Source organism: Klebsiella sp. CN_Kp113, assembly GCF_040064585.1.
GTDB classification, from domain to species: Bacteria; Pseudomonadota; Gammaproteobacteria; order Enterobacterales; family Enterobacteriaceae; genus Klebsiella; species Klebsiella michiganensis.
In genome coordinates this window covers 1-57,429 of the sequence record NZ_JBEAID010000037.1, presented here as the reverse complement: position 1 = coordinate 57,429, position 57,429 = coordinate 1, and the positions used below count along the sequence as shown (strand labels likewise).

The 57,429-nt window shown below is 56.8% G+C and carries 51 protein-coding genes and 1 riboswitch (1 of these 52 only partly in view); of the genes, 22 read left to right on the top strand and 29 right to left on the bottom strand.

Annotated features, from left to right (window positions below):
• On the top strand, positions 1-1,069 hold the 3' portion of the coding sequence (gene dctA / locus ABLV30_RS23570; RefSeq protein ID WP_014227166.1) for a C4-dicarboxylate transporter DctC. Its footprint begins 218 nt before the window's first position; only the last 1,069 of its 1,287 coding nucleotides appear in the window; its start codon lies beyond the left edge, outside the window; the stop codon is at positions 1,067-1,069.
• Between the two features lie 221 nt (positions 1,070-1,290).
• Positions 1,291-2,796, top strand: a complete 1,506-nt coding sequence (locus ABLV30_RS23565; RefSeq protein WP_025106811.1) for a pitrilysin family protein — start codon at positions 1,291-1,293, stop codon at positions 2,794-2,796.
• 194 nt (positions 2,797-2,990) lie between these two features.
• Here the strand turns inward: ABLV30_RS23565 and ABLV30_RS23560 are convergent, their stop codons facing one another.
• The gene (locus ABLV30_RS23560; RefSeq protein WP_265801699.1) at positions 2,991-3,920 is read right to left on the bottom strand and encodes a sugar kinase; all 930 of its coding nucleotides are present in this window, start codon (positions 3,918-3,920) and stop codon (positions 2,991-2,993) included.
• Positions 3,921-4,115: 195 nt separating this feature from the next.
• Here ABLV30_RS23560 and ABLV30_RS23555 point away from each other — a divergent pair, with 195 nt between their 5' ends.
• On the top strand, positions 4,116-6,167 hold the full coding sequence (locus tag ABLV30_RS23555; RefSeq protein ID WP_265801701.1) for an AsmA family protein: 2,052 nt from the start codon (positions 4,116-4,118) through the stop codon (positions 6,165-6,167).
• A 49-nt stretch (positions 6,168-6,216) separates the two neighbouring features.
• Here the strand turns inward: ABLV30_RS23555 and ABLV30_RS23550 are convergent, their stop codons facing one another.
• The 3 genes from ABLV30_RS23550 to ABLV30_RS23540 form a co-directional block, all read right to left on the bottom strand.
• The gene (locus ABLV30_RS23550) at positions 6,217-7,539 is read right to left on the bottom strand and encodes an MFS transporter (protein WP_004126314.1); all 1,323 of its coding nucleotides are present in this window, start codon (positions 7,537-7,539) and stop codon (positions 6,217-6,219) included.
• Positions 7,540-7,809: 270 nt separating this feature from the next.
• Positions 7,810-8,841, bottom strand: coding sequence for an inner membrane protein YhjD (gene yhjD / locus ABLV30_RS23545; protein ID WP_004134249.1), 1,032 nt, complete (start codon positions 8,839-8,841; stop codon positions 7,810-7,812).
• A 272-nt stretch (positions 8,842-9,113) separates the two neighbouring features.
• The gene (locus tag ABLV30_RS23540; RefSeq protein WP_014227163.1) at positions 9,114-10,013 is read right to left on the bottom strand and encodes a LysR family transcriptional regulator; all 900 of its coding nucleotides are present in this window, start codon (positions 10,011-10,013) and stop codon (positions 9,114-9,116) included.
• Between the two features lie 119 nt (positions 10,014-10,132).
• Here ABLV30_RS23540 and ABLV30_RS23535 point away from each other — a divergent pair, with 119 nt between their 5' ends.
• Both ABLV30_RS23535 and ABLV30_RS23530 read left to right on the top strand, forming a co-directional pair.
• A complete protein-coding gene (locus ABLV30_RS23535) occupies positions 10,133-10,891 on the top strand; it encodes an SDR family oxidoreductase (RefSeq protein WP_032719951.1) in 759 nt (252 codons plus the stop codon).
• Between the two features lie 349 nt (positions 10,892-11,240).
• Positions 11,241-11,849: a response regulator transcription factor gene (locus tag ABLV30_RS23530; RefSeq protein ID WP_032751620.1), complete on the top strand. Its 609-nt coding sequence runs from the start codon at positions 11,241-11,243 to the stop codon at positions 11,847-11,849.
• Here the strand turns inward: ABLV30_RS23530 and ABLV30_RS23525 are convergent.
• From ABLV30_RS23525 to ABLV30_RS23510, 4 genes are all read right to left on the bottom strand, one after another.
• Positions 11,846-12,274, bottom strand: coding sequence for a lysozyme (locus tag ABLV30_RS23525; protein ID WP_064374781.1), 429 nt, complete (start codon positions 12,272-12,274; stop codon positions 11,846-11,848). The genes ABLV30_RS23530 and ABLV30_RS23525 overlap by 4 nt on opposite strands.
• A 53-nt stretch (positions 12,275-12,327) precedes the next feature.
• Complete coding sequence (locus ABLV30_RS23520) at positions 12,328-12,876, bottom strand: GNAT family protein (protein WP_014227159.1); 549 nt, start codon at positions 12,874-12,876, stop codon at positions 12,328-12,330.
• A gap of 68 nt (positions 12,877-12,944) precedes the next feature.
• A complete protein-coding gene (locus ABLV30_RS23515) occupies positions 12,945-14,597 on the bottom strand; it encodes an alpha,alpha-trehalase (RefSeq protein WP_014227158.1) in 1,653 nt (550 codons plus the stop codon).
• A 266-nt stretch (positions 14,598-14,863) separates the two neighbouring features.
• Positions 14,864-16,012, bottom strand: a complete 1,149-nt coding sequence (locus ABLV30_RS23510; protein WP_154919972.1) for an iron-containing alcohol dehydrogenase — start codon at positions 16,010-16,012, stop codon at positions 14,864-14,866.
• A gap of 121 nt (positions 16,013-16,133) precedes the next feature.
• Here ABLV30_RS23510 and ABLV30_RS23505 point away from each other — a divergent pair, with 121 nt between their 5' ends.
• A complete protein-coding gene (locus tag ABLV30_RS23505) occupies positions 16,134-16,757 on the top strand; it encodes a glutathione S-transferase (protein WP_025106820.1) in 624 nt (207 codons plus the stop codon).
• 51 nt (positions 16,758-16,808) lie between these two features.
• On the opposite strand, the gene gorA is transcribed toward ABLV30_RS23505, so the two are convergent.
• Both gorA and ABLV30_RS23495 read right to left on the bottom strand, forming a co-directional pair.
• Positions 16,809-18,161, bottom strand: a complete 1,353-nt coding sequence (gorA, locus tag ABLV30_RS23500; RefSeq protein WP_032751613.1) for a glutathione-disulfide reductase — start codon at positions 18,159-18,161, stop codon at positions 16,809-16,811.
• Positions 18,162-18,232: 71 nt separating this feature from the next.
• On the bottom strand, positions 18,233-19,075 hold the full coding sequence (locus tag ABLV30_RS23495; protein ID WP_009651758.1) for a 23S rRNA (adenine(2030)-N(6))-methyltransferase RlmJ: 843 nt from the start codon (positions 19,073-19,075) through the stop codon (positions 18,233-18,235).
• Positions 19,076-19,384: 309 nt separating this feature from the next.
• Between ABLV30_RS23495 and ABLV30_RS23490 the strand changes: the two genes are divergently transcribed.
• Entirely contained in the window at positions 19,385-20,656 is a 1,272-nt protein-coding gene (locus tag ABLV30_RS23490; protein ID WP_048263484.1) for a phosphatase PAP2 family protein, read from the top strand.
• 111 nt (positions 20,657-20,767) lie between these two features.
• Here the strand turns inward: ABLV30_RS23490 and envZ are convergent, their stop codons facing one another.
• Both envZ and ompR read right to left on the bottom strand, forming a co-directional pair.
• Positions 20,768-22,129: a two-component system sensor histidine kinase EnvZ gene (envZ, locus tag ABLV30_RS23485; RefSeq protein WP_004855221.1), complete on the bottom strand. Its 1,362-nt coding sequence runs from the start codon at positions 22,127-22,129 to the stop codon at positions 20,768-20,770.
• Positions 22,126-22,845, bottom strand: a complete 720-nt coding sequence (gene ompR, locus ABLV30_RS23480; protein ID WP_001157751.1) for a two-component system response regulator OmpR — start codon at positions 22,843-22,845, stop codon at positions 22,126-22,128. The genes envZ and ompR overlap by 4 nt, the downstream gene beginning before the upstream one ends.
• A gap of 237 nt (positions 22,846-23,082) precedes the next feature.
• On the opposite strand from ompR, the gene greB reads away from it, so the two are divergent.
• From greB to feoC, 5 genes are all read left to right on the top strand, one after another.
• On the top strand, positions 23,083-23,562 hold the full coding sequence (greB, locus tag ABLV30_RS23475; protein WP_004106676.1) for a transcription elongation factor GreB: 480 nt from the start codon (positions 23,083-23,085) through the stop codon (positions 23,560-23,562).
• A 101-nt stretch (positions 23,563-23,663) separates the two neighbouring features.
• A complete protein-coding gene (locus ABLV30_RS23470) occupies positions 23,664-25,994 on the top strand; it encodes a Tex family protein (RefSeq protein WP_032751610.1) in 2,331 nt (776 codons plus the stop codon).
• Positions 25,995-26,405: 411 nt separating this feature from the next.
• Positions 26,406-26,633: a ferrous iron transporter A gene (feoA, locus tag ABLV30_RS23465; RefSeq protein ID WP_004126281.1), complete on the top strand. Its 228-nt coding sequence runs from the start codon at positions 26,406-26,408 to the stop codon at positions 26,631-26,633.
• Between the two features lie 27 nt (positions 26,634-26,660).
• Positions 26,661-28,979 carry a Fe(2+) transporter permease subunit FeoB gene (gene feoB / locus ABLV30_RS23460; RefSeq protein WP_265801707.1) on the top strand — a complete coding sequence of 773 codons (2,319 nt, stop codon included), beginning with the start codon at positions 26,661-26,663 and terminating at the stop codon, positions 28,977-28,979.
• 9 nt (positions 28,980-28,988) lie between these two features.
• Complete coding sequence (gene feoC, locus ABLV30_RS23455; RefSeq protein ID WP_014227148.1) at positions 28,989-29,225, top strand: [Fe-S]-dependent transcriptional repressor FeoC; 237 nt, start codon at positions 28,989-28,991, stop codon at positions 29,223-29,225.
• Positions 29,226-29,456: 231 nt separating this feature from the next.
• Here feoC and ABLV30_RS23450 read toward each other — a convergent pair whose 3' ends face one another.
• Entirely contained in the window at positions 29,457-29,726 is a 270-nt protein-coding gene (locus ABLV30_RS23450; protein WP_014227147.1) for a YdgH/BhsA/McbA-like domain containing protein, read from the bottom strand.
• Positions 29,727-29,837: 111 nt separating this feature from the next.
• Complete coding sequence (gene bioH / locus ABLV30_RS23445) at positions 29,838-30,620, bottom strand: pimeloyl-ACP methyl ester esterase BioH (protein ID WP_014227146.1); 783 nt, start codon at positions 30,618-30,620, stop codon at positions 29,838-29,840.
• Positions 30,621-30,658: 38 nt separating this feature from the next.
• Here bioH and gntX point away from each other — a divergent pair, with 38 nt between their 5' ends.
• The 5 genes from gntX (at position 30,659) to rsmJ (ending at position 36,640) form a co-directional block, all read left to right on the top strand.
• Positions 30,659-31,333, top strand: coding sequence for a DNA utilization protein GntX (gene gntX, locus ABLV30_RS23440; RefSeq protein ID WP_032694208.1), 675 nt, complete (start codon positions 30,659-30,661; stop codon positions 31,331-31,333).
• Between the two features lie 58 nt (positions 31,334-31,391).
• Entirely contained in the window at positions 31,392-31,967 is a 576-nt protein-coding gene (gene nfuA, locus ABLV30_RS23435; protein WP_004106660.1) for a Fe-S biogenesis protein NfuA, read from the top strand.
• A gap of 332 nt (positions 31,968-32,299) precedes the next feature.
• Positions 32,300-33,616 (top strand): gluconate transporter, encoded by a 1,317-nt coding sequence (gene gntT, locus ABLV30_RS23430; RefSeq protein WP_004134706.1) that lies wholly within the window; start codon positions 32,300-32,302, stop codon positions 33,614-33,616.
• A gap of 209 nt (positions 33,617-33,825) precedes the next feature.
• On the top strand, positions 33,826-35,868 hold the full coding sequence (gene prlC / locus ABLV30_RS23425) for an oligopeptidase A (RefSeq protein ID WP_014839726.1): 2,043 nt from the start codon (positions 33,826-33,828) through the stop codon (positions 35,866-35,868).
• Between the two features lie 7 nt (positions 35,869-35,875).
• Positions 35,876-36,640 (top strand): 16S rRNA (guanine(1516)-N(2))-methyltransferase RsmJ, encoded by a 765-nt coding sequence (rsmJ, locus tag ABLV30_RS23420; RefSeq protein WP_265801710.1) that lies wholly within the window; start codon positions 35,876-35,878, stop codon positions 36,638-36,640.
• Between the two features lie 254 nt (positions 36,641-36,894).
• Here the strand turns inward: rsmJ and dtpB are convergent, their stop codons facing one another.
• Positions 36,895-38,361, bottom strand: coding sequence for a dipeptide/tripeptide permease DtpB (dtpB, locus tag ABLV30_RS23415; protein ID WP_025106828.1), 1,467 nt, complete (start codon positions 38,359-38,361; stop codon positions 36,895-36,897).
• A gap of 72 nt (positions 38,362-38,433) precedes the next feature.
• On the opposite strand from dtpB, the gene ABLV30_RS23410 reads away from it, so the two are divergent.
• Positions 38,434-38,607 carry a hypothetical protein gene (locus ABLV30_RS23410; protein WP_155774232.1) on the top strand — a complete coding sequence of 58 codons (174 nt, stop codon included), beginning with the start codon at positions 38,434-38,436 and terminating at the stop codon, positions 38,605-38,607.
• Between the two features lie 12 nt (positions 38,608-38,619).
• Here ABLV30_RS23410 and uspA read toward each other — a convergent pair whose 3' ends face one another.
• Complete coding sequence (gene uspA / locus ABLV30_RS23405; RefSeq protein WP_004126268.1) at positions 38,620-39,057, bottom strand: universal stress protein UspA; 438 nt, start codon at positions 39,055-39,057, stop codon at positions 38,620-38,622.
• Positions 39,058-39,437: 380 nt separating this feature from the next.
• Between uspA and uspB the strand changes: the two genes are divergently transcribed.
• Positions 39,438-39,773, top strand: coding sequence for a universal stress protein UspB (gene uspB / locus ABLV30_RS23400; RefSeq protein WP_004855171.1), 336 nt, complete (start codon positions 39,438-39,440; stop codon positions 39,771-39,773).
• A 66-nt stretch (positions 39,774-39,839) separates the two neighbouring features.
• Here uspB and pitA read toward each other — a convergent pair whose 3' ends face one another.
• Positions 39,840-41,336: an inorganic phosphate transporter PitA gene (pitA, locus tag ABLV30_RS23395; protein WP_014227140.1), complete on the bottom strand. Its 1,497-nt coding sequence runs from the start codon at positions 41,334-41,336 to the stop codon at positions 39,840-39,842.
• Between the two features lie 229 nt (positions 41,337-41,565).
• On the opposite strand from pitA, the gene ABLV30_RS23390 reads away from it, so the two are divergent.
• Positions 41,566-42,762, top strand: coding sequence for an NAD(P)/FAD-dependent oxidoreductase (locus ABLV30_RS23390; RefSeq protein ID WP_025106829.1), 1,197 nt, complete (start codon positions 41,566-41,568; stop codon positions 42,760-42,762).
• Between the two features lie 34 nt (positions 42,763-42,796).
• On the opposite strand, the gene ABLV30_RS23385 is transcribed toward ABLV30_RS23390, so the two are convergent.
• From ABLV30_RS23385 to ABLV30_RS23365, 5 genes are all read right to left on the bottom strand, one after another.
• Positions 42,797-44,680, bottom strand: a complete 1,884-nt coding sequence (locus tag ABLV30_RS23385; protein WP_025106830.1) for a sigma-54-dependent Fis family transcriptional regulator — start codon at positions 44,678-44,680, stop codon at positions 42,797-42,799.
• Positions 44,681-44,822: 142 nt separating this feature from the next.
• Positions 44,823-45,986: a metallo-dependent hydrolase gene (locus tag ABLV30_RS23380; protein ID WP_032751605.1), complete on the bottom strand. Its 1,164-nt coding sequence runs from the start codon at positions 45,984-45,986 to the stop codon at positions 44,823-44,825.
• Positions 45,987-45,998: 12 nt separating this feature from the next.
• Positions 45,999-47,393 (bottom strand): DASS family sodium-coupled anion symporter, encoded by a 1,395-nt coding sequence (locus ABLV30_RS23375; RefSeq protein WP_004126262.1) that lies wholly within the window; start codon positions 47,391-47,393, stop codon positions 45,999-46,001.
• Between the two features lie 66 nt (positions 47,394-47,459).
• A complete protein-coding gene (locus ABLV30_RS23370; protein ID WP_047722841.1) occupies positions 47,460-48,158 on the bottom strand; it encodes an RraA family protein in 699 nt (232 codons plus the stop codon).
• A gap of 10 nt (positions 48,159-48,168) precedes the next feature.
• Positions 48,169-49,122, bottom strand: a complete 954-nt coding sequence (locus tag ABLV30_RS23365) for a hydroxyacid dehydrogenase (RefSeq protein WP_025106833.1) — start codon at positions 49,120-49,122, stop codon at positions 48,169-48,171.
• A 332-nt stretch (positions 49,123-49,454) separates the two neighbouring features.
• On the opposite strand from ABLV30_RS23365, the gene ABLV30_RS23360 reads away from it, so the two are divergent.
• Positions 49,455-49,787, top strand: coding sequence for a LysR family transcriptional regulator (locus ABLV30_RS23360; RefSeq protein WP_025106834.1), 333 nt, complete (start codon positions 49,455-49,457; stop codon positions 49,785-49,787).
• On the opposite strand, the gene ABLV30_RS23355 is transcribed toward ABLV30_RS23360, so the two are convergent.
• Positions 49,753-50,766: a magnesium transporter gene (locus tag ABLV30_RS23355; RefSeq protein WP_004855147.1), complete on the bottom strand. Its 1,014-nt coding sequence runs from the start codon at positions 50,764-50,766 to the stop codon at positions 49,753-49,755. The genes ABLV30_RS23360 and ABLV30_RS23355 overlap by 35 nt on opposite strands.
• Before the next feature lie 56 nt (positions 50,767-50,822).
• A riboswitch (M-box (ykoK) riboswitch) is annotated at positions 50,823-51,006 on the bottom strand.
• A gap of 253 nt (positions 51,007-51,259) precedes the next feature.
• On the opposite strand from ABLV30_RS23355, the gene ABLV30_RS23350 reads away from it, so the two are divergent.
• Positions 51,260-51,817 (top strand): DUF1440 domain-containing protein, encoded by a 558-nt coding sequence (locus ABLV30_RS23350; RefSeq protein ID WP_025106835.1) that lies wholly within the window; start codon positions 51,260-51,262, stop codon positions 51,815-51,817.
• Between the two features lie 50 nt (positions 51,818-51,867).
• Here ABLV30_RS23350 and nikR read toward each other — a convergent pair whose 3' ends face one another.
• From nikR to nikA, 6 genes are read right to left on the bottom strand one after another with little or no spacing between them, the layout of a single operon-like run.
• The gene (gene nikR, locus ABLV30_RS23345) at positions 51,868-52,284 is read right to left on the bottom strand and encodes a nickel-responsive transcriptional regulator NikR (RefSeq protein WP_025106836.1); all 417 of its coding nucleotides are present in this window, start codon (positions 52,282-52,284) and stop codon (positions 51,868-51,870) included.
• A 5-nt stretch (positions 52,285-52,289) separates the two neighbouring features.
• Positions 52,290-53,060, bottom strand: a complete 771-nt coding sequence (gene nikE / locus ABLV30_RS23340; protein ID WP_064357700.1) for a nickel import ATP-binding protein NikE — start codon at positions 53,058-53,060, stop codon at positions 52,290-52,292.
• Entirely contained in the window at positions 53,060-53,821 is a 762-nt protein-coding gene (gene nikD / locus ABLV30_RS23335; RefSeq protein ID WP_348865683.1) for a nickel import ATP-binding protein NikD, read from the bottom strand. The genes nikE and nikD overlap by 1 nt, the downstream gene beginning before the upstream one ends.
• Positions 53,821-54,654, bottom strand: a complete 834-nt coding sequence (nikC, locus tag ABLV30_RS23330; RefSeq protein WP_004855132.1) for a nickel ABC transporter permease subunit NikC — start codon at positions 54,652-54,654, stop codon at positions 53,821-53,823. Before nikC ends, nikD begins: the two co-directional genes overlap by 1 nt.
• A complete protein-coding gene (nikB, locus tag ABLV30_RS23325) occupies positions 54,651-55,595 on the bottom strand; it encodes a nickel ABC transporter permease subunit NikB (protein ID WP_064374787.1) in 945 nt (314 codons plus the stop codon). Before nikB ends, nikC begins: the two co-directional genes overlap by 4 nt.
• Positions 55,595-57,163, bottom strand: a complete 1,569-nt coding sequence (gene nikA / locus ABLV30_RS23320) for a nickel ABC transporter substrate-binding protein (protein WP_265801716.1) — start codon at positions 57,161-57,163, stop codon at positions 55,595-55,597. The genes nikB and nikA overlap by 1 nt, the downstream gene beginning before the upstream one ends.
• Positions 57,164-57,429: the final 266 nt, after the last annotated feature.

Below are 57,429 nucleotides of genomic sequence, written 5' to 3'. Positions count from 1 at the left end.
CGGGGCGGTGGCGCTGCTCTACTTTGAAATCGTGAGCACAATTGCGCTGATCATCGGCCTGATCATTGTAAACGTGGTGCAGCCCGGCGCGGGAATGAACGTTGACCCGGCGACCCTCGACGCGAAGGCCGTGGCGGTTTACGCCGAACAGGCGAAAGATCAGGGCATCGTAGCGTTCCTGCTCGATATTATCCCCGGCAGCGTAATTGGCGCTTTTGCCAGCGGCAACATTCTGCAGGTGCTGATGTTTGCGGTGCTGTTTGGTTTCGCGCTGCATCGCCTCGGCAGCAAAGGCCAGCTGATTTTTAACGTTATCGAAAGCTTCTCGCAGGTGATCTTCGGCATCATCAATATGATCATGCGCCTGGCGCCGATTGGCGCGTTCGGGGCCATGGCCTTTACCATTGGAAAATACGGCGTCGGTACGCTGGTGCAGCTTGGCCAACTGATCGTCTGCTTCTACATCACCTGCATCCTGTTTGTGGTGGTGGTGCTGGGGTCGATCGCCAAAGCCACCGGCTTCAGCATCTTTAAATTTATCCGCTATATCCGCGAAGAGCTGCTGATTGTCCTGGGGACCTCTTCATCCGAGTCGGCGCTGCCGCGTATGCTCGATAAGATGGAGAAGCTGGGCTGCCGGAAGTCGGTGGTGGGGCTGGTGATCCCGACGGGGTACTCCTTTAACCTCGATGGCACCTCAATATACCTGACGATGGCGGCGGTGTTTATCGCCCAGGCGACGAACAGCCATATGGATATTTTCCATCAGATCACCTTGCTGGTGGTGCTGCTGCTCTCCTCAAAAGGCGCGGCGGGGGTGACGGGCAGCGGCTTTATCGTCCTTGCGGCGACGATTTCCGCCGTCGGGCACCTGCCGGTTGCCGGTCTGGCGCTCATTCTTGGCATCGACCGCTTTATGTCCGAGGCGCGCGCGCTGACCAACCTGGTGGGTAACGGCGTCGCGACCATCGTTGTCGCTAAATGGGTCAAAGAGCTGGACGCGAAACAGCTGGATGATGTGCTGAACAACCGTACTCCGGTAAGCAAATCGCACGAATTATCCTCATAAATCCATCTGTTAGGCCCGTTGTCCCTTGCTGGACTACGGGCTCCTGCGCATAATTAGGGGTCACTGTCGCTTGCGCGGCGGTGACCCTTATGTTTATTTCACGTCAACATGCGACATTTTCATCTCCGTGTGGTCTAACCGACGTACTTAACTCACCATATTTTTTCGGCGGCCCTCCCGTGGGCCGCTGTTGTAACCAGGATTGTTCATCAGGGGTTCACATGCAGGGCACAAAAATTCGACTCTTAACCGGTGGTTTGCTGATGATGGCGACGGTCGGCTATGTGCAGGCAGAAGCGCTCCAGCCGGACCCGGCCTGGCAACAGGGGACACTGGCGAATGGGTTTCAGTGGCAGGTTTTAGCCACCCCGCAGCGTCCCAGCGATCGTATCGAAGTTCGCCTGTCCGTGAATATTGGCTCGCTGAGCGAAAGCACTCAGCAGAGCGGCTTTAGCCACTTTATCCCGCGCCTCGCGCTGACGCAAAACGGTGGCCTCCCGACCATGCAGGCCCGTTCGCTATGGCAGCAGAGTATTGACCCGAAGCGTCCTCTGCCGCCCGCCATCGTCTCTTATGACTACAGTTTGTTTAACCTGAGCATACCGAATAACCGTAACGACCTGCTGAAAGAGGCGCTGAGCTGGCTGGCCAGCGCCAGCGGTAAAATGTCGATCTCCCCGGAAACCGTCAACCACGCGCTGCAGGGCGAAGACATGGTGGCGACCTGGCCTGCGGATACCAAAGAAGGCTGGTGGCGCTATCGGCTAAAAGGCTCCACCATGCTGGGGCACGATCCGGCGGCGCCGCTGAAGCAGCCGGTGGATATTGCTCAGCTAAAAGAGTATTACCACAAGTGGTACACCCCGGATGCCATGACCCTGATTGTGGTCGGCAACGTGGATAGCCGCAGCGTCGCGGAACAAATCAACAAAACTTTCGGCGGCCTGAAGGGCAAGCGCGAAACGCCGGTGGCGGTTCCTACGCTGTCGCCGCTGCCGACGACGCCGGTCAGCATCATGACCGATGCGGTGCGCCAGGATAAGCTGTCGCTGATGTGGGATGCGCCGTGGCAGCCGATCCGCGACTCGGTCGCGCTGCAGCGCTACTGGCGCGACGATCTTGCCCGAGAAGCGCTGTTCTGGCACGTACAGCAGAATCTGAGCAAAAGTAATATCAAGGATATCGGCCTTGGCTTTGACTGCCGCGTGCTCTACCAGCGCGCCCAGTGCGCGATCAATATCGAATCGCCGGGCGAGCGCCTGAACGCCAACTTAACGACCGTGGCGCGCGAGCTGGCGAAAGTCCGCGATCGCGGCCTGCCGCAGGAGGAGTTTGACGCCCTGATCGCGCAGAAAAACCTCGAACTGCAGAAGCTGTTTGCCACCTATGCGCGCACCGATACGTACATCCTGATTAGCCAGCGGATGCGTTCGTTGCAAAATCAGGTGGTGGATATCGCGCCCGAGCAGTATCAGAAACTGCGCCAGGAGTTTCTCAATTCGCTGACGGTCGACATGCTGAATCAGTACCTGCGTCAGCAGCTGTCGCAGGATATGGCGCTGGTGCTGCAGCAGCCGCAGGGTGAGCCGGAATACAACATGAAGGAACTGCAGGCGACGTGGGAAAAGCTGATGGCGCCCGCGCCAGCAGCCGCAGCGGCGTCGAGCGGCGCCGGTGATGTTGCGGAAGGGCGTAACGAAGCGACGGATATCCCGCCAGCGCAGTAAAGCAAAACCGGATAGCGTGGCTATCCGGTGAGGTTTATGGCTAATCTGTTTTACGTATTGCTGGGTTGGCCCGGTGATTTTCCCGGAGGCGGCGCTGGCGCGCCTTGTCCGGTCTAATGCCAGCGCCAGACAGTAGCCCGGCTAAGCGCAGCGCAAGCCGGGATTCTCGCAGGCGGGCGTAACGCAATCGAAAATTACTGCGGCATCGCCTCGCGCGGGATAATCGCGCCGCGATACTGGATCACCGTGCTGGCGGTCAGGTGTCCGCGTTTTGCCGCAGATTCGGCGTCGCCGCCGGTCAGGCGTACGGCCAGGTAGCCGGCGCTGAACGAATCGCCCGCCGCCGTGGTATCAACCACTTTCTCTTTCGGCAGCTTAACGGCCGGGACTTCCCGCAGCGGCTGGCCGGCAATCGCCACCAGGCAGGAGTCTGCGCCGCGCTTAACCACCACTTCTTCAACGCCGGCGGCGTGGGTGCGGGCAATCACTTCCGCAACCGGCTTCTCGCCCCACAGCGCGTCTTCGTCATCGAGGGTCAGGAACGCGATGTCGGTGCAGGCCAGCATCTGCTGATAAACCCGCTGCGTCTCCTCTTTGCTGCTCCACAGGCGCGGACGATAGTTATTATCAAAGATAACCTTGCCGCCGTTTGCCCGGCATTCCCGCAGCAGGGTCAGCAGCTTCTCGCGGCTGGTCGGGCTGAGGATCGCCAGGCTGATCCCGCTAAGATACAGATAATCAAAGGTCGCCAGCTCTTCGCAGATGGCCGCAGACTGCTCGCTCTCCAGCCAGAACTTCGCCGCGGCTTCGTTGCGCCAGTAGTAAAAGGTGCGCTCGCCGGTATCGTCGGTTTCGATGTAGTAGAGGCCCGGTAAACGGTCGGCCATGCGCTGAATCAGGTCAGTCTGAACGTTCTCGCGCTGCCAGGATTCGAGCATCTGCTGGCTGAAGGTGTCCGTGCCCAGGGCGGTAACGTAGTGCACGCCCAGCGTGCTGGCGTCGGTCTGGCGAGCGATGTAGACGGAAGTGTTTAAGGTGTCGCCGCCAAAGCCGCGATTAACCGCTGCGCCTTTCTCTGACAGCTCAATCATGCATTCGCCAATGACGGCAATTTTCTTCGACATAGTGATGACCTGAAATTAAATCAATATTAACCCTAGTGTGCGCTGGGGCGCTTTGATGGTCAATGATATTAAAACAACGTTCCATTATTTTTTTGACCTGACGCGGATTATGTGACGAAAACCTCATTCGGCGGAGCAAATGGCGTTTCTCAACTATATTCAGGAGTGACGAGACGCAAAAGGAGTGCAGAAGGGATGAGCAGAACCCGAAAAACCGTGGCTATTATCCTGGGAACGATTGTCGTACTGATCGTTCTGTTTTTTATCGTGCTGGCGACCTTTGACTGGAACCGCCTGAAGCCGACGATCAACCAGAAAGTCTCTGCCGAGCTGAACCGCCCGTTCGCGATTCGCGGCGATCTGGGCGTCGTCTGGGAACGCCAGCCCGGCGAGAGCGGCTGGCGAAGCTGGATCCCCTGGCCGCACGTTCATGCCGAAGATATCGTCCTTGGCAACCCCCCTGATATCCCGCAGGTCACAATGGTCCACCTGCCGCGCGTTGAGGCGACTCTCGCCCCGCTGGCGCTGCTCAGCAAAACGGTCTATCTGCCGTGGATTAAGCTTGAACAGCCCGACGCGCGGCTGATCCGACTGTCGGAGAAGACCAACAACTGGACTTTCGACCTGGCTTCGGCGGGGTCGTCGGAGAAAGATGCGGCGCCTTCCAGCTGGTCTTTCCGCCTCGACAATATTCTTTTCGATCGCGGCAAGATTGCCGTTGATGACAAAGTGTCGCGCGCTGACGTGACGATCGTGGTTGATCCGCTCGGTAAGCCGCTGGCGTTCAGTGAAGTGACCGGCGAGAAGGGGAAAGGGCAGCCGCAGAAAGTAGGCGATTACGTCTTCGGCCTGCAGGCGAAAGGGAGCTACAACGGACAGCCGCTCTCCGGTAGCGGCAAAATCGGCGGCATGCTGGCGCTGCGCAGCGAAGGGACGCCGTTCCCCCTGCAGGGGGATTTTCGTTCCGGCAATACCCGGGTCGCGTTTACCGGCACGGTCAGCGATCCGCTTAACCTCGGCGGCGTCGATCTGCGGCTGAAGTTTTCCGGGGACTCGCTGGGCGATCTCTATGACCTGACCGGCGTGCTGCTGCCGGATACGCCGGCCTTTTCGACCGACGGGCATCTGCGGGCCACCTTCAAGGAGAAAAACGGTTCACGCTTCGCCTATCAGGATTTTAATGGCCGTATCGGCGAGAGCGATATCCACGGCTCGCTGATCTACACCACCGGTAAACCCCGGCCTAAGCTGGAGGGCGACCTTGAGTCCAGACAGCTAAGGCTGGCGGATCTGGGGCCGCTGATTGGCGTCGACTCCGGCGGTAAAGGCAGCCAGACCGAACGGCGCAAAGGCGAGGCCTCCCCGCAGCCGGCCGGAAAAGTGTTGCCGTATGACCGCTTTGAAACCGATAAGTGGCAGGTGATGGATGCCGATGTGCGCTTTAAAGGACGCCGCATTGAGCACGGCGGCACGCTCCCCATCAGCGACCTCTCCACCCACGTGATCCTCGAAAGGGGCGACCTGCGCCTGCAGCCGCTGCGTCTGGGGCTGGCCAACGGCACGATTGCCGGCAGCATTCATCTTGAAGGGAATAAAAAACCGCTGCAGGGGACGGCGAACCTGCAGGCGCGCCGCCTGAAGCTGAAAGCGCTGATGCCAAACGTGGAGATGATGCAGAAAACCCTCGGCGAAATGAACGGCGATGTGCAGCTTCGCGGCACCGGCAACTCCGTCGCCGCGCTGCTGGGCAACAGTAACGGTAACCTGAAGCTGCTGATGAACGACGGTTTAATTAGCCGCAACCTGATGGAGATCCTCGGCCTGAACGTCGGTAACTTTATCATCGGGCAGATCTTTGGCGATGATGAGGTGCGGGTGAACTGCGCGGCGGCCAATATCGACGTGGTCAACGGCGTCGCCCGGCCGCAGGTGTTTGCCTTTGATACGGAAAACGCGTTGATCAACGTCACCGGTACCGCCAGCTTTGCCTCAGAGCAGCTGGACCTCACTATCGATCCGGAGAGTAAGGGCTTTCGCATTATCACCCTGCGTTCACCGCTCTACGTGCGCGGCACCTTTAAGTCGCCGAATGCGGGCGTGAAGGCGGGGCCGCTGATTGCCCGCGGCGCGGTAGCGGCAGCGCTGGCGACCCTGGTGACGCCGGCCGCCGCGCTGCTGGCGCTGATCTCACCCGCCGAAGGCGAGGCGAACCAGTGTCGGGCAATTCTGTCGCAGATGAAAAAATAGTCGGCAAGGAGACGCCCCTCACCGGATGGCCAGGGGCGTGGAGGGAGAGTTACAGCGATTGATGACGCGTTTCGTGAGTCAGCAGCAGCGCGATCATCGTCAGCGCCGCCATGGCGGCCAGATAGAGCCCTACCGCAGGCAGACCGTAGTTGCCCTGCAGCCAGGCGGCGATATACGGCGCCACGGACGCCCCGAGGATCGACGAGACGTTATAGGAGAACGATGCGCCGGTATAGCGAACTTCCGTCGGGAACAGCTCCGGCAGCAGCGCGCCCATGGGGCCAAAGGTCAGCCCCATCAGGCTCAGGCCAATCAGCAGGAAGGCAAAGACCAGCAGCGGGTTGCCGGAGCCGAGCAGCGGTTTAAAGGCAAACAGCGCGAAGAGGATGATCAGGGTCGTAATCACGACCATGCTCTTACGACGGCCGAATGCATCCGCCAGCAGGCCCGCCACCGGTACCATCACGCCAAAACCGATAACCGCCATCATCAGCATCCACAGTACTTCGTTACGCGGCAAGCCGAGGCCAATCGGCGCGGCGGCGGTGCTGAAGGTCATGGAGTAGACGGTCATGATGTAAAACAGCGTATAGGTCGCCAGCATGATAAAGGTGCCGAGAACGGTGACGCGCACGTGTTTGGTCAGCAGCGTGCCCAGCGGTATTTTGACCTGTTTTTTCGCGGCGGCTACCTTAGCGAACACCGGCGACTCGTGCAGCGAAACGCGGACGTACAGGCCGATAATGACCAGCACGGCGGAGAAGATAAACGGCATACGCCAGCCCCATTCCATAAACTGCTGGTCGGTCAGCAGCCAGGAGAGCAGCAGGAAGGTGCCGTTCGCGAAGAAGAAGCCGATAGGCGCGCCCAGCTGCGGGAATGAGCCATACAGCGCGCGCTTGCGCGGCGGGGCGTTTTCCGTCGCCAGCAGCGCCGCGCCGCCCCATTCGCCGCCAAGGCCGAGCCCCTGGCCAAAGCGCGCCAGCGCCAGCAGCACCGGTGCCATAATGCCAATGGTTTCATAGCCGGGCAGCAGGCCGATAACCACGGTGGAGATCCCCATCGTCAGCAGCGAGGCGACGAGGGTCGCTTTACGGCCTACGCGGTCGCCGAAGTGGCCAAAGACCGCTGAACCGATAGGGCGCGCAATAAAGGCGATAGCGAAGGTCGCCAGCGATTGTAGCGTCGCGGCGGCGGGATCGCCCTGCGGGAAGAAAATGTGCGGGAATACGATAACCGCCGCGGTGGCATAGATGTAGAAGTCGAAGAACTCGATGGCGGTACCAATGAGTGAGGCGACGACGACTTTATTGCGTGAGTTAACCGGAACGGTGTCCTGCGCGTTGTCGAGTGTTGTGGCTGTGGCTTGCATAGATCTTTCTTATTTTTTGCGAACGAAAGGCCATATAGCCACAGCCTTGGGGACATTTCAATCTGTAACAAGGGGCGGGGGAGGCGAAAAAAGAAGCAAAAAGTGAATAATTTCTGTGCCAGAAAAATAACTTCTATGAAATGCTTCACAAAATTCAAATAATGGTCGATAAAACCAGGTTTAGGTTAAATAAAAGTTACATGTTGGATTTATATGCTGAAATGCCAGGTTGGGCTGAATTTTGCGTCTTTTATTCAGCCCAGTGATGGTTTAGTCGTGGGCTTTGCCCGGCATCCGGCGGTCGTCTTTATATTCGGCGGTGGCAATCCATGCGGCGCAGAACAGCGTCAGGCGGGCGAAAAAATAGAAGAAGGCCATTATCCCCAACACCGAACCGAATGCCGCCCCGGATGGGGATTTCACCAGCGCCGGTAGCGTCCAGGTCATAATGATTTTGATTATCTCAAAGCCGACGGCCGCAATCAGGGTGCCGCGAATCAGCGCCTTACGGCGAGGGCGGTGGCGCGGGAGTCGCCAGAAAATCCAGAAAAACAGCAGATAGTTGGCGAAGATGGAAATCGCGAGGCCAATCAGCCGCCACGCCGGTTTCAGCCACTCGATATAATCAAGATAAAGCGCCGAGATAATCATCTGCTGGGCCGAGCCGGCGATAGAGGTGATCGATAAGGTAATGACCAGCGCAACCAGCAGGCCGATCAGCGAGATAAAGTCGCGGAAATACTTAACCCAAATTTTCTCCTGATCCTGCGGCGTGCGTTCCCAGACGTCGCGCGACTGGGCGCGGATGGCCTCACGCAGGTTGCCCATCCAGTTAATGCCGGAGTAGAGCGCCACCAGCAGACCCACGATACCGACGGCGGTACGCTGCTGTACGGCGGTATTGATGGTATTTTTCAGCGTTGCCGCCAGCGTCGGGTCGCTAACGTTAAGCAGGATTTTATCGAAGATGTCCTGTAGCAGCGTGGGATGCGAGGCGAGAACAAAACCGGCGGCCGCAAAAGAGACCATCAGGATTGGGATCATCGATAAAAACGAGAAGTAGGTGATTGCCGCGCCAAACTGATTACCCAGCCTGTCGTTGAAGCGCTCCGCGGCGCGGATGATATGGGCGACCATATGGTTACGCTGAACTTTTTCCGCCGTTCCGGTGACGCTTTTCAGCGCCTGGTTGGCTTTTTTCGCCACGGTAGAGTCGTTTATCGCAGCCATCGCGCTTTTGTTTTTATCCGGCTGCTGGCCCGGATCCTCGGTTGGGCGTTGAGCGTCGTTTTCCGGCGTCATAAATTATTTCTTCCTTTTTTACAGCGATATTCTTCAAAAATTATATACGTAAAATCACGGATGGGGCGTATCGGGGGGGAGCGGGCATCGGAATCTGCGAATCACTGAAGCGCGTTCTTGTGTTATTCCCCGGCTGCGCTGCGTTTGTATCGGCCTGGGTGAATTTTATAATGGCATGATATTGATGGTTTTTTTACGCTATGTAAGGCGTCAGCCGGCACCCGGCAGGGAATATCGGCACGCTCTCAAATACAGATTTTTCATCATTCGGCCTAATCAACGTAGTTTTTCATCAAGCCGCCCAGCCACTCCATAAACAGATGTACCCGGCGCGAGAGATTACGCCGGTGCGGATAAATGAGCGACACCGGCAGCGGCTCGGCGCGGTAGTGGGGCAGAATTTCTATCAGCTCGCCGGTGCGCAGCCATTCCCGAACCCCCACCCGCGGCACCTGAATAATGCCCAGCCCCGCCAGGCACGACGCCTGATAGGTCTCGGTGCTGTTCACCGTCAAGACGCCGCCGGTTTTGATCCAGCGGACGGCGCCCTCGCTGACCACTTCGAAGCCCAGCGGGCGCACCCCGAGGCTGCTTGCGTAGTGGATCAGCGCATGATCGGCGAGATCGTCCAGCGATTGCGGATAGCCGAAGCGCGTCAGGTACTGCGGGCTGGCGCAGTTGATTTGCGTTAGCTTGCCCAGCGGCCGCGCGATGAGCCCGGAATCTTTCAGCGTACCGACGCGCACCACGCAGTCAAAGCCCTCGCGAACCACGTCGACTAACCGATCGCTGCTGCTGAGCTCCAGTTCGATGCCGGGATACTGCTGCAGAAATGCCGGCAGCTGTGGAATGACCAGCTTTTTCGCTACGGCGACGGGCATATCAACCCGCAGACGCCCGCTGATGCTGGAGGGGTCGAGCTGAAACATGCCGTCCAGCTCTTCAAGATTGCTGAGCAGGTCTCTGGCGCGTTCGTAATAAACCATACCATCCTGCGTCAGCTGTACCCGGCGGGTTGTGCGATGCAGCAAACGAACCCCAAGGTGGCTCTCCAGCGCCTGAATCTGGCGCGAGACGCTTCCTTTCGGCAGGCCAAGGGTATCGGCGGCGCGGGAAAAACTTTCCAGCTCCGCGACTCTGATGAACAGCTGCATTGCGTGAATTTTATCCATGCCGGCGGCCTATTGTTGTTTTTAATGAAACAGTAAAACGTAATTTGCCATATTTATTGTTTTTATAGCAGCTAATAAGCTCTTCAGCGATGCAAACGCAACCAAGAAGGGGTTTTCTGATGACGCAACGTATCGCTTTAGTCACCGGTGGTAGCCGTGGACTGGGAAAAAACGCCGCATTAAAGCTGGCGGCAAAGGGAACCGATATTATTCTGACCTGGCACAGTAACCCGCAGGCGGCGCTGGACGTGGTGGCTGAAATTGAGCAAAAAGGCGTGAAAGCCGCGGCATTACCGCTAAACGTCGGTGATGTTGGCAGTTTCGACAGTTTTGCTCAGAAGGTAAGAGAAGTGCTTCAGCAGCGCTGGCAGCGGGAGACCTTCGACTATTTATTGAACAATGCCGGAATTGGCCTGAATATTCCCTTTGCTGAAACCAGCGAGGCGCAGTTTGATGAATTAATGAACATCCAGTTTAAGGGGCCGTTTTTCCTTACCCAACGCCTGCTGCCGTTATTGCAGGACGGGGGGCGGATCCTCAACGTTTCCAGCGGACTGGCGCGTTTCGCACTGCCGGGCTATGCGGCCTACGCCTCAATGAAAGGCGCGATGGAGGTGCTGACGCGCTACCAGGCGAAGGAGCTGGGAGAACGCGGAATTTCGGTCAATATTATTGCGCCCGGCGCGATTGAAACCGATTTTGGCGGCGGTGTGGTCAGGGATAACGCGCAGGTGAATCAGCATATTGCCGCGCAAACGGCGCTCGGAAGAGTGGGGCTGCCGGATGATATTGGCGATGCCATCGCCGCGCTGCTTAGCGATGACCTGCGCTGGATGAACGCCCAGCGCGTAGAAGTCTCCGGTGGGATGTTCTTGTAATCCCGCGCCCCTCCATAGAGTATGGAGGGGCTAACGTATTTCATGCACTTCTTATTTCGTAACAGACTTTTCTCATTTCGCCATCGCCTGCGTTTCCGGCTTCGTTTAAACTAGAAAATTAGTATTATTTTTATTTTTTCTTGCCAGTTTCATTAAGGATTTCCTTAATTCAAATGTAATAAATATTGTGGATAAGTAATGGGGCCAATAAGCCCTGTAACTATTCATTGTTATGATATTTAGTTTCGCATCCCTATCGGTAAAATGCCCTAGGCCAAACGGCAAGTTGTTATTTATTTTGGCTGATGTTTGTCTTTTCATCGGGCATTTATTTATTGGAGCGAAACCCATGCAGATACTCATGTTTGACAGGCAGTCGATATTTATTCATGGAATGAAAATTGGCCTCCAGCAATACATTCCAGAGATTGATATTTTTGGCACCTGTCAGGCTGAACAGCTCTGGCAGAAGCTGACGGCGCATCCTGACGCGCTGCTCATGCTGGACGGGGATATGCACGGTGAGTTTTGCTGTTGGCTGCTGGAGGAAAAACAGCGTCGTTTTCCGCACGCTCAGGTCCTGCTGATCGTTTCTGACGATAATAAGGGCTGGCTACAGCGCGCGCTGTCTTATAATGTGCGGGCCATCGTGCAGCGCGAGGAAAGTTTGCCCACTTTCGCTCAGACTATCAACCGTCTCCGGCGGGGGCTGCCCTGCTTGCCGGACGATGGATTAATAATGGCGGAGGTGAGCGATAATAAACGAGTTCATTTGAGCCAGCGCCAGCGTGAGATTTTGCAGCTGCTGGCCGCCGGTGACTCTAATAAACAGATTAGCCGGACGTTAAATATCAGCACCGGCACGGTAAAGGCCCATCTTGAGTCGCTGTACCGGCGGCTGGACGTGAAGAATCGTACCCAGGCGGCGATGGTCTTTCATCGCGTTAGCGAAACTTAATCGGCTCTGGTTTTGAATCTTGCGCACTCTTCGCGCCGCTGTTCGCGGCCGCTGCGAATATTTTCCCATGCGCTCAGCGCGTCAGCGAACCGCTGATGATTAAGATGGGTGAGGACGGTATCAAGCGCCGGAGACGCCGCCCCGCAGCTAAAGGCTAAAGAGACCAGCGCATCATATTGCGCTTGATTAAGCGTGACCTGGAGTCTGCGCTTAAGTTCGCGCTGGCACTGCAGAAGATCGACGATAAGCAGAGTCTCCGCGATCTCGCGCGTGAAGTGAGGGAACGATTCGTAATCATTGAGAACGTGGCCGTAGCCAATCACGCGCAGGCCGCTTTCGTCCCGATAGGGGGCGAGCGCTAACCCCTGCATTCGCTTAATAAACTCCAGCCCGTGCAGGCTTAGCGGCGGTATGGTTGGGGACATTTATCGCTTCCTCTGTTGTCGGCCTGCAGTGTAGAGGAAAAGCGCGTCGCGCCCTATTCGCCAGATGGCCCAGGCTGGTGGTAATCGCGGCGCAGCAGGCCAAACAGCCAATCGTTGTGCCAGCGACCGTTGAGCCAGTAGCAGTCGCGCAACTCGCCCTCCTGGTGAAAACCGACCTTTTGCAGCAGATTTTTTGACGCCAGATTGCCCGCGGTGACGGTTGCCGTCAGCCGCCGGATGCCGCCGGCGGAGAAAGCGTAATCGCACAGCGCGCGCAGAGACTCATAGCCGTAACCTTTGCCCTGCGCCCGGGGAGCAAACAGAAAACCCGCTTCAGCGCTATCGGGAGCGTGATGCTGATAGCCGGTGAGGCCCAGGGGAGCGTGGGTGTAGCGGTCGCGCACTACCAGGCACAGCCAGTGGGCCGCGCCCGGCGACCACGCGGGAAGCCGGGCATCAAAAGCGTCGCGAATGTCCGCTACCGGGCGGGGATCCGCGACGTAAAGCATCACCTGGGGGTCTTGCTGTAAGCTGAGAAAAAAGGGCCAGTCGTCAAGCTGCAGCGGCGAGCAGCGCAGACGTGGGGTAACCAGTTCAGGCATAGCTGGGCTTCCGGCGAAAGTCGATGCCATGAACATAGCAGGACATCGACCGCGGGAATAGTCCGCTTTTACAACGGTTCGCCGTACAGGCCGATAAGCCGGCGCACCACGCCATTCGTCCAGCCAAAGCCATCCTGGAGCGGATATTCACCGCCTCCGCCTTCATGGGGCGTGGCGCTGGCGATATGGTACTTTTCAATCAGCTTATAGTGCTGTTTATAGAAATGATTCACCGTTTGCAGCCAGCTTTGGGCTATCTCATCGCCCAGCGGATCCTGGCCGTACATTTTAAAACCCTGTACCGCCATCCACTGCAGCGGCGCCCAGCCGTTGGGCTTATCCCACTGCTCACCGCTTTGATATTCCGTCGCCATAATACCGCCGGGGGTGAGCAGGCGGGCGCGTACCGCGTCGGCGAGCCTGTCGGCCTGTTCATGGGTCGCCATGCCGACGTACAGCGCGACGAGGCTGGCGGCGGAAAACAGCGCCAGCTGCTCGCGGCGCCAGTCGTAATCGCGGAAACAGCCGCTTTCGTCATCCCACAGATAGCGGGTTACCGCCGCCCTGCGCTCGCTGGCCTTCTGGCGAAAAGCGGCCTCTGTTTCCCGGTCGCCCTTCAGGCCGGAGAGGTTGGCGATGGTGTTCTCCAGCTTGAACAGGAAGGCGTTCAAATCAATGGGAATAAACTGGGTGGTACGGATGCTCGCCAGCCGGGTGATATCCCGCAGCCAGCGGCTGGAGTAATCCCAGCCGGACTCCGCCCCGGCGCGCAGGTCGCGATAGACCTCGTTCGGCGGGCGCCCGGAGTGCTTCGCCGTTTCGACATCTTCCCGCCATGACTCATCGCGCGGCGTATCGCGATCGTCCCAGTAGCGGTTCAGCAGCGAGCCGTCCGGCATCCGCACCACGTGACGGTAGGCCTGATTGGGGATCAGCGATTCCGCGCCGTCCATCCAGAAGCTGTACTCCATCCGCAGATGGTCAAGGTATCGTTTGGCGCCGCGAACCCCATCCTCTTCAAACAGTTCGACCATCAGGGCAAACACCGGCGGCTGCGAGCGGCTGAGATAGTAGGTGCGGTTGCCGTTAGGAATATGGCCGTAGATTTCAATCATCCACGCGAAGTTGTCGGCCATGCATTTCAGCAGGTCTTCGCGGCCGCTTTCCGCCAGCCCCAGCATGGTGAAGTAGGAATCCCAGTAGTAGGTTTCGCTAAACCGCCCGCCAGGCACAATATAAGACTGCGGCAGCGCCAGCAGCGATGACCAGGGAATATGATCCTGCGGCTCGCGGGTCAGGACGGGCCACAGATTATCAATATGCTCCTTTAACGATCGCGTGGGATCGGAGACGTAATCCTCGGCGCGGTTTTCCGGCAGCCAGAAGTGGTCTTCAACAAACTGGCGGAGATCGAATCCGGGGGTGCGCCGGACGCGACGGTAGTGAATCAAAATATCCAGCGGGTCCTGCTTCGGCGCGCAGTCGGGGAAGGTTTTGCTATCGGCGAAAATTCGCGACTTCTGGACGTGAGCGAACAGTTCCAGATAGCGATCGGCAGGGGTCAGGGCATCCGAGGCGGGCAGCCCTTCGATGATCTCCGGTTCGGGTTCGGCGTCGAACATTTCATCCAGCTTTAACTCATACGGATCGGCTTCGTAGCACGGATCGATTTCGATCCTGAGCTCATCGTCATCAACGTTGCGTAATTTCTGGCTGAACATAGTGGTACGGACCTCCGGATTGCGTCAGTAGAGGATGCCGGGCGCGCCCGACCTGTCTATTAAGCTTAGACATTCGCAGCGGGAAACGAAAAGAGAAGTGTGCGGTAGATCACGCTTTGTTCTAAACCGTCTGCCCGGGGTTTCGGCTTTAACTCGTTGACCTGGCGCATTAAAACCGTTTTAACCGCTTCGTATTGCGCCGAAAAATTCGGAGATTTCGTTTTGCAACAAAATCTAAATTTCCAGGCGCTTTAGCGATTAAGCTATTACTCCCACGCGGCCTCCAGCATTTCCAGCAGCTGCTCGCTGGTCAGCATAACCGGGTTAGCCTTCATGGAGGATGAGCTGCTGGCGGCGAGGGCCGCGGGTTCCAGCGCTTCGCGGGGGACGCCGAGCTCGCGCAGATTGCCCAGACCGGATCGCTGGCTCCACTCGCGCAGGCTCTCCCAGGCGCTGTTTGGATCGGCGTCCAGTCCGGCGGCCAGCCACTGGCGTACGTCGGCAAAACGCTGGCGGAGGCGTTCGTCGCTAATTTGCGTTTCATTGAGCGCCAGGCCGAAGGGAAGCAGGCTGCCGCAAAGCGCGCCGTGGGGGGCGTTGCTCAGACCGCCTAATGGGCCCGCAAGACCGTGAATGACGCCGAGACCGGCGTTGGCTAACGCCAGCCCTCCGCACAGGCTGACCCATGCCATCTCATCGCGGCTATCCGGACACTCTTTGGCCATCAGCGTTCTGAGCGCTTTGATGCCGCGCGGGATCGCCTCCCGGCAGAGAGCGTCGGTAAAAGGATTCGCCCGGGCGCACAGCCAGGGCTCAATCACCTGGGTGAGGGCATCCAGGCCGGAAGCGAGGGTCACCGCGCGCGGGGTGTTGTCGGTGAGCGATGGGTCGACAATCGCCAAGTCCGGCAGCATGTGGTCGTCGCGCAGGCTGACCTTGCGCTGCTGCTCGGGGACGTTGATCACCGCGTTCTTTGTGACTTCCGCCCCGGTACCGGCCGTGGTGGGGATGGCGACGAACGGCAGCGGATTGGCTTCTAACAGGCGCCCGGTACCCACCACTTCCAGATACTCGATCGCGGGCCCCTGCGCGGGAACCAGCGCCGCAATCGCTTTGCCGGCATCTATCACCGCGCCGCCGCCGAGGCTGACCACCGCGCCGACGCCTCTTTCCCGCGCCAGACGAACGCCCCGTTCAATATCCTGCAGGTCGGGTTCATGGGCGACAGACAGCGTGGTGACGTTCAGCTGGTGAGCGTGGAGTTCGCTTAATAAGAACGCCGCGCGCTGCAGGCTGGCGCCGTGAATCAGCAGTATCTGTGCGGAGCGGGCGGCGAGCCAGGGGGCGGCGCTGCGAGCAAGGCCGCGTCCAAAGCGGATATTGCCCGGTGTTAAAACGTTAAAAGAGGTCAACATGTCGGGTAACCTGTCCTGGAGAAAAATCGTGCAATCCACTATACACATTATCCGGCTGTACATGCGCCGCCGATGCAGTATTGTGAAACAACCATCTCTTTTGATTGAGGAATTGCTGACAATGCTAAAAATACTGGGCAAACGCTCATCAATTAACGTGCGCAAAGTGCTGTGGACCTGCGAAGAGGCGGGGCTTGAATATCAGCAGGAGGATTACGGTAGCGGGTTTCAGTCGATTGAGACCCCGGAGTTTCGCGCCCTTAATCCGAACAGCCTGGTGCCCGTGCTGCGGGATGACGACTTTGTGTTATGGGAGTCGAACAGCATCTGCCGCTATCTGGCGCGCAAAGCCGGGCGGGAAGACCTGCTCCCTACGGCGCCGCGGGCTGCCGCCGAGGTTGAGCACTGGATGGACTGGCAGGCGACGGAATTTAATACTGCCTGGCGCTATGCCTTTATGGGACTGGTACGCAAGGACCCGCGTTTTCAGGATCCGACGGCTATCAAAGAGAGCATTGCCGCCTGGACCCGCTGCGTGCAGATCGTCAATACGCAGCTGCAGCAAACCGGGGCATGGGTCGCCGGTAGAGAGTTTACGCTGGCGGATATTGTCCTTGGCCTGTCGGTGCATCGCTGGAAAATGACGCCGTTCGCCCATCCTGAAATGGCGGAAGTGGAGCGCTGGTATATGGCGCTGAATCAGCGGCCGGCGTTTAAACGTCACGGGAATAACGGCGTGGCGTAGAGGAAAAAAAAGAAGCTCCGGAGAGCTTCTTTTTCAGGCATGGTGCGCGTCTTACCGCATCGTCACAAACTCTTCCGCGGCGGTTGGGTGGATCGCCACGGTATTGTCGAAGTCTTTCTTGGTTGCGCCCATCTTCAGCGCCACCGCGAAGCCCTGCAGCATCTCGTCCATCCCGAAGCCGATACCGTGAATACCGACAATCTTCTCTTCCGGGCCGACGCAGACCAGCTTCATGCGGCACGGCTGGCGGTGTGAGGTCACGGCGGTATACATGGCGGTGAAAGAGGATTTATACACTTTCACCGCTTCATCGCCGTACTGCTCGCGCGCCTGCGGCTCGGTTAAGCCGACGGTGCCGATAGGCGGATGGCTGAACACCACGGTCGGGATATTGCTGTAGTCCAGATGTTCGTCCGGCTTGTTGTTAAACAGGCGCTCGGAGAGACGACGGCCTGCGGCAACGGCGACCGGGGTCAGCTCGACGGCGCCGGTATTATCGCCGACGGCGTAAATACCCGGAACGTTGGTGTTCTGGAATTTATCGACGACGATATAGCCTTTATCGTTGGTTTCCACTCCGGTCGCGGCGAGGTTGAAGTTATCGGTTGCCGGTTCGCGACCGATCGCCCAAATCAGGCAGTCCACGGTCTGGCTGCGGCCATCTTCCAGTTCCAGGGTCAGGCTGCCGTCGGCGTTCTTCACTACCGCTTTCGGAATGGCATGGGTATGCAGCTGCGGGCCTTCGGCGTTCATCACCTCAACCAGCGTTTCCACGATCAGCGGATCGAAGCTACGCAGCGGCGCGTGTTTACGCACGAACAGGTGCGTCTCCGCGCCCAGGCCGTTAATTACGCCCGCCAGCTCAACGGCGATATAGCCCGCGCCGACAACCGCAACGCGTTTCGGCAGCGCCGGCAGTTCGAAGAAACCATCGGAATCAATGCCGTATTCGACGCCGGGGATATTCGGATGGCTCGGGCGGCCGCCGGTGGCGATCAGAATATGATCGGCGGTTATCGTCTCGCCGTTAACTTCGATGGTTTTCGCATCGACAAAACGGGCGAAGCCTTTAATCACATCGACCTTATTTTTGCCCAGCACGTTATCGTAGGAGGTGTGGATACGATCGATATAGGCGCTACGGCTGGCGACCAGTTTGTCCCAGTCGAAGTGATTGATAGTGGTATCAAAACCGTAATCCGGGCCATACAGATGGATGGCTTCACGGATCTGCGCCGCATGCCACATGACTTTTTTCGGCACGCAGCCGACGTTCACGCAGGTACCGCCCAGGTCTTTGGCTTCAATCAGCGCGCACTTCTGGCCGTACATAGCGGCACGGTTAATGGAGGCGATACCGCCGCTGCCGCCGCCAATGGCGATATAGTCATAATGCTTGCTCATGAGTCTTATCCTTAATGTCTGATTGGCGCGATTGTATACCTGAAATCAATAGTTTCCACCGATGACTGCGATTACTCAGGCACGATCCAGCTGACGGTGGTATGGCCGATGCCGGTCGGCACCAGCTTTTTATGCAGCCACGGCAGAACGTTGTTCATCTGCTGCTCCAGCTTCCACGGCGGGTTGATGACGATCATCCCGGAGGCGGTCATCCCGCGCTGGTCGCTGTCCGGACGCACCGCCAGCTCGATTTGCAGAATTTTGCGAATGCCGGTGGCCTCTAACTCTTTGATCATGCGCTTAATCTGCGCGCGTAACACCACCGGATACCACAGCGCGTAGGTGCCGGTAGCAAAGCGTTTGTAGCCTTCATGAATACCGGTCACGACCGCCTGGTAGTCGCTTTTGATTTCGTAAGGCGGGTCGATCAGCACCAGTCCACGACGAGAAACCGGCGGCAGCTTCGACTTCAGCTGCTGATAGCCATCGGTTTTTTCAACCCGGGCGCGGTCGTCTTTCTGAAACTCGGCGCGCAGCAGCGGAAAATCGCTGGGATGCAGTTCGGTCATCTGCAGGCTGTCCTGCTCGCGCAGCAGCTGGCGGGCAATCAACGGCGAGCCGGGGTAGTAGCGCAGCTGGCCGCTACGGTTGAAGTGCTGAACGACGGAGATATACGGCTCCAGCTCGGCGGGCAGGTCATCCTGCTGCCAGATGCGGGCGATGCCTTCGAGATATTCACCGGTACGCTCGGCGTGTTCGCTGCTCAGCTGATAGCGGCCTGCGCCGGCGTGGGTGTCCAGATAGAGAAACGGTTTTTCTTTCTCTTTGAGCGATTCAATGATCAGGCTCTGAACGGTGTGTTTAAGAACGTCGGCGTGGTTGCCTGCGTGAAAGCTATGACGATAACTGAGCATGGATACGGTGATTCCGGGATTGAGACAAGATGACCGATAGTTTACCGCAGATCGGCCTGGATTACCGCCGCGCTGTTTCCATTCCGCTTAAAGCGTTGCAAAACATAACCGTGTCATAAAAGCGTCAAACAGAAGGGCTAGCGTCACGTAAAGGCAAGGTAATGGTTTGAATTTACCCGTCATACTTCAAGCTGCTTATGTGTTGGCTACGTTCGCTCACCCCGGTCACATAGTTATCTATGCTCCCGGGGACTCACTCCCTTGCCGCCTTTAAGCAACTCGAATTATTTAGGGTATAAAAGGAAAATAATGAAACTGCACATCACGCTTCTCGCATCGGCGCTCATGCTGGCGCTGCCGGCATTGGCGAAAGAGGTTCCTTTGAATCAGGCGGCGGCAATCGCCAACGGCGTGACGCCAGCCGCCGCCAGTCCGGGGTTTGACGCGCTGGAGAGCCAAAGCCTGTCGCAGCTGCGCAACGCGCTGAAGGGCGATGCGGCAACCCTGACTCGCGACCAGCTTGAACACGCCAGACAGAATAAAACACAGGCGGATACTGCGTGGCTGAAGGCCAGCGGTTATGACTTCCAGACAAAAGCCAACCAGCAGGCGGGAATCGAGCTGCTCTCAGCGTTCAGCGCGCTGCCGAAGGCGGTCATACAGCAAAACCTGGCGACCGTCACCGCCATTAACCGCGATGCCGCACAGAGCGCTCGCCACCAGGCGCTGGCGGATGCCGAAGGCATCAGCTATCTCTATTTCCTCAGCGATGCGCTGGGGCCGCGCCTCGGCAAGGCGTTCCTCGCCGCCTACGACAAAGGCGAGCTCGGTAAGGCGGCGGCGCTGATCAAAGCTTCGGAAGTGAGTACCGGGGCGGCGAAAAAGCACTTCAATAACCCGCGCCCGTTTCTGATTCAGGGCAATACCATCCATCTGGTGCCGGACGATGTGGTGGTTAAGGACAATAAGCCCTATACCGCCGACGGCGGCTCGTTTCCGAGCGGGCACACCAACACCGGCTATACCGACGCTCTGCTGATGGCGGAGATGATCCCGGAGCGCTTCGACGCGCTGGTGACGCGCGGCGCCCGCTATGGCTATTCGCGCATCGTGCTGGGCGTGCACTATCCGCTGGACGTGATGGGTTCGCGGATGGTGGCGCAGCGCAATGTCGCCCACTACCTGAATGACGCGAAGTATCGCGGGATGTTTAATGAGGCCCGCGACCAGCTGCGTACCGCGCTGGAGAAAGAGTGCGGCACGACGCTGGCAGAGTGCGCGAAAGTGCCTGCGAAAGACGATCCGTATCGCGACCCGGCGATGGTCGCGTTTTATCGCTTTACCATGACCTACGATCTGCCGCAGCAGAAGGGCGAAAAACAGAGCCTGAAGGTGCCGCAAGGGGCTGAAGTGCTGCTGGAGGCTGCGCTGCCGAATCTGTCCGCCGCGCAGCGTCGGGCGCTGATGGTCAAAACGGCGTTGCCCGCAGGGTATCCGCTTTCCGGTGATAACGACGCGCAGCAGTTCTGGCAGCGGCTGAATTTGCCAGCGGCGTATGCGATGGCGAATAAAGCGCATTAAACCTGGCGCAGTCCGGAGGCGGTGCTGGCGCACCTCTCCGGGATACAAGAGCAATGCGGCGGCGTACAGCGTGGCGCCGCCGGGCGTTTTAATGCGGGCGTACCGGCAGAACTAGCTCTCTTTGGCGGGCTTTATCGCGGGCAGGGCGCGCTGCATCGGCACCGGCAGCCAGGCGCGAATTAATAATCCGCCGCGTTCGCTGGAGCCAAGTTCCAGCTTACCGTTATGGTTATCGATAATGCGCTGAACGATAGCCAGGCCGAGGCCGGTCCCGCTAATCGTACGGGCGCTATCGCCGCGCACGAACGGCTGGAACAAATGCTCACGCTGCTCCGGTTTAATTCCCGGACCGTCATCTTCCACCTGGAACCAGGCCCGGTTCCCCTCGCTGCCGCTGCTGACTTTAATCCAGCCGTTGCCGTAGCGGGCGGCGTTGACCACCATATTCGCCAGCGCGCGCTTGATGGAGAGCGGATGCACGCGCAGCGGGATCTCGCCCGGCTGCAGGTCGGTGGCGATTTCTCGCTCGTAGCCGCTCTCCGCCGCAATCACTTCCCCCAGCACCGCGTTAAGGTCCGTCAGCTCCATCGGCATCTCCTGGCCGGTGCGCAGGTAGTCGATAAACTGCTCGATAATGGCGTTACACTCTTCAATATCTTTATTAATCGACTCGGCGAGGTAGCCGTCCTCTTCGCCCATCATCTCCGTCGCCAGGCGGATACGCGTAAGGGGAGTGCGTAAATCATGGCTCACCCCGGCCATCAGCAGCGTGCGGTCATCCGCCAGCTGCTTCACGCCAGCCGCCATGTGGTTAAAGGCGCGGGTCACCGATCGCACTTCCGATGCGCCGTATTCGCGCAGCGGCGGGGGAATAATCCCTCGCCCGACCTGAAGCGCCGCGTGCTCCAGGTCGACCAGCGGTCGGTTCTGAATACGAATAAAGAGCCAGGCGCCGCCAATCGCCAGCAGCATGATAGCCAGGGTGTAGCGGAACAGCGGCGAGAAGTCGCCCTGGTGGATTTCGGTCAGCGGTACGCGCACCCAGATATTGGGAGAAAGCCAGGTTTTCAGCCACACCACGGGGGAGCTTTTGTTTACCTCGACCCGCACTTCGGTCGGCCCGCCGAGCTGGTGCGCCATCTGCTGACTTAAGAATTCATAATGCTGCGCCCAGCGCAGGCCTGCGTCTTCCGCCGCTTCGTTGGAATAGAGCGAAATGCCCAGCTCGCGGTAAATCTCGCGGCGAAACGCCGGCGGTACCACCAGCTGAGTGCCGTCTTCCAGCTGGAGTTTATCGGTCATCAGCATACGCACTTCGTAGGCCAGAACCTTATTAAACTGCTGGAGACTGGGCAGGATCGCGAAATTCAGCACCACTAAATAGGTCGTCACCAGGCTGGCGAACAGCAGGGTGACGATCAGTAACAGGGTGCGGGCAAACGAGCTTCGCGGCGAAAAGCGCACGCGTTTCATGCCTTAGAGCCGTCCGGGACGAAAACGTAGCCCAGGCCCCAAACGGTCTGGATATAGCGCGGATGCGCCGGATCTTCTTCCACCATGCGGCGCAGGCGGGAGATTTGTACGTCGATGGAGCGCTCCATGGCCGAATATTCACGGCCGCGAGCGAGGTTCATCAGCTTATCGCGGGATAATGGTTCGCGCGGATGGCTCACCAGCGCTTTCAGTACCGCGAATTCACCGCTGGTCAGCGGCATAGGCTCATCTTCGCGGAACATCTCGCGGGTGCCGAGGTTCAGCTTGAACTTACCAAAGGCGATAACCGCTTCTTCCTGCGAAGGCGCGCCCGGCAGTTCGTTAGCCTGACGGCGCAGTACGGCGCGGATACGGGCCAGCAGCTCGCGCGGGTTGAACGGTTTTGGGATGTAGTCGTCGGCGCCGATTTCCAGGCCCACGATACGGTCAACTTCTTCCCCTTTCGCCGTGACCATAATGATCGGCATCGGGTTGCTCTGGCTGCGCAGGCGGCGGCAAATGGACAGGCCATCTTCGCCCGGCAGCATCAGATCCAGCACCATCAGGTGGAAGGATTCACGGGTCAGCAGGCGATCCATCTGTTCAGCGTTCGCCACGCTACGAACCTGGAAGCCCTGCTCGGTCAGATAACGTTCGAGTAGCGCACGCAGGCGCATGTCGTCATCGACAACCAGAATCTTATAATTCTCTTGCATTGTTTATACTCCCAAAGGTTCACTGCAATTGTCAGTACGTATTCTCAAAAAAGCCCGGGTCGCCCACCAGCGAAATCTGGTATATATTCCAGGCTAAATTGTTACAAAGCATATTTAACAGCAGCTTAAGTATACATTTAAGCATAAGACACATTATTTATCCTGTTGGTATGATGACGTGCGACGAATTGTGCGCAGCATTGCACAAAGATCTGTAATCAGGAGCCGGAACCTTCGATGAAAACGCCGCTGATCACCCGTGAAGGGTATGAAAAACTGAAGAAAGAGATGGATACCCTGTGGCGCGAAGAACGTCCGGAAGTCACCAAAAAGGTGACCTGGGCGGCGAGCCTCGGCGACCGCAGTGAAAACGCCGATTACCAATACAATAAAAAGCGCCTGCGTGAAATCGACCGCCGGGTGCGCTACCTGACCAAGTGCCTTGAGCAGCTGAAAATCGTCGATTATTCGCCGCAGCAGGAGGGTAAGGTCTTTTTCGGCGCGTGGGTGGAGATTGAAAACGATGCGGGCGAGACGAAGCGCTTCCGGATTGTCGGCTACGATGAAATCTTTGGCCGCAACGACTACATCTCCATTGATTCGCCAATGGCGCGCGCGCTGCTGAAAAAAGAGGTCGGTGATTTAGCTATCGTGAACACCCCCGCGGGCGAGGCGGCCTGGTACGTGAACGAAATTGAATACGTCAAAGCCAAATAGGTCCGGAACATTCCGAGAGGCTTTGGTCGCGGCTGGCATTTTAGCGTGCCAGTCCGTATAACTATCCCCCTGATTTTTGATCCTAAAGATGAATTAAACCGATGATGAATGATTCGCTCTGCCGCATTATTGCGGGTGAACTTCAGGCCAGGGCTGAACAGGTAGAAGCTGCCGTTCGCCTGCTTGATGAAGGGAATACCGTGCCGTTTATCGCACGCTATCGTAAAGAAGTCACCGGCGGTCTGGATGACACGCAGCTGCGTAATCTGGAAACCCGCCTGGGCTATCTGCGTGAACTTGAAGACCGTCGTCAGGCGATCCTGAAGTCCATCGGCGAGCAGGGCAAGCTGACCGAGGCGCTGGAAAAAGCCATCAACGGGACGTTGAGTAAAACCGAGCTCGAAGATCTCTATCTGCCGTACAAGCCGAAGCGCCGCACGCGCGGGCAGATCGCCATTGAGGCCGGGCTGGAACCGCTGGCCGATCTGCTGTGGAACGAACCCTCTCACGACCCGGAAACCGAAGCCGCTAAATATATCGACGCCGACAACGGCGTAGCGGACACAAAAGCCGCTCTCGACGGCGCGCGCTATATCCTGATGGAGCGCTTTGCTGAAGACGCGGGCCTGCTGGCGAAAGTGCGCGACTATCTGTGGAAAAACGCCCACCTGGTGGCGACCGTCGTCAGCGGTAAAGAAGAGGAAGGGGCGAAATTCCGCGACTACTTCGATCACCATGAACCGATCTCCACCGTCCCGTCGCACCGCGCGCTGGCGATGTTCCGCGGCCGCAACGAAGGCGTGCTGCAGCTCTCTTTAAACGCCGACCCGCAGTTCGACGAGCCGCCGAAAGAGAGCCACGGCGAGCAAATCATTATCGACCATCTCGGCCTGCGCCTGAATAACGCCCCGGCGGACGGCTGGCGTAAGGGCGTGGTGAGCTGGACGTGGCGTATCAAGGTGCTGATGCACCTCGAAACTGAGCTGATGGGGACCGTGCGCGAACGCGCGGAAGATGAAGCCATTAACGTCTTTGCCCGCAACCTGCACGACCTGCTGATGGCCGCGCCGGCCGGGCTGCGCGCCACCATGGGCCTCGATCCGGGCCTGCGCACCGGCGTCAAAGTCGCCGTCGTTGACGGTACCGGCAAGCTGGTGGCTACCGATACCATTTACCCGCATACCGGCCAGGCCGCAAAAGCGGCGGTGGCGGTTGCCGCGCTGTGTGAAAAGTACAACGTTGAGCTGGTGGCGATCGGCAACGGTACCGCCTCGCGTGAAACCGAGCGCTTCTTCCTCGACGTGCAGAAGCAGTTCCCGAAAGTGACCGCGCAGAAGGTCATCGTCAGCGAAGCGGGCGCGTCCGTGTACTCCGCCTCCGAGCTGGCGGCGCTGGAGTTCCCGGATCTCGACGTTTCCCTGCGCGGCGCGGTCTCTATCGCCCGTCGTCTCCAGGACCCGCTGGCCGAGCTGGTGAAAATCGATCCGAAATCCATTGGCGTCGGCCAGTATCAGCACGATGTCAGCCAGACCCAGCTGGCGCGTAAGCTGGACGCGGTGGTGGAAGACTGCGTAAACGCCGTCGGCGTCGATCTGAATACCGCTTCCGTCCCGCTGCTTACCCGCGTCGCCGGTCTGACCCGCATGATGGCGCAGAATATCGTCTCCTGGCGCGATGAGAACGGCCAGTTCCAGAATCGCCAGCAGCTGCTGAAGGTCAGCCGTCTGGGGCCGAAGGCCTTTGAACAGTGCGCGGGCTTCCTGCGTATCAACCACGGCGACAACCCGCTGGATGCCTCAACCGTGCACCCGGAAGCGTATCCGGTGGTAGAGCGCATTCTGGCGGCGACTCAGCAGGCGCTGAAAGATTTGATGGGCAACAGCAGCGAACTGCGTCATCTGAAAGCCGCTGATTTCACCGATGAGAAATTCGGCGTGCCGACGGTGACCGACATCATCAAAGAGCTGGAGAAGCCGGGCCGCGACCCGCGCCCTGAGTTTAAAACCGCCCAGTTCGCCGATGGCGTAGAGACCATGAACGACCTGCTGCCGGGGATGATCCTCGAAGGCGCGGTGACCAACGTCACCAACTTCGGCGCGTTTGTCGATATCGGCGTTCACCAGGACGGCCTGGTGCATATCTCTTCCCTGTCGAATAAGTTCGTTGAAGACCCGCACACGGTGGTCAAAGCGGGCGATATCGTGAAGGTGAAAGTGATGGAAGTCGACCTGCCGCGTAAGCGCATCGCGCTGACGATGCGTCTGGACGAACAGCCAGGCGACAGCAATGCGCGCCGCGGCGGCGGTAACGATCGTCCTCAGGGCAACCGCCCGGCGGCGAAGGCCGCTAAACCTCGCGGTCGCGAGGCGCAGCCTGCGGGCAACAGCGCGATGATGGATGCGCTGGCGGCGGCAATGGGTAAAAAACGTTAATTCTTTCCGGCCCCTTTTGCTAAGGGGCCGCATTTCTTCCGGCATTCGCCATATTGTGCAAACAAGCATCAGTATTTTCTTATAACGTCGTAATAAGCGCGAATTACGGACGGCGATATTATTATTTTCATTTCGTTAACTATCGAAACTTTAATTAAACATTTAGTCATTAAGAATAATCATCACCTCCGCGACGGCGAGAAAAAAGAGTTTGCTCAATATCAACAAAAGCTCAATTTTCTCTTTAAAAAGCGAAACGGCCGCATTATATGTATTGATGATAAAAACTATTCTCATTATCATTATTTGCATTGAGTATTTTTTCTTCTTCGTTAGCTACGGTCCCTGGCGCCGCGTCTCCGGCGCATACGGAAAACTCTCTTTTCAGTTGGCGATAAACAAGTAGGTCCTATGCAATTTACACCTGATAGTGCGTGGAAAATCACCGGTTTCTCCCGCGATATTAGTCCGGCGTATCGGCAGAAGCTGCTGTCCCTCGGGATGCTGCCGGGTTCTTCTTTCAATGTGGTTCGCGTGGCGCCGCTCGGCGACCCTATTCATATTGAAACCCGACGCGTTAGCCTGGTATTACGTAAAAAGGATCTTGCGTTAATTGAGCTGGAAGCGGTTGCACAATAATGCCTGACCGGCACTAAGAGTATGAATATGAAAAAATTAACCCTTGGCTTAATTGGTAATCCTAATTCCGGTAAAACCACGCTGTTCAATCAGCTCACCGGCGCGCGCCAGCGCGTCGGTAACTGGGCGGGAGTGACCGTTGAACGCAAAGAGGGTGGTTTCAACACCACCGATCATCAGGTCACGCTGGTAGACCTTCCGGGCACGTATTCCCTGACCACCATCTCCTCGCAAACCTCGCTGGATGAGCAGATTGCCTGCCACTATATTCTCAGCGGCGACGCCGACATGCTGATTAACGTGGTCGATGCGTCCAATCTGGAACGTAACCTCTATCTGACGCTGCAGCTGCTGGAGCTTGGCATCCCCTGCGTGGTCGCGCTGAATATGCTCGATATCGCGGAAAAACAGAAGATCCGCATCGATGTCGACGCGCTGGCCGCGCGTCTCGGGTGCCCGGTGATCCCGCTGGTTTCCACCCGCGGGCGCGGTATCGAGGCCTTAAAAATGGCGATCGATCGCCATCAGCAGAACAAGGCTATTGAACTGGTGCACTATCCGCAGCCGCTGCTGCGGGAGGCGGACAAGCTGGCGCAGGCCATGGCCGCGGATATTCCGCAGCGCCAGCGTCTCTGGCTGGGTTTACAGATGCTTGAAGGCGATATTTACAGCCGCGCCTACGCCGGTGACGCTGCCCACAAGCTGGACGTGTCCCTTGCGCACCTGAGCGAAGAGATGGATGACCCCGCGCTGCATATCGCCGATGCCCGTTACCAAAGCATTGCCGCCATTTGCGATGCGGTCAGTAACACCCTTACCGCCGAGCCCAGCCGCTTTACCGCGGCGATGGATAAAGTGATCCTCAATCGCTTCCTCGGCCTGCCGGTCTTCCTGTTCGTTATGTACCTGATGTTCTTGCTGGCGATTAATATCGGCGGCGCGCTGCAGCCCATTTTTGATGCCGGTTCCGTGGCTATCTTTATCCACGGTATTCAGTGGGTTGGCTATACCCTGCATTTCCCGGACTGGCTGACGGTGTTCCTCGCCCAGGGGATTGGCGGCGGTATTAATACCGTACTGCCGCTGGTACCGCAGATCGGCATGATGTACCTGTTCCTCTCTTTCCTTGAAGACTCTGGCTATATGGCGCGGGCGGCGTTTGTGATGGACCGCCTGATGCAGGCGCTGGGGCTACCGGGGAAATCCTTCGTGCCGTTAATCGTCGGTTTTGGTTGCAACGTTCCGTCGGTGATGGGCGCGCGTACGCTTGATGCGCCGCGCGAACGTTTGATGACCATTATGATGGCGCCGTTTATGTCCTGCGGCGCGCGGCTGGCGATTTTCGCCGTCTTCGCCGCCGCCTTTTTCGGCCAGAACGGCGCGCTGGCGGTCTTCTCGCTGTACGTACTGGGGATCGTGATGGCGATTGCGACCGGACTGATGCTGAAGCATACCATTATGCGCGGCGAAGCATCGCCGTTCGTGATGGAACTGCCAGTGTATCACGTTCCGCACGTGAAGAGTCTGATTATCCAGACCTGGCAGCGCCTGAAAGGCTTCGTCCTGCGCGCGGGTAAAGTGATCGTTATCGTCAGTATCTTCCTCAGCGCGCTGAACAGCTTCTCGCTGAGCGGTAAGATCGTCGATAACATCAACGACTCGGCGCTGGCGTCGGTCAGCCGGGTGATTACCCCGGTATTTAAACCGATTGGCGTACATGAGGATAACTGGCAGGCGACCGTCGGGCTGTTCACCGGCGCGATGGCCAAAGAAGTGGTGGTGGGGACGCTGAACACCCTCTACACCGCTGAAGATATCCAGAACGAAGCGTTTAATCCGCAGACGTTTAGCCTCGGCGATGAGCTGCTGGCCGCGGTAGACGAGACCTGGCAGAGCCTGAAAGATACGTTCAGCCTGAGCGTGCTGGCCAACCCTATCGAAGCCAGTAAAGGCGACGGCGAAATGGCAACCGGCGCGATGGGCGTCATGGGCAGCAAATTCGGCAGCGCCGCTGCGGCGTACAGCTACCTGATTTTTGTCCTGCTCTATATTCCCTGCATCTCGGTAATGGGGGCGATTGCCCGCGAGTCGAGCCGCGGCTGGATGATGTTCTCCGTCCTGTGGGGGCTGAATATCGCTTACTCGCTCTCTACGCTGTACTACCAGACCGTCAGCTTTAGCCAGCATCCGCGCTATAGCCTGGTGTGCATTCTGGCGGTGGTGCTGTTCAATATCGTGGTCTTTGGCCTGCTGCGCAGAGCGCGTAGCCGGGTGGACGTCTCGCTGCTGGCGACGCGCAAAACGCCGTCCACCTGCTGCCAGAGTCCGGCGGGCGATTGCCACTAAGGAGCGATGATGGCGTCATTAATTGAAGTCCGCGATATGCTGGCCCTGCAGGGGAGGATGGAGGCAAAGCAGCTCAGCGTCCGCCTGAATACGCCGCAGCCGCTGATTGACGCCATGCTGGGCCGCCTGCAAGCGATGGGGAAAGCAGTGAAAGTGACCGAAGATGCCGATGGCTGCCTCTCCGGCAGCTGTAAAAGCTGCCCGGAAGGCAAAGCCTGCCTGCGGGAGTGGTGGTCGCTGCGCTGATTGGGCTGTGAAGGCAGGTTTCCCGGATTGCGGCTAACGCCTTATCCGGGCTACGAGTTTGTGCGGTTTTGGGCTTGGTAGCCCGGGTAAGGCGTTTACGCCGCGACCCGGGAGATTCGACCACAGATTTGTACGGTTCTGGGGTGGGTAGCCCGGACAGGCGCAACGCGCTGCCTCCGGAAACCGACTGCGGCGTATACCGCAAGCGGGTCCTGAGACCCGCTTTCCGGCTTACTTGTAGACGTCCGCGTTAGCGTGAACCGTTTTCTCGTTCTTCTCGCCTGCAATCACCACAAAATAGGTGCCGCCCAGCTCATCCGCTTTTTTCGACAGATCGCGCTTTGCATCCATCGGAGAGGTTGTTCTGGAGGTGGTAATCGAACCGATTTTGGTCAGGTTCAACTTAGCCACTTCGTCTTTTTGAATTTCCTTGGCGGCGAACGCGCCGAAGGACAGGGAGCCAATCACCAGAGATGCAACAATTCCTGTAACAAGTTTCATAGCCTCTACTCTCCATTAGGTTGTTTTTTTTAGGTCACGGGGCCAGCGTGAAATAGTCAACCCCCGCAACAACCTAAGTATTGCTGCACCCTGCGTTTTTACCACGTCCCGCTAAAAAAATTTATCGATCTCACGCTTCAGCTCGATCAGCGGAGCGCAAAACGCCTGCGGATGTGAAATGAACGGCGCATGGGCGGCTTTATCGAAGACAATCGACGTGCTTTTGGGCCACAGCGCATCGAGAAGCGGAATGATTTTACGCGGTACCAGACCGTCCAGCCGACCGTACAGGCGCAAAAAAGGCATGGCGAGGGCGGTCAACGGCTGGCGTAAATCGGCGGTTTTGAGGATCTCCAGCCCGCCGTTTAAAACGTCCGGCGACGGCATCGGTAGCGACAGCACCGTGCTCTTCAGCGCTCTCGCATCCTGACGCGCGCTTTCGGTACCCAGGGTTTGCAGCGCCAGAAAGCGTTCGACGGTGCGTTGAAAATCTTCGCTCAGCTGCTGCTGAAATCCGCTCAGCACGTCGGGCTTAATCCCGGGCCAGCTGTCGTGAGCGCTAAAGCAGGGGGAAGAGGCCACGGTGACCAGCGCCTGCACGCGATCGGGATGGGATAACGCGACCTGGCTGGCCACCAGCCCGCCGAGGCTCCAGCCTAGCCAGATAGCGCGCTCTGGCGCGTTTTCCAGCACCCGCTGGGCCATCTCTTCCAGCGACATCGCGCCAAAGCCGCCGCTGCGGCCATAGCCAGGCAGGTCGACGAGGTGCAGCGTAAAATGCGAAGCCAGCTGCGGCGTGATGCAATCCCACACTTTGGCATTCAGCCCCCATCCGTGCAGCAGCACAAGATGACAATTTCCTTCGCCCGTGGTCTGCCACGCGATCGTTTTCATCAGTTACTGTTCTCTTTCCACCAATACGAGGGGGAAATATGCTAACAGCACACAGCTTATGCTGGCTATGCCAAATGCCGCTGGCCATCGCCAGCTGGGGGATCTGCTCGCGATGCGCGTCGGCGCTGCTGGCGTCTGAACCGTTGTGCCCGCAGTGCGGCCTGCCGGCCCAATCAAGCACGCTGCCCTGCGGGCGCTGCCTGCAAAAACCGCCGCCGTGGCAGCGGCTGGTGACGGTGAATGACTATCGACCGCCGCTGAGCGGCCTGATTCACCAACTGAAATTCAATAAGCGGCCCGAGCTGGCCCCGGCGCTGGCGCGTCTGCTGCTGTTGCGCATTCGCCAGCGTCGGGATCTTCCCCGCCCGGACCGGATAATTAGCGTGCCGCTCTGGCAGCGTCGTCAGTGGAAGAGGGGATTTAATCAGAGCGATCTGCTGTGCCGACCGCTCTCCCGCTGGCTGGACTGCGCCTGGCGCAGCGATGCGCTAACCCGCCGGCGCCGCACCGCCACCCAGCATCAGCTCAGCGCCAGATTGCGCAAACGGAACCTGAAAAACGCCTTCCAGCTTGAATTGTCGCTCCAGGGCCACCATATCGCCATTGTGGATGATGTCGTCACAACCGGAAGCACCGTCGCCGAGATATCCCGCCTGCTTTTGCGAAACGGCGCCGCGACGGTTCAGGTATGGTGTATATGCCGTACCTTGTAGACCCCTGCTGATGGGCGTATAATAACCCAGTAAAATAGTCAACTATTAGGCCAACGCTATGATCCGTATTTCCGATGCTGCACAAGCGCACTTTGCCAAACTGCTGGCAAATCAGGAAGAAGGGACACAAATTCGCGTATTTGTGATCAATCCCGGCACCCCTAACGCCGAGTGCGGCGTGTCCTACTGCCCACCGGATGCGGTGGAAGATTCCGATACCGCGCTGAAGTTTGAGCAACTCACCGCCTACGTCGATGAGCTTAGCGCGCCGTATCTGGAAGACGCTGAAATCGATTTTGTTACCGACCAGCTGGGCTCCCAGCTGACGCTGAAAGCGCCAAACGCCAAGATGCGCAAAGTGTCCGACGATGCCCCGCTCATGGAGCGCGTTGAGTACCTGCTGCAGTCGCAGATTAACCCGCAGCTGGCCGGCCACGGCGGGCGCGTCACGTTGATGGAAATCACCGACGATGGCCTGGCGATTCTGCAATTCGGCGGCGGCTGCAACGGCTGTTCGATGGTTGACGTGACGCTGAAAGAGGGGATCGAGAAGCAGATGCTGAACGAGTTCCCGGAACTGAAAGGCGTACGCGATCTGACTGAACACCAGCGCGGCGAGCACTCCTACTACTGATTTCCCCGCCCGGCTGCCTTTTCGCGGCCGGGCGACTCTCTTCATGTTACCGCGCAACATTTCCCGCTAAGCGACCCGGCAGAAACCCGGGAAAGAGTATGACTTAAGTCTCATATTTGAAATTTTCACCGCCCAGGTGATTCTCAAACTTCATATGTTACCCGTATCATTCACTTCAGGCGCCACAGATAAAAAAATAGCCAGCTATCCTTTCTCTGGGTAAGGATAAAGCCAGCTTCTACGGCGTCAGACATTTTTTGTTCCGGTCGGAACGGATGAAGTCAATGTTGAAACTATGACGTTACCCATAACAAATTAAGGCCAGGTAAATCATGCCATTAGTCATCGTTGCTATCGGGGTTGCCCTGTTATTGTTGCTGATGATCCGTTTCAAGCTGAACGGGTTTATCGCTCTGGTTCTGGTGGCACTTGCCGTCGGGCTCATGCAGGGTATGCCTCTGGATAAAGTTATCGTCTCCATCAAAAACGGCGTTGGGGGAACCCTCGGCAGCCTCGCGCTGATCATGGGCTTCGGCGCGATGCTCGGTAAAATGCTGGCGGACTGCGGCGGCGCGCAGCGTATCGCCACCACGCTGATTGCCAAATTTGGTAAACAACATATTCAATGGGCGGTTGTGCTCACCGGCTTTACCGTCGGCTTCGCCCTGTTCTATGAAGTGGGCTTCGTACTGATGCTGCCGCTGGTCTTTACCATCGCCGCATCCGCCGGTATCCCGCTGCTCTATATCGGCGTCCCGATGGCGGCCGCGCTCTCCGTCACGCACGGTTTCCTGCCTCCGCACCCGGGCCCGACGGCCATTGCCACTATTTTCCATGCCGACATGGGTAAAACCCTGCTGTTCGGTACGATTCTGGCGATCCCGACGGTTATCCTTGCGGGGCCGGTTTACGCACGCTTCCTGAAAGGTATCGATAAGCCGATTCCGGAAGGCCTGCATAACCCGAAAACGTTCACTGAGGAAGAGATGCCGGGCTTCGGCGTCAGCGTCTGGACCTCTCTGGTACCGGTTATTCTGATGGCTATGCGCGCCGTGGCCGAAATGGTTCTGCCGAAAGGTCATGCCTTCCTGCCGATCGCGGAATTCTTCGGCGACCCGGTCATGGCCACGCTGATCGCGGTACTGATCGCCATGTTCACCTTCGGTCTTAACCGCGGTCGTTCCATGGAGCAGATTAACGATACGCTGACCTCCTCGATCAAAATTATCGCCATGATGCTGCTGATCATCGGCGGCGGCGGCGCCTTCAAGCAGGTGCTGGTCGATAGCGGCATGGATAAATACATTGCTTCTATCATGCATGAATCCAATATGTCCCCGCTGTTTATGGCATGGTCGATTGCTGCGGTACTGCGTATCGCGCTGGGTTCCGCCACCGTTGCGGCGATCACCGCGGGCGGTATCGCCGCGCCGCTGATCGCCACCACCGGCGTGAGCCCGGAACTGATGGTGATCGCCGTTGGCTCCGGCAGCGTTATCTTCTCCCACGTTAACGACCCGGGCTTCTGGCTGTTTAAGGAATACTTCAACCTGACCATCGGCGAGACCATTAAGTCGTGGTCGGTGCTGGAAACCATTATCTCAGTGTGCGGCCTGGTAGGCTGTCTGCTGCTGGGGATGGTGGTATAAGCTGCTTGTCAGCCTAAAACGAGCCGGGTCGCCGCGAGGCGAACCCGGCTTTTTTATGCGCTCTGGCCACAACGGCCAGACTTATCGCAGTAATACCCGCCTGCGCGCGGCGCCTGACATTGAAATTCAGCAAACTATCCCCCATTCTAGATCTCATGCTATAGCGCCGGACGCGCGCTTCATTCACCCAATTCAACAGGACTGCGCATATGACCAATCCATTACTGACGCCTTTTTCATTACCGCCATTCTCTGCCATCAAACCCGAGCACGTGGTCCCCGCGGTCACTAAAGCGCTGGATGATTGCCGGGCGGCGGTAGAGCGCGCGGTGGCGCAAGGGGCGCCGTATACCTGGGAAAATCTTTGCCAGCCGCTGGCGGAAGTAGACGACGTGCTGGGGCGTATTTTTTCCCCGGTGAGCCACCTGAACTCGGTCAAAAACAGTCCGGAACTGCGCGAAGCCTACGAGCAGACCCTGCCGCTGCTTTCGGAGTACAGCACCTGGGTTGGGCAGCATGAAGGCCTGTACAAAGCGTACCGCGACCTGCGCGACGGCGACCATTACGCCACCCTGAATACCGCGCAGAAAAAAGCGGTAGATAACGCGCTGCGCGATTTTGAACTCTCCGGTATTGGCCTGGCGAAAGAGCAGCAGAAACGCTACGGCGAAATCGCCGCCCGCCTCTCCGAGCTGGGCAATCAGTACAGCAACAACGTGCTCGACGCGACCATGGGCTGGACCAAGCTGGTCACCGATGAATCTGAGCTCTCCGGCATGCCGGAAAGCGCGCTTGCCGCAGCGAAAGCCCAGGCTGAAGCCAAAGAGCAGGAAGGGTTTCTGCTGACCCTGGATATCCCGAGCTATCTGCCGGTAATGACCTACTGCGACAATCAGGCGCTGCGTGAAGAGCTGTATCGCGCCTATTCCACCCGCGCCTCCGACCAGGGGCCGAACGCCGGAAAATGGGACAACAGCCCGGTAATGGCGGAAATCCTCGCCCTGCGCCACGAGCTGGCGCAGCTGCTGGGCTTTGACAGCTTTGCCGACAAGTCGCTGGCGACCAAAATGGCCGAAAATCCGCAGCAGGTGCTCGACTTCCTGACCGACCTGGCGAAACGCGCCCGTCCGCAGGGTGAGAAAGAGCTGGCCCAGCTGCGCGCCTTCGCCAAAGCCGAATTCGGCGTGGATGAACTGCAGCCGTGGGATATCGCTTACTACAGCGAAAAACAGAAGCAGCATCTTTACAGCATCAGCGATGAACAGCTGCGCCCCTACTTCCCGGAAAACAAAGCGGTTAACGGCCTGTTCGAGGTGGTTAAGCGTATTTACGGTATTACCGCGAAAGAGCGTACCGATGTGGACGTCTGGCATCCGGAAGTGCGCTTCTTCGAACTGTACGATGAAAAAAATGAACTACGCGGTAGCTTCTATCTCGATCTCTACGCTCGCGAACATAAACGCGGCGGGGCATGGATGGATGACTGCGTTGGCCAGATGCGTAAGCTTGACGGCTCGCTGCAAAAGCCGGTCGCTTATCTGACCTGTAACTTTAACCGTCCCGTCAACGGTAAGCCGGCGCTGTTCACCCACGATGAAGTGATCACCCTGTTCCACGAGTTTGGCCACGGTCTGCACCATATGCTGACCCGTATCGACACCGCCGGCGTGTCCGGCATCAGCGGGGTACCGTGGGATGCGGTCGAGCTGCCGAGCCAGTTTATGGAAAACTGGTGCTGGGAGCCGGAAGCGCTGGCCTTTATCTCCGGCCACTATGAAACCGGCGAGCCGCTGCCGCAGGAATTGCTGGAGAAAATGCTGGCGGCGAAGAACTACCAGGCGGCGATGTTTATTCTGCGCCAGCTGGAGTTCGGCCTGTTCGACTTCCGCCTGCATGCGGAGTTCAGCCCGCAGCAGGGCGCGAAAATCCTCGAAACGCTGGCGGAAATTAAGCAGCAGGTGGCGCTGATCCCCGGGCCGTCGTGGGGCCGTTTCCCGCACGCCTTCAGCCATATTTTCGCCGGCGGATACGCAGCGGGTTATTACAGCTATCTGTGGGCCGACGTCCTGGCGGCGGATGCCTTCTCGCGCTTCGAAGAGGAGGGTATCTTCAATCGCGAAACCGGCCAGTCGTTCCTCGACAACATCCTTAGCCGCGGCGGTTCGGAAGAGCCAATGGTCCTGTTCAAACGCTTCCGCGGTCGCGAGCCGCAGCTGGACGCGATGCTTGAGCATTACGGTATTAAGAGTTAATCCTGTTGTGAAAATTTGTTTAATTGATGAAACGGGCGCCGGAGACGGCGCCTTATCTGTTCTGGCTGACCGCTGGGGGCTGGAGCAGGATGAGGACAACCCGATGGCGCTGGTGATGACCCCGGCGCATCTTGAGCTGCGCAAGCGCGATGAACCGAAGCTTGGCGGCATCTTTGTTGATTTTGTCGGCGGGACCATGGCCCATCGGCGCAGGTTCGGCGGCGGCCGCGGCGAGGCGGTGGCGAAAGCGGTGGGAATCAAAGGCGACTATCTGCCGGATGTGGTCGATGCGACCGCCGGTCTGGGAAGGGATGCCTTTGTTCTTGCCTCCGTGGGCTGTCGCGTGCGGATGCTGGAGCGTAACCCGGTGGTTGCCGCGCTGCTCGACGATGGCCTGGCGCGCGGCTACGCCGACGCTGAAATCGGTCCCTGGTTGCAGGAGCGTCTGCGGCTGATTTACGCTTCCAGCCTGACGGCACTGACCGATATCACCCCGCGTCCGCAGGTGGTCTATCTCGACCCGATGTTTCCGCATAAGCAGAAAAGCGCGCTGGTGAAGAAAGAGATGCGGGTATTTCAGTCGCTGGTGGGGCCGGATTTAGACGCCGACGGTCTGCTGGCGCCGGCGCGTCAGCTGGCGACCAAACGGGTGGTGGTTAAGCGCCCGGACTACGCGCCGCCGCTGGCGGATGTGGCGACGCCTAACGCGGTGGTGACCAAAGGCCACCGTTTTGATATCTATGCCGGAACGGCGGTTGAGCCGCAGGGGTAAGCAACCTGCGTCAGAGCCCTTTCCCGGGGGCGGCGCGTTGCGCCTGCCCGGGCTACAGGTTCACCGCCGTCTGTAGGCCGGTAGCCCGGACAGATGCGCAGCATCGCCTCCGGGAAATTCGGCCACTCTGCACTCTGCTCCCGGGGGCGGCGCGATGCGCCTAGCCCGGGCTACGGGTTCTTGCGATCTGGGGGGGCTGTAGCCCGGATAAGGCGTTAGCCGCAATCCGGGAAACCTCGTCGACCGCACCGTTTTTACGCGCTTTTTGTATTAATCATCCTGTTCAGCCACGGCACCATGATCGCCATGACCACCGTTACGCCCAGGGTCACCAGGCCAATTTTGCTGAAGACATCGGTATAAATCGGCAGCGTCTGTAGCGGGTCGGTAATATTATCCGGTACGGCGGTAAAGGTCGCCACGTAGCCGCCCAGCAGGAACGCGGCCGCCTGGGTTAAAAACCACATCCCAAGAATAAAGCCCATCAGATGCTGCGGCACCAGTGCGGCAACCATCGCCAGCCCCAGGGCGCTAATCAGCAGTTCCCCCAGACTCTGGAACAGATAGACCAGCACGATAAACCACGGCGAGGTCAGCCCCTGGGCGTCGGCAAACCACATTCCCGCCGCGGCAGCCGTCAGAAAACCCAGCGCGCACAGGAACATGCCAAGGGTAAACTTCATCGGCATAGTCAGGTCTTTGCCCTTATTGCCCAAACGCGTGTAGATAGCGGCGAGGATCGGGCTGGCCACCACCACCCAGAACGGGTTTAGCGCCTGAAAGCTCACCGGGTTAATCGCGAAACCAAGTATTTCATGGTGAACGTTATTGATAGCAAAGAAGTTGAGCGAGGTGGGCATCTGCGCGTACAGAATATAAAACAGCACCGCTTCCAGCATCAGGATAAAGGCGACGAACATTTTATTGCGCCCGGTTTTATCCAGCTTGAAGGCCTCGCGGAAGAAGAAAATCGTCACCACCACTGAGAGGATAATCAGCACCAGATTGGCGATTTTGACATTATGCATTAGCCAGGCGCAGAGAAATATCATGACCACCGTACCGGCCAGCACGTACAGTAAATTGCGCAGGCTCAGCGGTTTGTGGTCCGGCTCAGAGCCGATATCTTTCACCATACCCCGACAGGCGAAGTAAACCAGCAGGGCGACGATCAGACCGGCGCCGCACAGGTTGTAGGTTACCGCGTAGCCGAACTTGTCGGCAATCACCGGCGCCAGCGACAGCGACAGCAGCGAACCGATATTGATCGACATATAAAACAGCGTGAAGGCGCCATCCAGGCGGGCATCTTTTGGCGGATAGCATTTGGACAGCAGGCTCGCCGGGTTAGCTTTAAACAGGCCGTTACCCACCGCAATGGTCCCCAGCGCGATGAAAATCAGATTGGGTTTGAGCAGCGACAGGCCGGTCATAAAGTAGCCTGCGGCAAGCACAATCGCGCCCAGAACCAGCGTACGTTTCGTACCCAGCAGGTGATCGCCGACATAGCCGCCGATGGAGATAAGGCCATATACCAGCGCGGCAAACGCGCCAAAGGTAATAAACGCCTGCTCCTGAGAAAAACCGAGCTGTTTAACAAAGAAAACGGCCAGGATCCCCTGAACGCCGTAATAGCCAAATCGCTCCCATAGTTCCACAAAGAAGATCATGAAGAATGGGCGAGGTTGCTGCAGCAAGCCTGTCGGTGCGGTTGAATTCATCTTTCTTCGCCTTTAAGTCCTGTCCGGAAAAGTATGAACGCGTATGCCAAAACGCGCTGAAAAAGGTTAATTTTGCGTAATGATATGATGTTTATCTATTTTGGCGAATTATTATATGGCTATATTGCTTTTGAAATGGTTGATCAACCTGGCATTGTGGCGATTATTTGGATTTATATGCTTTTTGCGGCGGGTGGGGGAAATAAAAACGCCCGCGTTGGCGGGCGTTGGTCATCAGCGAAATGAAATAACGTCCTGTTATTCGTCTTCTTCGTCGCGCAGCGGGACAATCAGCATATCCACGTGAACGGTGTTGATGAGCTGACGAGCCGAGGACATCAGTTTGCTCCAGAAGTCCTGATGGTGACCGCAAACCACGAGGTCCATATCATACTTTTTAATCGCATCAACCAGCACCTGGCCGAGATCGCCGCTGCCGCTCAGGGTCTCAGTGATCGGATAGCCAGCGTTGGTGGACAGCTCGCTTAACGCGTGGTGAGTCTCTTCGGAGATGCGTTTCTGCATGTCGCCCAGATTGACGTCAATAAGGCCGGTGTAGAGATCGGAGTAATTCACATCCACGTGGATCAGGGAAACTTTTGCATTGTAGGGGCGGGCCATAGAAACGGCTTTTTCTACCAGTACTTTGCTTTCCGGGGACAGGTCTACTGCAATGAGAATATGTTTGTAAGCCATGGTGTTACTCCTTCCATAAGTTGTCGATGACCGTTGGACCTGACAGCCAGCGCTGCCGCTTCGCCCGCGTCCTGCGTGCTACATTCGCGGGGGGGAGTCCTTAAGGACCTAATTGTAGAAGATATTTCTACCTTATAGCGCCCCTCGCGATCCGTCAATCCACCTTGTTCAGCGAATAGTTAAACAAATATATCCGACTTATGCATTGATAATGATTAACGTTGTGGTAAAAAAATTAACTGATCTCCTACACTATTTAATGAGCCGGTCGGATAAATAAACGTGATCGGAATCGCACTCTTTCACAGTACAGTCGGTTTGATATTGGGGAGCGGTAGTCCCGGAGGGAGCCTCCGAGGACGGGTCGCCGGGGAGGAGGTATGATCAGCACTGTTGCGCTGTTTTGGGCCCTGTGTATCGTATGTGTAGTGAATATGGCACGCTACTTCTCGTCGCTGCGTGCATTGCTTGTTGTGCTACGTGGTTGTGACCCTTTGCTCTATCAATATGTCGACGGCGGCGGTTTTTTTACGTCGCACGGGCAGCCCGGCAAACAGGTGCGCCTGGTGTGGTACATCTACGCCCAGCGCTACCGCGATCACCACGACGATGAATTTATCCGCCGCTGCGAGCGGGTTCGTCGGCAGTTTATTCTCACCAGCGCGCTATGCGGCCTGGTGGTAGTCAGCATGATTGCTCTGGCTATCTGGCACTAGCTTCACGATACAAAAAAAACGGGCCAGTTTCCTGACCCGTTTATCTTTCTTGTTTCTGATATTCGCTTAGATAATCTGCAGCGAGAGCCAGTACAGCGCGCCGGACAGCAGAATCGCCGCGGGCAGGGTCAGTACCCAGGCCATCAGGATGCTGGTGACGGTTTTCTTCTGCAGACCGCCGCCATCAACGAGCATCGTCCCCGCTACCGAGGAGGAGAGCACGTGGGTGGTGGAAACCGGCATACCGGTATAGCTCGCCAGACCAATCGATACGGCGGCGGTCATCTGAGCTGACATACCTTGTGCGTAGGTCATCCCTTTCTTACCGATTTTCTCGCCGATGGTGGTCGCCACGCGACGCCAGCCGATCATGGTGCCGATACCCAGCGCCAGCGCAACCGCCATAATAATCCAGATTGGCGCGTACTCGATGGTGCTCAGCATGTCGGTTTTCAGCTTCTTCAGCAGACGCTTATCGTCAGCATTCACTTCCGGCAGCTTAGCTACTTTGTCAGTGGTGTCGGAGATGCAGAGCATAATACGGCGCAGATGGCTACGCTGTTCCACGGAGAGCGTGTCGTAGCTTTCGGTACCGGTCAGCATCGTCTTCACGCGGTCAAGCGCGTTGATGGTGTTTGCCGGGTGGCAGTGGAACTCGCCGTTTGCGGCAGCCCCTGCGTCCGGAGACGGGATGAGCTGCTCGGCGCCGGTCGCTTTTTTCAACAGCTCAGGACGCTGCTGGAAGAAGGTTTCCACGTTGTTGACCGCATCGCGGGTACGGGTGATTTCGTAGCCGGAAGCGTTCATATTGACCACGAAGCCAGCCGGAGCCACGCCGATCAGCACCAGCATCACCAGGCCAATGCCTTTCTGACCATCGTTCGCGCCGTGGGAGAACGCGACGCCAATGGCGGACAGAATCAGCGCAATACGCGTCCAGAACGGCGGCTTTTTCTTGCCGTCTTTCTTTTCACGCTCGGCTGGAGTCAGGTGGATACGGGCGCGTTTTTTGGTTCCGCTCCAGTAGCGACGCAGAATGAAAATCAGGCCGCCCGCCACGACCAGGCCAACGATTGGCGAGACGATCAGCGAGCCAAAAATACCCATGACTTTCGGGATGTTCAGCGCGTCCACCACCGACGTACCGGTCATCAGGGCATTGGTTAAACCAATACCGATGATCGCGCCGATCAGGGTGTGCGAGCTGGAGGCCGGAAGGCCGAAGTACCAGGTGCCGAGGTTCCAGATAATTGCCGCCAGCAGCATGGAAAAGACCATGGCGAGGCCATGTGCTGAACCCATGTTAAGCAGCAGGTCGGTCGGCAACATATGCACGATGGCATAGGCTACGCTGAGACCGCCCAACAGAACGCCGAAGAAGTTAAAAAGAGCCGCCATCGCCACAGCAAGCTGCGACCGCATTGCGCGAGTGTAAATCACCGTTGCAACCGCGTTTGCGGTATCATGAAAACCATTGATCGCTTCGTAAAAAAGCACGAAAGCCAGAGCAAGCAATAATAGTAACCCGGTATGTAAATCCAGACCGGCAAATAAATGTACCATAGGACGTTACGCCATTTTGAGGACATGAACGCGGCGCATTATCAGTGACTTTCGCGGCGCGGGCAAAGTGAAATATAGACTTTTTTTGATTTTCTTCCTGTTTAAGTTTTACCTTGTTGGGAGTATTCCTATATCTTTCAATGAGGTACGCAAATCTGTTTTTTTCAGTCTGGTGCGACCAGAATGAAAAATTTACAATTCCCGACAATCGGGATATGAGGAATGTTGTGTGGAAAGGTTTGATGCCATCGTAATCGGCGCCGGAGCGGCGGGAATGTTTTGTGCAGCGCAGGCGGGGCAGGCAGGCTGTCGGGTGCTGCTGCTCGATAACGGCAAAAAGCCCGGGCGGAAGATCCTGATGTCTGGCGGTGGCCGCTGCAACTTTACTAACATGTATATCGAACCCGCGGCATATCTCAGCCAAAACCCGCATTTTTGCAAATCTGCGCTGGCGCGCTACACCCAATGGGACTTTATCGATCTGGTTAGCAAACACGGTATCGCCTGGCATGAGAAAACCCTGGGCCAGCTTTTCTGCGATGATTCCGCCGAGCAAATCGTTAACCTGCTGCTGGCCGAGTGCGAAAAAGGCGGCGTACACATTCGCCTGCGTAGCGAAATTATCAGCGTAGAGCGGGATGATGAGGGCTATACGCTACAGCTTAACGGCGAGACGGTGGCGGCGAAAAAGCTGGTGGTTGCCTCCGGCGGATTATCCATGCCCGGCCTGGGCGCCTCGCCGTTTGGCTATAAGCTCGCCGAGCAGTTTGGCCTGAAGGTGCTGCCGACCCGCGCGGGCCTGGTGCCGTTTACCTTGCATAAGCCGCTGCTCGAACAGCTGCAGGTGCTTTCCGGGGTGTCGGTGCCGTCCACCATCACGGCGGAAAACGGGACCGTCTTCCGGGAAAATCTGCTCTTTACCCACCGCGGGCTGTCCGGGCCGGCGGTACTGCAAATTTCCAGCTACTGGCAGCCGGGAGAGTTCGTCAGCATCAATCTGCTGCCGGATTGCCATCTTGATGACTTCCTTAACGAGCAGCGCGCGGCGCATCCCAATCAGAGCCTGAAGAACACCCTGGCAATACAGCTGCCAAAGCGGCTGGTTGAGTGCCTGCAGCAGCTGGGGCAGCTGCCGGACGTCACCCTGAAACAGCTAAACGTTCGCGAGCAGCAGGCGCTGGTTGAGACGCTGACCGCGTGGCGCGTCCAGCCGAATGGCACCGAAGGCTATCGCACGGCGGAAGTGACCCTCGGCGGTGTCGACACCAACGAACTCTCTTCGCGCACCATGGAGGCCCGCAAGGTGCCCGGTCTGTACTTTATCGGCGAAGTGATGGACGTCACCGGCTGGCTGGGAGGCTATAACTTCCAGTGGGCGTGGGCGTCAGCCTGGGCATGCGCGCAGGCTTTAGCGGAACAGAAATAACCGCCTGCTCTGTATCAGCGGACCCGGCTCCGCCTTATCCGCTGATATTGTGCTGCTTTAATTTGCGCCACAGGGTCGTGGGGCTGATGCCGAGCATCACCGACGCTTTGGTTCTGTCCCCGTCGGTTTTTTCTATGACATGGCTAATCAGCCGTTTCTCTTGTTTCTTTAATAAATCGGTTTCATCTGATGCCACGCCCGCGGCCGGGAAGTGAGAGCTCTCGTTGGCGTCATCCGGTGAAATTTGACCGATCTGCAGCAAAACGTCTTTGCTCACTCGATCGATGTCCAGCAGGACGATGAGCCGGTAGATAACCGCCTGAAGTTCACGAATGTTGCCAGGCCAGCTATAGCGATGCAAAAAATCCACCGCGTCGGGGGTAAATGTGATTTGCTTACCTTGCTGATAAAGCAGGTGCTGAATCAACAACATGATATCGCCCGGTCGTTGGCGTAAGGCCGGTAGACTCAACTCAAGAATATTGATTCTATAGTACAGATCCTGCCTGAACTCACCGCTGGCGACGAGCTGGCGCAGATCTTTATTGCTGGCGGTGATCAGGCGAAAATCGGCGGTGATCAGCGTATCGCCGCCGAGACGAGAGAATTGCTTCTCTTGTAACACGCGCAGCAGCTTAACCTGTACCGATAACGGCGCTTCGCTGATTTCATCGATAAACACCGTGCCGTTCATCGCCATTTCAAACACCCCCGGTTTTCCGCCCTTGCGCGCGCTGGTAAATGCGCCGTCGGCATAGCCAAAGAGTTCACTTTCCAGAATGCTCTCGGGAATGGCCGCGCAGTTAATCGCGATAAAAGGGCCGTGGCTTCTGGCGCTATGGTTATGAATACTCTGAGCGAAAAGCTCTTTACCTGTGCCGGTATCGCCCAAAATATGAATGGGAAGTTCGTGGCGGGCGCACAGTTTAGCTTTTTTTATTACATCGCGTATCGCCGGAGACTGGCCAATAATGTCGTCGAAAGACCAGGTTGTGGAAAAACCGCGGAGTTTACTTTTTTTGCTGATACTATTTTGCCAAAGTGAACTCTCCTGGTTTAATCCTGTAATAATGCTATAAGATGTTTGGCGGTTGGAAAAATGACGTATGGAAATAAAAATAGTTTGGCCGTTAATATCAACGGCCTGTTCTTTAATATCTAATTCGTTAATAATACTGGGGTAAATATCTTTAAATGCCTCTTTTTTGAATATTTTATCTCCGACATGACACTGGAATAAGCTCAGGCCGATAGCATTAATATTTATGATCTCACCCAACTGATCAATACACATGATGCCCTCACGTGCTTGATTCAGCGCGGCGTGGCTCATGATGAGCTTGGTATTTTCTCGGTTGAGATATTTTAATAGGCTATAGGCTTCATTGATGGCCTGCTCAATCGAAATATTATCGGTGTCTCCCATAATAGCATTGAGATTATATTTTTTAGCCATTTCAGCAACCGTAAGGCCGCCGATGACCGTATGGTAATCGTTCTCTGAAAGGTTTTTTATAACGTTTTCAATATCATTGTGGTTGTATACCTGGCAAATTTTAAACTCTTCGTTAGTCATGTTCTGATAATGACGTAAGGCATTACAAAATTGGGGGAAACCAACCGCGGCGATTTTTTGTGATTTGATTTTGGCCTGTTGTAAAATGCGATAAACGCCGTGAAAATCATGGGCGATCTCAATGACCGGGATACTAATATTGTTACGCAGGAGGGCGGCGGTGCCGCCTCGGCTAATAATTATCTTAGCGCCGGACTGGATCATCTCATTCGCTTTATCGAGAACATCAGAATAACGAAACTCATATACCGGAACATCGAGCTTCCTCTCAATAAGAACATTCATGATGCGTTGGGTTATTGTTTTGGAAACTGAAAAAATGACAATTTCATTATTCTTCATATATTATTCGCTCAGGTGTTCTGGGTTTGCAATGTTTATTATATGGCGAGCACAGGGAGAATCAATGAGGGTGGTCATATAATACGATATTAAGAATAAAAGCCTTACGCATAGCAAATGCGTAAGGCTATGTCATTAGTGATTAGAAACGCAGGCGGCGGTAGACAATTTGACCGTTGCATAAGGTAGCGCAGTTATCGATATAACGGTCACCTTCGAGTTTGACCCCGTGGGTATCTTCAAAAATGACGTTCTCTTTTCGCAGCTTAACAATCGAAATATCAGCAAAAGCGCCGGGCGCCAGGGTACCAATTTGTCCCTGCATTTTCATTAAGCGGGCCGGCGTGGCGGTTACCGCGCGAACGATATCGAAGAAGGACATTCCCATGTTGAGATATTTCGACATGACGTGGAGCAGACTGTAGACCTTATCCGTCCGTAAGCTATTTCTCAGGGTGAGATCGGTGCTGATGATATCGGGATAAAATCCCTGCTCCATGGCGGTTCTGGCAACGTGAAAATCAAAGTGGGCCACGCCGTTTGAACAGTCGAAGATAACCCCTCTGGTCTGCGCCTCTTTTATTGCCGCATAGACCTCGCCCTGTTCATCGAGAATCGAGTGGCCGGTACCGTGGAAGCAGTGGGCGTAAATATCATCGGCATTAAAATAGCGGATCAGTTCATCGGCGCAGAGAAGAGAGTCCGTGACGTGAACGCAAATCGTGGTATCCAGTTTACGCGCCAGGGAGACGGTAGAGAGAAGAGGGTCGCTGGCGTACTGTTTCCCTTTGGCGATATCCTGGCTGTAGCGTAGTTTCAATCCCAGAATATTGTCTCTGTTGCTATTCAGCGTTTGGGCGATTTTCTCCTCGTTGTAATTCGCCGGATTGGTATTTTCCAGATACCCGGTCGGCCCGCCCCCGAGGGTGGAAAGCCCGACGTTGACCACGTTCAAATAGCTTTTGATTTTCACCATGGCAGGATGAATCACGCTATTGCGAAAAAGCTGATAATTCACCCAGCCGCTGCTGCCGGCATCGACCATGCTGGTGACCCCGTTGGGCAAGCATACGATGTCAGGGTTGACGCTGATGGCGGTCCCGCCGTGAAAAACATGACCATGGAAGTCGATTAAGCCAGGCAGCACGATACAACCCGCGGCATCAATCACCGTTTCGGCCTGCAAATCGTCAACGGTATTTAAGTCCACGATGCGATCGCCGATAACGCCAATATTACGATTAATATAATCATGACCTTCGGGATCGGCGACCAGACCGTTTTTAATCAGAATATCCAGTTTCATTTTATGCTCCCGTTAAATGCCGATAAATTTCCAGTAAGGAATACCGATCAGGAAGAAGATTAATACGTTGACCACCACCATGATGGTGCCCAGCATCCAGAACGTTTTTTGCGGGACGTAGCCGCTGGAGAACGTAAATACGCCCGCGCCGTTGCCGTAGTGCGTCAGCAGTGCACCATAGCCTGCGGAGAAAGCCAGAGAAAGCGCCACGTACATCGGGTGCGCCTGGGTCGTCATTCCCAGGGTAAAAAGTACCGGATAGAAAGAGACGACGAACGCGCTGTTCGAGACAAAGAAATAGCGGACGGCAAGGCTGATAAAGACCAGCACGGCAATCGCGCTGATTTCATTGAGATGCGACAGGTCGAGATAGTTTTTGATAACGTCCACCAGAAAGACGTAGAACCCGCCTTTTGATAGGGCAACCGCACAGCCATAAAACGCGCCATACCAGACGAAGGTCTGCCAGGCCGATTTTTCGCTCACCACGTCATTCCAGCTCAGCACGCCGAAAAGCAGCAGACAGGCGAGGAACGCCAGGCCGACGGGAATAAAGGCGATGCCGGTGATGGAACCCGTCATCCAGCCGAGCACGCCCAGGACAAAGAACACGATCAGCAGCTTCTCTTCACGTTTTACCGGACCCAGCTCACGCAGGCCCTTCTCGGCAATTTCATTGACGTTATCGATAACTTTCAGTTCCGGCGCGTAGATTTTATACAGTATCCACGGCGCGAGCAGCAGCACCAGTCCGGCTGGCACCACGGCGGCTTTAAACCAGGTCATCCATTCGAGATTCACCTTCATGATCTCGTTGGCCAGCGAGACGGTAATTGAGTTGGTCGCCATCCCCGTCAGAAACAGGCTGGAGGTTCCCATTGAGACGACGTACATCAGGATGGTCAGATAGGCGCCGATTTTGCGGCTACCGTCGTCGGGCTTCGAGCCCAGCGCTTCGGCGATGTTCCTGAAGATGGGATAGGTAATGCCTCCCGAACGGGACATATTTGAACCCGTTGCCGGGGCCAGTACGGTATCCGTCACCATCATCAGATAACCCAGGGTGAGGGTATTTTTTCCATAACGTTTTAGCAGAAGATAGGCGATACGTTTACCCAGTCCGGTAATAACAAACGCTTTGCAAATAATAAAGGCGCTGATAATAAACCAGACCATAGGGCTGCCAAAACCGGCAAACAGGGGAGCGGGGTCGAGAACCAGAGAGGCAAACCCGAGAATAATCAGCATAATGACCGCATCGGTAAACGGGCGCAAAACCAGCCCGCACAGCATCGCCAGATAGATGCCAACCATATGCCAGGTCGGTGCGGAGACGCCTTCCGGGTGCGGTATTATCCAAAATAAAACGGGGAAAAAGATAATGGGCAAGAGTTTTAAATAAAGCATTTTTATTACCTTTGCTTTAAAGCCACGGCCCGTCAGGGCACCGCGGCCTGATATTATTTAATCAAATTAACGATACATGTCGTCGATAAACTCAACGCCGGTCTCATCCAGTGATTTTTTGACCCAAAGGCGATTCGCGGTGCCGTTTTTGGCGGCCTCTACTTTGCTGGCATCGAATTTTGCATACTCTTTGGCTTTATTCAGTACGGCTTCTGCGTCACCGAGGGGAATAACAATCACGCCATCCGCATCGCCGACGATCAGGTCGCCCGGACAAACCGCGACGCCGCCAACGGCGATCGGCGTGTTCACCTCCCCTGGACCTTGTTTAAACGGGCCTGCCGGGTTGGAGCCGGTAGCGAACAGCGGAAAATCGAGAACCGACAGCGCATCGATATCGCGGATAGGCCCGTCCAGCACGATACCGGCGATTTTTTTCATGCAGTGGGCATAGGCCACCATGATTTCGCCCATTAATGCCCGCGAGCGGTCGCCTTCGTTGGAGACCACAATCACATCGTTCTCACCCGCCATATCCAGCGCGGCGTGCAGCATCAGGTTATCGCCCGCGCGGACTTTCACGGTGATGGCGAACCCCGCCATAATCGGCTTTTTCGGCGAAGAGATACGTTTAATGCCGTTACCCAGAACGGCAATACGGTTCATGGTGTCAGCAATATTCGCCGCCGGGAGCTGTTCAAATTCTTTAAGAAGATCGACGCTGCAGGTCGGACGCTTTAAAAAAATACGGTTACCAATAGTCATTTTTTTCTCCTTAAAAACCCGGGACCGGCCAGGACGGTTTCTTACCGGATAAGACTTCATCAATGCCAATCGCGGAATGGAGCGAGGCTCTGTCGGTCGCTTCAATGGTGGCGGCGCCAATATGCGGGGCAATCACGATATTGCTTAGCGAGAAAATCGGGTCGTTGGCATCAAACGGCTCTTTCTTTAAAACATCCACGCCCGCCCCGGCGATAGCGTGGGTGCTCAAGGCGTGATACAGCGCTTTTTCATCAACCAGCTTTCCGCGTGCGGTATTAATGAAATAGGCGGTAGGCTTCATCATGGAAAACTGTTTCTCTCCGACAAAATCGGTGGTTTCCGCCGTCGTCGGACAGTGCAGAGAAACGAAGTCGCTCTCTTTGAAAATACGGTCAAAATCGTTGGTAAGCTCTACGCCCTCGGGGATCTGCTGCTGGGTTTTATACGGGTCATAGGCGATAACTTTCATATTAAAGCCATGCAGCGCTTTGATTGCCACGCGTGAACCGATATTCCCGACGCCAATTAAACCCAGCGTTTTTCCATCCAGCTCCACTTTTGGCGTGCGCAGTTTTGCCCAGTAATAATCTTCAAGCATCTTTTCCTGTACCAGCTTGAAATTACGCGAGCAGTGCAGCATATAAAATATGGCCAGTTCGGCAACGGACATGCTGTTAGCAATTGGCGCATTTAATACGACGACGCCGTGACGTTTAGCCGACGCCAGATCGACCGTATCGTAACCGGCACCGTGACGCGCAACGACTTTCAGCTTTTTAGCCGCTTCAAATACGCGGTCGGACATTTTTGAAAGGCGGACGATAATACCGTCGCAATCGACGATGTCGCGAATGATATCTTCTTCTTCCATCCCTGAGCCGTTAATCAGTTGATAACCGCGGCTTTCCAGATATTCTCTCCCTTCTGCCATGATTTCCTGCGGGAGTAAAATTTTGTACGTCATTTAACTATCTCCAGTGTTGATTACGTGGAGGTAATTGCATGGCGTGTGCCATACATTCATGCAAGATGAATATTTTTTGTAATGCTTTGATATGTATGTGTATTTTGTTTTTGTGGTCAACGAGTTGTGGTGATGTTCTTCACATACCTGAACGCCGAAGTGAGGCCGGTTATTTAATTATGAAATGGCTGAAATGCATAATTAAATGTGCGAATGGTGAGCTTCACACTTTATTTTATTTATATGCGGGGAGCATTTTCTTGTAGCGATTGACATTGCCCGGTGGACAACTTAAAACGTAAGCCAAAGGTTAATCTGGAGAGGTTTCGGCAATGAATAAATCACAGGTGGAGATATTCATGCTTATGGTTCGGGAGGGGAGTATTCATTTTGTATCGCAGCGGCTGAGTATTGCGCCTTCGTTGATAACAACCAGCGTATGTGCGCTTGAAAATGAACTGGGTTTCAACCTGATTAAGCGCGGCAGGAATATCAGAAAAGTTATCTTAACGGAAAAAGGACACGCTTTTTATCGGCTTGCTCCAGAGTTACTGAGATTGCTTAATGCGATTGCGGATATTCGGGCGGGAATAAAACAGCCCGGCAAGTCCTTCCCGCCGGGCAAAATAATCAGTTCAGCCCCAGGAAATACTGGGCAATTTTGAAGTAGATAATCAGTCCGGTACCGTCGATAAGGGTGGCGATAAACGGCGCTGAAACTACAGCCGGGTCGATGCCGACGCGTTTGAGCGTCAGGGGGATCACCGAAGACACCACCGCGCTCCACAGGGTAATGCATACCAGCGTCAGGCTGACAATCAGGGTGATCTCCATGCCGATGCCCATCATCCAGGCGCGCAGGCAGCCCGCCAGGCCGAGCGTAATGGCAATCAGCAGCGAGGTTGAGACCTCTTTACGGATTACGCGCCCCATATCGCGCAGCCGCACCTCGCCGAGCGCCATGGAACGCACGAGGGTGGAGGTGATCTGCGTTCCGCTATTGCCGCCGGTACCAATCAACAGCGGAATGAAAAAGGCCAGCGCAATCGCCGACTCCAGCGCTTCCTCAAAATGCTGTAACACGCTGCTGGTATAGGCTTCGGCGACAAAGAGCAGCAGCAGCCATACCGAACGTTTTTTCCACAGCGCCCACGGGCTGGTTTCCAGGTAGGGCTTTTCCAGCGGCAGCGTCGCGCCCTGACGCTGAGCATCCTCGGTCACGTCATCTTCCAGCAGATGCGCGATCTCTTTTTCCATCAGGCAGCCGACCAGCTCGCCCTTTTCGACCACCGGCACGAGGTCGAGCCCGCGCTCGGCCAGCTCGGCGACCACCTGCGGCCGCGGGTCGTCAGGCCTGACGCGAAACAGGCAGCTGTCCATTAAATAACGAATGGACTGGGCGGTATCGCTCTCCTGCAGCAGCTTTTTAATCGATAAACTGCCGCGCAGTTTTTTCCCGGCGACGACAAAAACCTGGCCGGGGATCTCATCGCTGGCCAGCTGAGAAACGAACAGCTCACGCGCTTCATGAACGCTGAAATGTTCCGGCAGGGTAATGAAATCGGTACGCATGTACTGGGCGATCGCGTCGCCGTCGAACGCTGCGGTAGCCTGATGTGCGGCGCACAGTTGAATGGAAGACATGGTGTAATTCCCTATAAAAAATCACTCATAGGGGCGAACAAGACAGGATGAGCACAGGCAGATCCCTACGTCCTGGTTTTAGCACTGCACAACGTATCTGCCCGGCATGAACGCCGTCAGAAGTTACCTTGGCAACACCTTGATTCGATGGAAGCCTGTATTTCCCTGAGTGGTCTCTCTCGATACCAACAGGGCGGTAACTTATGTTTATGCAGGAGCCTCGCCATAACGAGATCGTTAAATGAGGCCTGATTATTCGCGAAGAGAGATGATTAACCAAGCATATAATTCATGTGGTTTATTAATTGTTGAGAAAAGGCGAAAGTTTATTGCGATCAGGGCGATACGGGGATTTTTCCCTCTTAGGGTGAACAAAATTTTTTCAAACTATACTTAGCAATGGATGCGTTATAAATGCTATTTCCCGCGAGATTGTTGGTTGAAAAAACTGAGGTGACCCATCGTATAAGCGATATTTAAGAGGAACGCTGTTATGTTGAAAAACAGGATTAATCTTCAGGTTATTATCTGGACGACGCTCATTGGAGGGTTCATCAGCTCTCTGGTGAAGTCGGGAACGGAAGCTAATATGCCGCCCCGCGTGGCGGGCGAGATATCGCCCCCGGCGGCGCATATCGACGCCTGGCTCGGCTGGCTTGGCATTAATTCACACTCGCTGGACTACGTTTATCAGGGGGTGACAATCCCCGGCGCCGTCATGCTTTACCACTGGCTGTTCAGCTTTGCTTTTGCCTTTCTCTATGTCTTCATTTCCGCGTACTGGCCGAAAATCCGGCTTTGGTACGGCGCGGCCTATGGTCTGATTATTACTCTCGTTATGCACGGCTTCCTCATTCCCGCGCTGGGCTTCAGGCATCCCGCCTATTTAAACGGGGAAACCGGGTGGCTGTGGAACCTGAATGGCTACGAGCTGTGGAGCGAAACCCTCGGACATATTTGCTGGTCGTTTTCGATTGAAATCAGCATGATTGCCGTTCTTGCCCTGCTGGCAAAACCGATACGAGGCGCATGGGCCAACGAGTCGCCATAATGGCGTTAGTCCCGATCGCGCGTTAAAGAGTCATTTATCGCATCCCACGGCTATGAGTGGGGTGACTCCTTCTCCGTTGGCAAACACTGCAAATGGCCGTGGCGCACGCCGCGCTGGGCGATAACGTCATCGGCAAAATGCTGAACGTCGCCCATATCGCCTTTCAGCACGGCGATTTCCAGACAGTCGTCATGGTTGATATGTACGTGGAGGGTGGCGACGGAGAGGTCGTGGTGGTGATGCTGGGTGGAAACTAAACGGCTGGCTAAATCGCGCTTCTCATGTTCATAAACATAGGAGAGTACCGCGAAGCCCTGGGTGCCATGCTCCTGAGCGCTTTCCTGGGCCAGCGCGCCGCGCAGAATATCGCGGATGGCTTCGGAGCGATTATGATAGCCGCGGCGCTGGCTCAGGCTATCCAGCGTGTCGAGTAAATCGTCATCAAGAGTAATCGTGATACGTTGCATCTGTTTTAAACCTTATTACGGCGCACGGGAAAGGCGGGAAGTACCGCATTTTGTAACACGCGACCGGCGTGGGAAGAAAACGTTAATTTGTCGCCCACGACCTGCGTCTCAACGATTTGCCCCTCATCCATCACCATCACCCGCTGGCAAAAACGCTCCACCAGACGTAAGTCGTGGGTGATAAACAGACAGGCGGTGCCAAACTGTCGCTGAAGCTTTTTGAGCAGACCAATGACGCCCGCCTGGAGCACCAGGTCGAGGTTAGACACCGCCTCATCAAGGATCAGCAGCTGCGGCTCAACCGACAGCGCGCGCGCCAGGCAGACGCGCTGCAGCTGTCCGCCGCTCAGCTGCGGGGGGCGCTTATCGAGCACGCTATCATCGAGATCCACCGCCCTGAGCATGTCGCTTGCCCGGGCCAGCTGTTCCGCTTTCGTCAATGACAGCAGATGTCGCATGGGTTCACGCAAAATCTCGCGTACCGTTTTACGCGGATTCACCGCGCTGATGGCGTCCTGAAACACCATCTGAATATCCCGACGGAACGCCTTTTGCTTAGCGTGATTGAGCCGAGAGAGCGGTTCTCCCCGCCAGCAGACGCTGCCCTGAGTGGGGGATTCCAGGCCAACGAGCAGGCGCGCCAGGGTGCTTTTCCCGCAGCCGCTGCGTCCCAGCAGGGCAACGGTTTCACCGCTTTTCAGCGCCAAAGAGACCTCTTTTAGCACCGTTGAATCGGTATATTGATGGGTTATCGCGGATACGCTCAGTAATGTCATCAGGCCAGCTCCAGTCCGTAGAGGGCGAGATGCGCCGCCACCAGGCTGCGGGTGATGCTGTGCTGCGGAGCGTTGAATAGGCTTTCGACATCCCCCTGTTCCACAATGCAGCCGCTATCCATCACCGCCACATTGTCCGCCAGCCGCGCCACGACGCCCATATCGTGAGTGACCAGCAGCATCCCGGGCCCACGGTTTTGCATAACACCTGCCAGCAGATCGAGAATGCGCGCCTGGGCCACGGCGTCCAGGTCGGTGGTGGGTTCATCGGCAATGATAAACGGCGCCTCGCACAGCAGCGCCATGGCAATCATCATCCGCTGCAGCATGCCGCCGCTCATCTCGAACGGATAAAGCTTCAGGACGCGCTGCGCCTCCTCCAGCCCAACGGCTTCCAGTACCGCCGTAAGCGTGGCGTCGTCTGCGGGTTTACCCAATGCCCGGCAGGTTTCCCGCGCGTGGGTCGCCATGGTGTGCAGCGGATTAAAGGCGCTGCGCGGGTTCTGCATAATGGTGGCGATTTTGCTGCCGCGCAGCTCGCCAGGGGAGACCGGCTGGCCGTCGGCGAGGATCATCCCCGCCGTTTGCCGTACGCCGGGAGGCAAAATGCCCAGCGCCGCCGCGCAGGTTAGCGATTTTCCGCTGCCGCTGCCGCCAACCAGCGCCAGCACGCGCCCGCGTTTGAGCGTCAATGATACGCCGTGCACCAGCGGACGCTCGGCCTGTAAGACGATGTTTTGCAGTGTAATTTGTTGCGGCATTAGTGGGCGTGCTCCGCGATCAGATGAGGATCCAGGCGATCGCGCAGCGCGTCGCCCACCATATTGAAGGCCATGACGGTGATAAACAGCGCCAGTCCCGGCCAGAACATTTGCAGCGGCTGGGTCCAGATATACTGGCGGGCGTCGTTAATCATCACCCCCCACTCGGCGGTTGGCGCGGTGACGCCGAGGCCGAGAAACGACATCCCGGCGACGTGCAGCATCATATGCCCGATATCCAGGGTCGCCAGCACCAGCAGCGACGGAATGACCGCGCCGGCCAGATGGTCGACGAATACCCGCACGTGTCCCGCGCCGGAAAGTCGCGCGGCGAGCACAAATTCGCGCTGGCGCAGGGAGATTGTCAGGCTGCGCACCATCCGCGCATACCACGCCCAGTGCGACAGGGCGATGGCGATAATTACGTTGGTCAGCCCGGTTCCCAGTACCCCCACCATAAAGAAAGAGAGGATTGAGGTCGGGAAGGTCATAAACAGATCCGCGACGCGCATGGTGGCCTGATCGACGCGGCCGCCGATAAGCCCGGCGCAGCCCCCGACGAGGAGTCCCAGCGCCAGCACCAGCAGCAGGCAGGCCATCACCGAGCCGAGCGATACGCGGGTCGCCGCCAGCAGACGCGAGAAGATATCGCGCCCCAGATGATCGGTACCGAGCCAGTGCTGGCTGCCGGGCGGCAGCAGGCGCGAAGGCAGATCGATCGCCTGCGGATCGTACGGCAGCCACCACTGGCTGGTGAGCGCAACGACCGCCAGCAGGGCGATGATAAGCAAAGAAATGCGGACGGACCCGCGTGAAGAGAGGAAAAAGTTCACGAGCGCGCTCCTTCATGGCGGCGAATGCGCGGGTCCAGCGCGGCGTTCAGCAGATCAACCATCAGGTTACAGACCACAAAAACGATCACCATCATCAGGGTGAAACACTGAATCACCGGATAATCGCGATTAAAAATCGCCGAGACGGCGTAGCGGCCCACGCCGGGCCAGGCAAAGATATTCTCGATAATCATCGTGCCGCCAATCAGCTCGCCGATATGCATCCCCACGGCGGTAATCATCGGCAGCGAGGCGTTGCGCAGAATATGGCGGCGCTCGGTTTGCCTGTCGTTCAGGCCGCGCAGTCTGGCCCAGGTTACGTGACGCTGCCCGGCGACTTCCAGCATGCTGGCGCGCAGCAGGCGGGCGTTGATCGCCAGCGACATAAAGGCGATCGACACCGCCGGCAGAATGATGTGCTGCCAGCCGCCATAGCCCATCGCCGGCAGCCATTGCAGATAAACCGAAAAGAACATCACCAGCAGGAAAGCCAGCCAGAAGTTGGGCATCGACACGCCGAGAAAAGCGATGATCCGCACAATAAAATCCGGCAGGCGGTTGCGGTGCCGCGCCGCCCAGATGCCCAGCGGCACGGAGGTGAGGAGGATCAGCACCAGCGCGGCGCCGGCTAGCTGCAGCGTGGCGGGCAGAAAGCTCAGCATGTCATCCAGCACCGGACGCTGGGTGGCGAACGAAACGCCAAAATCCAGATGCAGCGCCTGCCACAGCCAGCTGCCGTACTGGACGATAAGCGGCCGCTCCAGCCCCAGCATCGCGCGGGTTGAGGCCACCATCTCCGGCGTCGGCGGCAGGTTTGACAGGCGCAAATAGTCCAGCGCCGGGTCACCGGTGCCCAGGCGCAGCATTAAAAAGATAATCACCGAGGCGGCGAAGATCATCGGTATCAGCAGCGCGACCCGCCGCATCGCGTAACGTAACATCAGGGTTTCACCGGCTTAATTTGTTCAAACGGAATTTCAGACGCGATGGGCGCGTAGGGAATCGCCCCCAGCTCCGGTCTGGAGACCACCATCATCGAGACGTAGCTGATGGGCAGATAGACCGCATCGTTGTGCAGTCGGGTCAGCAGGTCTTTGTACAGCGCCTGACGCCGCGTTTCATCGGTGGTTTTCAGCACCTCGCCGATTTCTTTATCAATAATCGGTTTGTCGGCTAATCCCTGCTGCGCCTGAAAATCGGCGTGCGACGGTACGCGCATCGAACTCATAAAAGCGTGCGGATCGTAGGGGGCGCCCCAGGTACGGTTGAAAATCATGCCGAAGCGACCATCGCGCTGGCGGGCATAAATACTGCTCTCTTCCTCGCCGACCAGCGTCACGTCCACGCCAACCTGGCGCATATCGGCCTGAATGATTTCCGCCATCGATTTGCTTAGCGCGTCGGTACCGATAAACGACAGCTCAACGCGCAGCGGCAGGCCGTTTTTCTCGCGAATATCCTTACCCGCAGGCAGGACCCAGCCCGCGTTTTCCAGCAGCGCCTTCGCCTGCTGCGGATCGTACCGGCGCGGCGTCAGGCCAATATCGGCATAGGTCACGGTGGGGGCGAACAGCGTATCGGCCACCTGCTGAGTGCCGTACAGGGCGTTATCAATCAGCGATTTTTTATTCACCGCAAAGTTCAGCGCTTCGCGTACCGCTAGCTCGTTGGTGGGGGCTTTGGCGGAGTTCAGCGCCAGCATCACCGTCTCTATCGGGCGGGAAAGCTGGGTACGGTAGGCCGGGTTGTGGCTGAAGCGGTCGAAGGTGTCGAGCGGCAGCAGCCCTTCGTTGCCGTAGAGCAGGTCAATATCGCCGGTTTCAAAGGCCACCGCGCGGGTCGTCGGGTCCGGGATCACCTTGACGGTAATCTTTTCAATCTGCGGCTTTTCGCCCCAGTAGCGATCGTTACGCACCAGCACGTCGTACTGATTGAGTTTTGATTCCTTCAGCACCCACGGACCGGTGCCAATCGGCGCTTTAATGCCGTGCAGGGTCTCATTGTCTTTGAACTGCGACGGGGCGATAAAGCGGAAAGGGCGCGGCAGCGCCAGCTCCTGTAAGAACGGGTAATAGGCGCTTTTCAGGGTGATTTGCAGCTGGTTTTGGCTGAGCGCTTTGACATCGACAATCTGATTGACCAGCTCCAGCCAGGCGTGGCGCTGGCGGTTATCGAGCACCACGCGGAAGTTCTCCGCGGCGGCATGGGCGTCAAACGCTTCGCCGTTGGAAAATGTCACGTCATCGCGCAGGGTGAAGGTCCAGACTTTGCCGTCCGCCGAGTGGGTCCAGCTTTTTGCCAGCCAGGGTTTCACCGAGCCATCCGCCTGATACTTTACCAGCGGCTCATAGACCATGCTCTGGGCGTACATCTGGTTGGGCGTATAGAGGTGCGGGTTGAGCGGCCCCACGTTGACCGGCCAGGCGGTGGTGATTTCATTGGACGCGGCGCAGGCCAGCAACGGGGCGCAGGCGAATAGCGCCAGCAGGGTGGTGCGGATAATAGACAAGGCTTTTTCTCAGCGACAGGAAAGTATGACGATTTTAAAGATTCATCATACTTTCGGCGTAAGCTGGATCAATATCGGGCCTGAAAGTATAAGAAAACGGTATATCTCTTTTGGCTGTATGAGTTTACGAACCCGCCTGCAGCCCGGCTAAGCGCAGCGCAAGCCGGGAAGCATCAGCTTCGGCACATTTCCCGGAGGCGATGCTGCGCATCTGTCCGGGCTTGTATGATTACTCCGTCAGAAAGAACCGGCCAGTTCTCTCTGAT

Excerpts from the sequence above, each read along its gene's own strand:
- ABLV30_RS23385 (WP_025106830.1), bottom strand. The coding sequence starts at position 44,680 with ATGAAGAATAATGAAATTGTCATTTTTTCAGTTTCCAAAACAATAACC.
- ABLV30_RS23535 (WP_032719951.1), top strand. The coding sequence starts at position 10,133 with ATGACGCAACGTATCGCTTTAGTCACCGGTGGTAGCCGTGGACTGGGA.
- ABLV30_RS23510 (WP_154919972.1), bottom strand. The coding sequence starts at position 16,012 with ATGTTGACCTCTTTTAACGTTTTAACACCGGGCAATATCCGCTTTGGA.
- envZ (WP_004855221.1), bottom strand. The coding sequence starts at position 22,129 with ATGAAACGCGTGCGCTTTTCGCCGCGAAGCTCGTTTGCCCGCACCCTG.
- ompR (WP_001157751.1), bottom strand. The coding sequence starts at position 22,845 with ATGCAAGAGAATTATAAGATTCTGGTTGTCGATGACGACATGCGCCTG.
- feoA (WP_004126281.1), top strand. The coding sequence starts at position 26,406 with ATGCAATTTACACCTGATAGTGCGTGGAAAATCACCGGTTTCTCCCGC.
- feoB (WP_265801707.1), top strand. The coding sequence starts at position 26,661 with ATGAAAAAATTAACCCTTGGCTTAATTGGTAATCCTAATTCCGGTAAA.
- uspB (WP_004855171.1), top strand. The coding sequence starts at position 39,438 with ATGATCAGCACTGTTGCGCTGTTTTGGGCCCTGTGTATCGTATGTGTA.
- ABLV30_RS23555 (WP_265801701.1), top strand. The coding sequence starts at position 4,116 with ATGAGCAGAACCCGAAAAACCGTGGCTATTATCCTGGGAACGATTGTC.
- prlC (WP_014839726.1), top strand. The coding sequence starts at position 33,826 with ATGACCAATCCATTACTGACGCCTTTTTCATTACCGCCATTCTCTGCC.
- feoC (WP_014227148.1), top strand. The coding sequence starts at position 28,989 with ATGGCGTCATTAATTGAAGTCCGCGATATGCTGGCCCTGCAGGGGAGG.
- nikD (WP_348865683.1), bottom strand. The coding sequence starts at position 53,821 with ATGCCGCAACAAATTACACTGCAAAACATCGTCTTACAGGCCGAGCGT.
- uspA (WP_004126268.1), bottom strand. The coding sequence starts at position 39,057 with ATGGCTTACAAACATATTCTCATTGCAGTAGACCTGTCCCCGGAAAGC.
- dtpB (WP_025106828.1), bottom strand. The coding sequence starts at position 38,361 with ATGAATTCAACCGCACCGACAGGCTTGCTGCAGCAACCTCGCCCATTC.
- yhjD (WP_004134249.1), bottom strand. The coding sequence starts at position 8,841 with ATGACGCCGGAAAACGACGCTCAACGCCCAACCGAGGATCCGGGCCAG.
- ABLV30_RS23365 (WP_025106833.1), bottom strand. The coding sequence starts at position 49,122 with ATGACGTACAAAATTTTACTCCCGCAGGAAATCATGGCAGAAGGGAGA.
- greB (WP_004106676.1), top strand. The coding sequence starts at position 23,083 with ATGAAAACGCCGCTGATCACCCGTGAAGGGTATGAAAAACTGAAGAAA.
- ABLV30_RS23540 (WP_014227163.1), bottom strand. The coding sequence starts at position 10,013 with ATGGATAAAATTCACGCAATGCAGCTGTTCATCAGAGTCGCGGAGCTG.
- nfuA (WP_004106660.1), top strand. The coding sequence starts at position 31,392 with ATGATCCGTATTTCCGATGCTGCACAAGCGCACTTTGCCAAACTGCTG.
- pitA (WP_014227140.1), bottom strand. The coding sequence starts at position 41,336 with ATGGTACATTTATTTGCCGGTCTGGATTTACATACCGGGTTACTATTA.
- ABLV30_RS23505 (WP_025106820.1), top strand. The coding sequence starts at position 16,134 with ATGCTAAAAATACTGGGCAAACGCTCATCAATTAACGTGCGCAAAGTG.
- ABLV30_RS23350 (WP_025106835.1), top strand. The coding sequence starts at position 51,260 with ATGTTGAAAAACAGGATTAATCTTCAGGTTATTATCTGGACGACGCTC.
- ABLV30_RS23450 (WP_014227147.1), bottom strand. The coding sequence starts at position 29,726 with ATGAAACTTGTTACAGGAATTGTTGCATCTCTGGTGATTGGCTCCCTG.
- gorA (WP_032751613.1), bottom strand. The coding sequence starts at position 18,161 with ATGAGCAAGCATTATGACTATATCGCCATTGGCGGCGGCAGCGGCGGT.
- gntT (WP_004134706.1), top strand. The coding sequence starts at position 32,300 with ATGCCATTAGTCATCGTTGCTATCGGGGTTGCCCTGTTATTGTTGCTG.
- ABLV30_RS23470 (WP_032751610.1), top strand. The coding sequence starts at position 23,664 with ATGATGAATGATTCGCTCTGCCGCATTATTGCGGGTGAACTTCAGGCC.
- bioH (WP_014227146.1), bottom strand. The coding sequence starts at position 30,620 with ATGAAAACGATCGCGTGGCAGACCACGGGCGAAGGAAATTGTCATCTT.
- ABLV30_RS23560 (WP_265801699.1), bottom strand. The coding sequence starts at position 3,920 with ATGTCGAAGAAAATTGCCGTCATTGGCGAATGCATGATTGAGCTGTCA.
- ABLV30_RS23525 (WP_064374781.1), bottom strand. The coding sequence starts at position 12,274 with ATGTCCCCAACCATACCGCCGCTAAGCCTGCACGGGCTGGAGTTTATT.
- ABLV30_RS23550 (WP_004126314.1), bottom strand. The coding sequence starts at position 7,539 with ATGCAAGCCACAGCCACAACACTCGACAACGCGCAGGACACCGTTCCG.
- ABLV30_RS23530 (WP_032751620.1), top strand. The coding sequence starts at position 11,241 with ATGCAGATACTCATGTTTGACAGGCAGTCGATATTTATTCATGGAATG.
- gntX (WP_032694208.1), top strand. The coding sequence starts at position 30,659 with ATGCTAACAGCACACAGCTTATGCTGGCTATGCCAAATGCCGCTGGCC.
- nikR (WP_025106836.1), bottom strand. The coding sequence starts at position 52,284 with ATGCAACGTATCACGATTACTCTTGATGACGATTTACTCGACACGCTG.
- ABLV30_RS23565 (WP_025106811.1), top strand. The coding sequence starts at position 1,291 with ATGCAGGGCACAAAAATTCGACTCTTAACCGGTGGTTTGCTGATGATG.
- ABLV30_RS23360 (WP_025106834.1), top strand. The coding sequence starts at position 49,455 with ATGAATAAATCACAGGTGGAGATATTCATGCTTATGGTTCGGGAGGGG.
- ABLV30_RS23380 (WP_032751605.1), bottom strand. The coding sequence starts at position 45,986 with ATGAAACTGGATATTCTGATTAAAAACGGTCTGGTCGCCGATCCCGAA.
- ABLV30_RS23495 (WP_009651758.1), bottom strand. The coding sequence starts at position 19,075 with ATGCTCAGTTATCGTCATAGCTTTCACGCAGGCAACCACGCCGACGTT.
- nikE (WP_064357700.1), bottom strand. The coding sequence starts at position 53,060 with ATGACATTACTGAGCGTATCCGCGATAACCCATCAATATACCGATTCA.
- nikB (WP_064374787.1), bottom strand. The coding sequence starts at position 55,595 with ATGTTACGTTACGCGATGCGGCGGGTCGCGCTGCTGATACCGATGATC.
- ABLV30_RS23490 (WP_048263484.1), top strand. The coding sequence starts at position 19,385 with ATGAAACTGCACATCACGCTTCTCGCATCGGCGCTCATGCTGGCGCTG.
- ABLV30_RS23515 (WP_014227158.1), bottom strand. The coding sequence starts at position 14,597 with ATGTTCAGCCAGAAATTACGCAACGTTGATGACGATGAGCTCAGGATC.
- ABLV30_RS23520 (WP_014227159.1), bottom strand. The coding sequence starts at position 12,876 with ATGCCTGAACTGGTTACCCCACGTCTGCGCTGCTCGCCGCTGCAGCTT.
- ABLV30_RS23355 (WP_004855147.1), bottom strand. The coding sequence starts at position 50,766 with ATGTCTTCCATTCAACTGTGCGCCGCACATCAGGCTACCGCAGCGTTC.
- ABLV30_RS23370 (WP_047722841.1), bottom strand. The coding sequence starts at position 48,158 with ATGACTATTGGTAACCGTATTTTTTTAAAGCGTCCGACCTGCAGCGTC.
- ABLV30_RS23375 (WP_004126262.1), bottom strand. The coding sequence starts at position 47,393 with ATGCTTTATTTAAAACTCTTGCCCATTATCTTTTTCCCCGTTTTATTT.